The following is a 43,311-nucleotide window of genomic DNA, read 5'->3' as shown; positions in this document are numbered from 1 at the left end:
CACCCACGGCCAGGCCAAGGTATTGACCCACGACGAAATTGCCCGGCTGTTCGCGGCGATGGACTCTCCCCGCGATCGAGCGCTGTTTGGCATCCTGCTCTACGGTGGGCTGCGGGTGAGTGAGGCGATCTCACTCCGGCCCGGTGATATTAAGGGCGACGTGCTGGTGCTGCCCGCCAAGGCGACGAAGGGCAAGCTGGCCACCCGACAGATTGACATTCACCCCCGGCTGGCGACGCTGCTAGCCGCCTACGACAATGGCGGGGCGGATTACCTATTCCCCGGTCGGCATGGGCGGGGTCGGTTGGCTCGGTCATCGGCGGATTGGCTGCTCGACCAAGCGCTGGCCTATGTCGGGCTGGAGGGGATTGGCATCAGTACCCACAGCTTTAGGCGCACGGCCCTGACTAACCTGAGCAATGCAGGGGTGCCCCTGCGGGTGATTCAGGAGATCAGCGGCCACCGGAGCTTGGCCAGCTTGCAGCGGTATCTGGAGGTGAGCCCGGAGCAGAAGAAGAGGGCGATCGACGCCTTATCCTATTGATCTACGACCCCGTCCTAGGTGCAATGTGTCTCACTTCAAGCTAGGAGCACTCCTAGCCCATCGATAAGGGCAGAGTATGAAAAAACAGCGACGGCAAGGATGGCAGTTAGTATTGGCTGTGTTGCTATGGCCCTGAGCAGCAACTAACATTTTGAGGCAAGCCATCTACCGAGCTAAATATCGTCGGTAGAGCTTTATCTTGACAAAGCTGATATCGCTTTAATCGTCAAATATTTGTATATTGTCATTTAAAGAAGCCCCTTGCTGCACAGCTAGGGGCTTTATGGTGTGTTGTCATCATTAGAATGGTATACCTTCCCTGTCGATGGCTTTCCAAGGAAGGTGCTCATGAAATGCTACAGAAGCAAAATATTCATCTAGTAAAGAATGGTTAGAGCACTCACGGGGCAATAGAGTCTTGGTTGCTTTACTCAGGATACCTTAACATTTGGGAAAACAAATGTAAGGTTCTTAGCAAGGTTATCCTTCTGCTTATGAAAGGGCTGCCAGTATTGATTGGTTTAACTAATACTGGCAGCAAAATCAATTAGGACAACGAGGGATCGAGTTGCTGATTGGTCAAACTTAGAAAAGAACTGGTTGTTAGAGTACTAGCCTGGACATTGTTGAGGGCCATCAACGTTTCGCCTGTACTATTGAGTTTAATCCAAGTGCTACTGGAGTTGACTCCTGTACCCTGAACGATTGCTAATTGCTCATATCTGAGGCCATTACCAAGTCCAATATAGTCTTGTCCAAAGGCGAAATCAATCACAGTATTATTGCTTTCTCCAGTTAGGGCAAAGATGTCGTTGCCTGAACCACCAGTAAGGATATTGATACCAGTGCCGCCCACGAGCAAATCATTGCCTTTGCCACCAACTAAGAAGTCATCACCCTCTTGGCCGTAAAGAAAATCATTACCGTCATCACCGCTTAAGGAATCATTTCCTAGGCCACCGACCAGAATATCGTTACCTAGGCCGCCCCGTAATGTGTCATTACCACTTAAGCCCCATAGTGAATCATTCCCGCCTTGACCATTGATTACATCATCAGATTGATTGAAACCTTTAATTGTATTGTTCAGGTCGTTCAGGAAGGTAACTGTATTTGGTTTTAGTACATGCCCATTGAGCCCATCTGGGCTGCCATTTTTCCACTCAGAATTGAAAACATCAAAGTTGTCAGTAATTTGAGCTTGCCCATCGTACAGAAATGCAATGTTGCCTAAATTATCACCCTCATATTTTTGCTCTAAATTATCTAGGTAATCCAGGTAGAAGTTCTGTAAGCTCACTTTCGTATCAGTGATGCCTTCGAATGTGATTTCTAGATTATTACCATTTTGGGTTAGAAGCATGTTTTTGGCAGTCAACCCTTCACCTGAAAATTGAAGAATGTCTGTTTCAGTAAGGATGGCTGAAGATGGGTGCGAGCCTCGACCAACGCCACCAAAGTCAGTAATTGTGTCAGTGCCATCTCCACGATGGAAAATGAAGCGATCGCGGTTTCCCCCTCCTGACAACGTATCATCGCCGATGCCACCATCAATTACATCGTTACCAGCACCACTATTGATGCGATCATTGCCACTGCCTCCCATAATGGTGTCATTACCTGCACGGGCAAATATAACGTCGTTACCTGCACCTGCCTGAATCAAATTAGCTTCATTGTTGCCCGTGAGAGCGTCATTAAAATCAGAACCAACGATATTTTCGAGGCTTATCAGTTGGTCAGTATTTCCCGAGCTATCGATCGCCGTTGCCGCTTCCAGATTCACCGTAACCGCGCTGAGATCAAATTGGTAGCTAACGGTATCGTTGCCTGTGCCGCCGTCTAGACGGTCATTACCTGCATTGCCAATGAGTAAATCATTGCCTGCTAATCCCTGAATTACGTTGGCGATGTTGCTACCAATTAGGATATCGGCAAAGTCCGAACCGGTAATATTCTCAACAGCTTGCAAGCTGTCTGTGGTACCGAAGCCATCCAAAGCGGTATTGGCAGCGATTGTAAAGGGTAACAGTTCTAAAGAAGCTTCGCTGCTGTAATTGATAGCATTCAGGTTAACCATGACTCCTGTGGGAGAGGTTTGATAAAGTACCGTATCGTTACCGCTACCACCCTCGATCTCGTCGTTACCTGCATCGCCCCTCAGTAGGTCGTTGCCTGCATCGCCATTGAGATTGTCGTTACCACTGCCGCCCTCCAACGAGTCATCCCCAGCCTCACCAAACAATTGATCGTCGCCGTCCGCTCCAGCTAAAGAGTCGTTGCCCTCACCGCCTAACAACAGGTCATTGCCAACCTCTCCAAACAGTTGGTCGTTGCCTATGCCACCGTTGAGGCTGTCATTATCGTCGCCACCGAACAGTTGGTCGTTGCCGTCTTCCCCAAACAGTTGATCACTGCCCGTGCTGCCCTCTAGAGTATCGTCGCCGGCTCCAGCTAACAGCAAATCGTTGTCCTCTCCTCCATTTAGGAAGTCGTTGCCGTTACCGCCTTGCAATTGGTCATCCCCAGCTTCACCAAACAAGCGATCATTGTCATCATCGCCATTCAGTAGGTCTGCGCCTGCACCACCCAACAGTTGGTCATCACCCACGCCACCCAACAGTTGATCGTTGCCAGCATCACCATTGAGCGTATCGTTACCCTCCTGTCCATAGAGGAGGTCGTCATCGTCATTGCCAAACAATTGATCGTTGCCGCTGCCGCCTTCTAAGACATCACTGCCTGCGTCGCCGAAGAGTTGGTCATTACCCTCGCTGCCATAGAGCAGGTCTTCACCGGTGCCACCGTTAAGGGTGTCGTTGCCGTCGCCGCCCTCTAGGTTGTCGTTTCCGGCTTCACCAGAGAGTGCATCGTTGCCCTCACCACCTAAGAAGGTATCATCGCCATCACCACCGTCTAGGCGATCGTCGCCGAGGCGACCTTCGAGGAAATCATCACCGCTGCCGCCGATCAAGGTATCGTTCCCGTCGCCGCCGTCCAGAGCATCGTCTCCGGTTTGCCCTAAAAGCAGGTCGTTGCCCACACCACCTGATAAGCGATCGTTACCCGTGCCTCCATCTAACGTGTCGTTGCCCTCACGCCCATCCAGGAAGTCATCACCACCCAAGCCCCACAGATAGTTAGCTTGAGCATCCCCGGTCAACCGATCGTTATATTCCGAGCCTTCTAGATTCTCAATTTGAGTGAAGATATCGCCACTGGCATCGCCGCTGGTGCCTCTAGCGATTGTCAGATTAGCAGTGACACCAGATGACGCTGTGAAATAGGATGCGGTGTCGATGCCGTTGCCGCCGTTGAGCGAGTCAGCCCCGGCTCCACCGACTAGTTTGTCATCGCCGGCTTCACCCAAGAGCGTATCAGTGCCGTCATTGCCAAAAACTAGGTCATTGCCGCTACGGGCCTCGATGCGATCGTTACCGCTGCCACCATAGAGGATGTTATCCTGACCGTCGCCGATGATTGTGTCATTGCCCTGCGACCCCACTACATCTCGGAAGTTGCGGAGAACGTCGGCGTTGCCAAAGCCGTCGATCGCTCTTCCTTCCTCCAAATTGATGAATGCTGATCCTGGATCACGGCGATAGCTAACGATGTTAATACCTGTGCCGCCATCCAGCGTGTCATTACCAGCATTGCCAATTAACAGGTCGTTTCCGGCTCCAGCCAAGATGTCATTTTCAGTCGCATTGCCGATTAAAACGTCGTTGTAGTCTGAACCAATAATGTTTTCCAGGTTTTGCAGGGTGTCTGTGGTGCTGAAGCCATCAGTGGCAGATCCAGCAGCGATCTCAAAGGCAGGTTCGGGATCAACCGCACTGCCTGGATTGCTGTAGCTGCTGGTTTCGTCAATGTTGACCACAACGCCAGTTGGAGCGTTGGCATAGCTGACAGTATCGATATCGCTGCCGCCATCAATTAAATCGTTACCTGCATCACCCACCAGAAAATCATCGCCTGCATCGCCTGCGAGCTGGTCATCACCTGCACCACCATGGAGTGTGTCGGCATCTTGTCCACCAAACAGTTGATCATTGCCTGTATCACCTTCGAGGAAATCGATTCCGATGCCACCATTGAGCGTGTCATTCCCGGCTTCGCCCAATAATTGGTCATTGCCATCGTCGCCATTGAGCAAGTCATCTCCGTTGCTACCTGTCAGGAGATCATCGCCGCTACCGCCATCTAGCGTGTCGCTACCGTCTTCGCCAAACAGCACGTCTTCTCCGTTGCCGCCCAAAAGGCTGTCGTCACCCTCACCACCCATAAGTAGGTCATCACCAGCACCCCCATCGAGGGAATCGTTAGCTGCTTCTCCTAGTAGTTGGTCGTTGCCATCACCACCTGCGAGTGAATCATCCCCATCACCACCGTTGAGCGTGTCGTTACCAGCATCACCATTAAGGGTATCGTTGTCAGCACCGCCATTAAGGGTATCGTTCCCATTGCCACCGTTAAGCGTGTCGCTGCCAACACCACTATCTAGTAAGTCGTTGCCAGCACCACCATCGAGGAAATCATTACCGCTCTCATCAAAGAGATAGTCGTCTCCAGCGTCACCGTACAAATAATCTCCATCTGCTCCTCCATCCAGTACATCTGAACCCTCGCCTCCTTTGAGGATGTCGATCCCGACTTCTCCAAAAAGCAGATCGTCTCCCAATCCACCGAATAGTTCATCATCACCGTCATCGCCCCAAAGAGTATCTTCTCCGTCATCACCGGACAAGAAGTCTTTACCAGCACCGCCATCTAGCAGATCCTTACCGTTGCCGCCTCGTAAAGTATCTTGTCCGCCGTTTCCAAACAATTCATCATCCTGATTTTGTCCTTCAAGAGTGTCATTGCCTTCACCACCATAGAGAAAATCATTACCATCGCCGCCTCGTAAAGTATCTTCCCCTGCATCTCCATAAAGGAAGTCGGAACCAGCGTTACCTTCGAGAATATCTCGGTTATTGCCTCCCCTGAGGACATCAGCCGCAGAACCGCCGTACAGCTTATCATCGCCGTTCCCTCCTCGAATGTCCGCAGGTATTGAGGCGCTAATGGTTATGGTATCGCCGCTCTCACCCGCATCTCCAACGATTCTTTGAGGAATGATGATTTCCTTCCCTGAGTCCTCTTTTTTAGTAGTGATAGCGTAGGCTTGCTCTAAGCCAAATGCCGAAACCAGAAGCTGGTTGTTAACCTGCTGAACTGTAAATACTTCAGCACCGTCAACAACATTTTCATGCTTGCGCTCATTTGAGCGGGTACCAACATTCAGAAATAAAAGGTTTCCAGATGGTGTAGCGAGAATTGGAACAGGAGGGTTACCAATACCACCACCATTACCAGAGCCAGTATCAAAGCTCCACAAAGTCACTCTGGGGCTTTCTAGCTTGAAAAGTAGAGTGGAGGGAGTGGGAACCTTCTTCTCCGCCTTCTTAAAGAGGCTTTTCACACCGTCACTAACTGCATCAACTCCCTTATCCAATAATGCAGCGCCTTCGCCAAGCAAACCTGCATCCTTAGTAAGCTCCTTTAAATAGTCGGTTGCGGCTCCTGTTGCTTTTAACTGGGTTGTTAGCAGATCCTTAAATGCTCCAGCAATAGAAACATTTGCAGAGGCATCTAGATAACCATAGGCTGAGCCACTGATTCTATCAAAGGGCCTCTCGATCGAGAAATTTCTGACTTTTTCTCTCTCACTAAAATCAAAAGAAAAGTTAGCGTCTAAACCAACATTTGCACCACCGTTTAAAGAAGCGATGCTGTCTTTTCCTAGCTTAATTCCAACCCTAAACTCTCCAAAAAAGTTAAGCTCAGGAGCATCTTTTCCATTAACGTCTTTGATGTAGAATCCTGTAGTGTCAAATCCAAACCCCAAAGCAACAGAACCCCCTAACGTTGGACCAAAGGTTAAGTTCAGAAGAGGTACAACAATAGGAATCTGAACTCCTTGCGCCCACTCAGTAGAAGTGACTAGCTTAAACGTTGGCATTTTGTACTCAAACAACTCAATATCCTTTGAGCCTGAGAACAGCCTGTAGGCATTAGATGTCTTAAGAATTGGTAGACTGAACCCATTCAATTCTTTAGTAATATTAGTCAGGAAACTGGGCAATTCACCTGTACTATTACTGGGTGATAGAAAGGATTTTTGGTTCAAATCATATGTAAAGCTTCCGGGAAGGCGTATTGCCTCAGAATTTCCTTGAACAGGTTTAGCTAAGTTCAGAAGGGTCTCAGCATCGTTGATGAACTCAGTAAGTTCTCTTAACCCTGATATCGTATAGTCCTTTCCTGTTTTCTTCTTGAATTCTTCTCCGAAAGCGTTTGCTTGATTAACTAAGTCTAGAACTGACACCTTACCGTTTTTGTCAAAATCAATGTCGGACGGGCTGATACCCAGGCCGTTAGGGATTTCTTTGGTGAGAAAGGGTATGTCTTCAGTCAAACCTTTGATAACTGCACGCACAGGCTTCAGGACAGTTTCGACTTGGCTTAGGACGTTGCCCAGAAAATTGTCTTTTCCCAGAAAAGACTCCAGTTTTAAATCACTGATAGTTGCATTTTGGCTGACCGGATCTGTTAAAGACCATGCAATGTCTAGGTTTGCTGAAACTGAGGGTAGAGTATTGTTTAGCTTAGTAGTTAAAGTTTCATTAAGATTTAAACTTAATGAATCATTAACATAATCACGATCAATGCTAAATACTTTGTCTAAACCGGTGTCAAGCTCCTCCAAAACTTTTCGTACTGCCTCATCACTATCTGCGTTGCTAACTAAACTAATCGCTTTGTTAATTTCATCTGTTAACCCAATGAAATTGCTCCCGAGGGGTGTCTTCAAAGCCATAAATGCTTGGTTGGCAGCTTCCAAGCTATCGACAATTGTTTTGCTGTCCAAAGCCATGACCTTCTCCTAAACTCTAAAAAATCAACAAAGCAAAATATCGTTGCGGTTTTGAGTAGAGACAGTTCTCTTCTTAATCCTTGAAATAGCCTTTATCCAACCTTTTTAAGCACCATTTCTCATTTACTGCCGGGCATTTTGATGAGGCTACACAGCGGTAGATTCACGGCTTTCCGTTCTAACTGTTTGGAGTTGACAACCAGCAAAATCATCTTCTCAGTTCAACTGACTGCAATAGCTGCGAGTGCAAATTGGCTACGGTTTATACATCAGCTTTTTATGCATCGGCGATCGCTTGCAAAGAACCTTTAATTTGCATTTGTGATTAATAAACTACTGAACATTGCTCAGACCTATAGATGCTCAAATTGCTAAAATCTTCTGGCAGCTTGCCATTTGGTTAACTATCATCTTTGTACCTGCCGAGCAATAGAAGTTTATGTTTGATAGGTGCAAGGTCCAGGAGGGTGTGCAGCTACCGTTTTCCCTAGTCCCGACCAGGATCCTCCTGTTCTGCTAAGGCAAATTGGTTATTGATTACAATCGATCCTGCTACGAGCGTGGTAGAAGAACCAAAAATAAGGACAGTAGACATGAGCACAAGAAACCGTTTCATACAATTTTTTATCCTAGATAAGAAATTTTCAGCTTTCTGCAAAGAATTGCAAATCTTTTTCCAGCTCTCTGTAGCTCACTTGGTTGTCGATATCAGCAGCGATGATTTAATAGAACAAGACTACTGACTGAGTTCGTGCCTCAGAATGGCTGAGTTAGGCTGACTACTGAATAATTTTGTCTAAAACGTGACACCGATATGCCTCGATCGCTCAGAGTTAGTCAGGACTATATAGGAAGGGTCAAGCTATCGGTAAGACGCAACGGCTTTCTGAGCCAGCAAGCGCTAGCCGAGGATCTTGGCTTGGCTCGCTCTACAGTCGTCAATTTCCTGACGGGCAAACCTGTTGACCGGGCAGTTTTTGAAGAGTTGTGTCTCAGGCTGTCCTTAGATAGTCAAGAGATTGCTGAAATGGATTTTGAGCCTTTAGCGACTGCCAGCGAGAAGTTAGATGTAAATGCTCTAAGAAAGTCCAGAGACTTAAGAGGCACTCCAGACATTTTTTCCTTTTTTGGCAGAGAACCAGAGCTGGCGACGCTAGAGCAGTGGGCTCTTCAGGAACAGTGCAAGCTGATTACGATATTTGGGGTTGGAGGAATTGGTAAAACAACCTTATCCGTTAAGCTAGCGCATCACATTGAAAAGGGCTTTGACTATGTGATCTGGCGCTCGCTGCGAAATGCTCCCCCGTTAGATGCTCTCTTAGTTGAGCTAATTCATTTCCTGACTCCCACTCCAATTGCTAAATTACCCGGAACCTTAGATGGACAAATTAAAAATCTTTTGGAGTGTCTTCAGCAGCGATGCTTATTAGTTCTAGACAACTGCGAGACAATTTTCCAAGAGAGAACTCAAGCAGGAGCGTATAGAGTTGGATACGAGAACTATGGCTCATTGTTAAAGTGCATTGGCGAAACACACCATAAGAGTTGTGTTGTTCTGACTAGCCGAGAGAAGCCTGCTGAAGTAGTTCAGCTAGAAGGACCTAATGCTCCCGTTCGATCATTGCAGCTCAACGGCTTAAGTGAAGTAGAAGGATATAAGGTCTTTGAGATTCAAGGATATTCTGGCTCAAGAGCTGAACTAGAACCCCTGATTGGACGTTATGGTGGCAATCCATTAGCCCTAAAAGTTATTGCTACAACCCTTCAAGAATTTTTTAACGGCAGTGTTGCTGAATTGCTAAGACAAGAAATCCCTTTCTTTGGAGATATTTGGAAACTACTGAGCGAGCAGTTTAATCGACTGACTGTTGTAGAAAAGCAGGTTATGTATTGGCTAGCAGTTGAACGAGATTGGATTTCACTAAGTGAGTTAAACGAAAAACTTTTCCCCCCCGTAACGGCAAGAGAGCTACTGGAAGCACTTGATTCTTTACAGCGTCGTTCTTTGCTTGAGAAGCGAGCAGGTTGTTTTACCCAACAGCCTGTAGTGATGGAATACATCACGAATCAATTGCTTGAGCAGATTTTTCAAGAAATTAAGATGGGAGAGGTTGCGTTATTCAACTCAGTTCCCTTAATTCAAGCTCAAGCAGAAGATTTTGTAAGAGGATCGCAAATTCGACTAATTCTTGAACCGCTAATCAAAGAGGTACAGAAATACTTTAGGACGGAAACTGCTCTTCGTCAGCAGTTGGATATTTTAGTAGAAGCAGTTCGACACACAGATGAATTGAAATTCGGTTATGCAGCGGGAAACTTGCTCAACCTGTACCGTTTCCTAAACTTAAGTCTCTCAGGATATAACTTTTCGGAACTGGTTATTCGTCAAGCTTTTCTGCAAGAAACAGACTTGCACGATGTGAATTTTTCACATTCTGAATTTATTGATTCGTCTTTTGCTAAAGCCTTCGGTGGCATTCTTTCTATTCAGTTCAATCCAAATGGTCAGACGTTAGCCACAAGCAGTACGAATTGCGAAATTCAAGTGTGGAACTTGGCAGACAAACAACACCTTTTAACTCTTCAAGGGCATACAAACTGGGTACGGTGGATTACATTTAATCCAGAAGGAGAACTATTAGCTAGTGCAAGCGACGACGGAACTTTAAGAGTTTGGGATTTGTCTAAAGGAACGTGCAAATGTGTTCTGAATGGACATGGTGGCAGTGTATATGGTGTTGTATTCAGTCCTGATGGTCAAATCATTGCTAGTGCTAGCAACGATTGTACTATCCGCCTATGGAATGTTAGTGATGGATCTTGTTTATCCCTCCTCCAAGGACATTCCGCTGGAGTTCTGGCGGCTAGTTTCAGTCCCTGTGGTAGTTTTTTGGCAAGCGGTAGTTTTGATAACACGATCCGAATTTGGAATGTTCAAACCGGAGTTTGCCTCCGGACGCTTACTGATCATACGAATTGGGTGACAGGACTTAACTTCAGTCCAGATGGACGATGGTTGGCGAGTCCAAGCTGCGATTGCACTGTTCGTATTTGGCGAGTAACTGATTGGCAGTGTGTAAGAGTTCTGGAAGGACACACTGGATGGGTTTGGGGAATCGCTTGGAATCCGGATAATCAGTCGCTTGTAAGCTGTAGTGCAGACTGCACCGCAAAAATTTGGAATGCTACAACAGGTGAGTGCTTACGCTCTTTGGGTGGACACAAAACTCAGATTTGGAGAGCAGCATTTAGCCCTGATGGACAGACTATTGCAACAGGCAGCGAAGATCAAACGATCTCGTTCTGGGATGTCGAGACAGGTCATTGTTTAACGACCATAACTGGACACTCTAATTGGGTGCGTCCTCTGGTATTGAGTCTAGACGGTCGATTTTTTGCAACTGGGCATAAAGACAAAACTATACGAATTTGGAATAGCGCTGACAACCAGTGCCTACAGGAGTGGAAAGCGCATAAAACCAGCATCGTATCGCTAGCTTTTCACGTTGGTGAGGAATTACTAGCTAGTGGGGGGATGGATAACATAGTAAAGGTTTGGAACTGGCAGCAGAAAAAATGCATGGCTGTCTTTGAGGGGCATAGTGATGAAGTCTGGGGCCTTGCATTTAGCCCTGATGGAGAAATTCTTGCTAGTAGCAGCTTTGACCAAACAATAAAGCTGTGGCGATTGCGGAGTAAGACGTGCTTTGCTACTTTGACTGGGCATAGCGATCGCATTCCTGTAATTGCCTTTCATCCCGGTGGTAGTACCCTTGCTAGTGGCAGTGACGACTGTACGATTAAGCTTTGGGATATTTCTAAAGGAAAATGCTACGCCACTCTAACAGGACATAGGGCACGAGTGGGAGCGGTTTCCTTCAATTCAAAAGGTGATCGTCTTGTTAGTGCCAGCTTAGATCAAACGCTGAAAATTTGGGATGTCCAGACTGGAGAGTGTCTGCAAACATTGCAAGGACACCAAAGCTGGGTCATGGGAGCTGTATTTTTCTCTGATAATCAGACTGTTGCCAGTGCCAGTTCTGATCAATCTATTAAGGTTTGGAATAGTCAGACAGGACAATGCTTAAATACTTTAAATGGCCACACGAATTGGATTTGGACCGTTGTGGTTAGTCCTGACGGTCGAAAGTTGATTAGTGCTAGTGAAGATGAGTCTATCCGGGTTTGGGATGTGCAAACTGGAGACTGTTTAGCAACGTTGAAACCTAAACGTCTCTATGAGGGAATGCGAATTACCGCAGTCACAGGCTTGACCTTGGCAGAAGAAGCAACATTGAGAGAACTTGGAGCAATATGAAGCAACGACAGGCACGATTTGTTGGTGAGCATTGTAGAAAAAACTTTGTACCCCGATCTGTGATTAAGACAAGTCGGAAAGAAATTACGGACTTGCCGCTAACAGTTCGCAAATATGTTAAGAATGCTCAGGGAGATTGGGAAATTTCTTCTGAAGGAGATGCCGTTGAACTACCAACAGAATTGCGTGGTTATTATTTTGTTGTAGGTGCTTTGTTTCAATCTGACAATCGACCTCAAGAAGACGGAACACCACTGTACACAGGCGATGGCATGATCTATCGTTTGGGCTTCAATCATCATAAAGCAATTCTCAAAACTCGAATTACAAAAACGCCTTGCTACTACGCTGATATTGCGATGACTGGAGCAAGCGACAATACGGTATGGAAGCCTGAGACTACCTTTTCTAAACGGCATTGGCTATGGTCATACTTTGCGTCTTTTCGGAATGGAGGTCCCAGTCGTATGAGTCTCCTTCTGGGAGGCAGAAATCAACTCAATACTGCATTTCTTCGAATAGGCAATCGCTTAATCGTCACGATTGATGCAGGCCGTCCTTACGAAGTTGATCCAAATTCGCTAGAATTGATTGCGCCAACTGGCTCAACCGACCAATGGATAGGCATTTTGCCAATCGTTTCTGTCCTTGTTGCTAAGTTAACTGGGAGCTATCCATTTGACGTTTACATCAACTCTGCTCATCCTGTTGCTGACGTTACCAAAGCTGATGGTACGACAGCTTCAGAACCAGGATTCTTTACTACCAATTACTCAGCCGGGTACAACGGGCTCTATCGAAGACCAGTGAATTGGATATTTGACCAAATCAATAAATTGCTCAAGGGGAGGGCAAACGTTAAAGAACAGTTCGGTCGTTTCACTGACTTAGTCTACTATCGTTTCCCTAATAGGGGTTTAGAGTCGAATTACCAAGAAGAGGCTCGCAATGATGAAGCTAACAAGCCTGAAGAACCTCTTTTAAAGCGCTGGCGATTAGTTTACAAAGATGGTCCGCAGAAAGACCAACCTGTTGTTGTTGAACAATCACTTCATCAAATTGCAATTACAGAACGCTTTATCATCTTTGCCGATATTGCATTTAAAATGGAATTCTCGCAAATCTTTTCACCTTTTTTTGTTGGATTTCTTAAATTAAATATATTTAAAAAATACTGGTCACTTGGCGCTTGGATTCGCGCAAAGTTTCTGCGAGACATTATGCCTCTGCCTAAGGGAATTTTATATGTCGTTGATAGAGCAGATTTAGAAGAGTATGATTTCTGCACAGCAAACGAGCCGCCTAAGTTTCTGCCCGCCAATCAAATTATTCTGCCTTATGAAATTTCTCATTTCGCTGCTGATTACAGTAATGCTGAAGGAAAAATCACACTTCATGTCGGTCATCCTAATGGTTGGGATGTGACACAGTGGATCACAAGGTACGATAGTTCTGTTCCAGGAAAACCTAGTTTTCGCTCTGATCTAGAAGGAATGCAGGTCGGTACGACAGACCTTGGAGCATTAGCGAAGTATGTAATTAACGGCAGCAACAGTGAGATTGAAACAATTCAAGTTATTCGAGATGCAGAAATAACTTGGTCGCCATCAATCTACACTCACAGTGAACTTTGTCGTGATGATATAAACAATAAAGAAACACGAGTTAAGAATATTTATTGGATTACTTGGGGCTTTAGTTGGGAGTTGGTTCCGCAGCAAATTTACGATGTATATAAGTCAAGAGGGCATAGAGTACTTCCGATTGAGAATCTTCCGGATCAAGATAAACCTCTGACCTTATTACGACTTGATACTCAAACGATGACAATTGCAGACTCTTTTCAGTTTCCATCAGGATACTTTGCTTCCTCACCCCAATTCGTCCCTAGCTCTGACCCGTTAAATGGAGAAGATTCATCTAGGCATGGTTTCATTGTTTGCACTGTTTTGTCTGATAATCCGAGTAATGAGAAAGAGTCTTGCGACGAATTTTGGGTATTTAATGCCGATGATTTTCATAAGCCTATCTACCGCTTGAGCGCTCCGTCTGCACACCAGCCGCTCAACCTAGCCCTAACGCTACATACAACTTGGATGGAAGACATTCATGGCGAGAGCCAGCAGCAGCGATATGCAGATATTAACGTTCGCCGAAAACTACGCAGAGAATCTGTTCAGCAAGACTACGAATCTCGCTTAAAAAAAGCAAAACTTGTTACTCGTAAATTGTTTGATGAAATTGTTTATGGTTATTTTGTTGAGCAAATTTCAGAAGTAAAGGCAATGAAGCGCTTACAAAAAAAGGACTACCAAATAAAATTGCCTGAAGATACTATTTGACCGAGGCGTTGTAAAACGAAAACAAGGCTCTACATTCTGTGAAATACTTCTCACAGAATGTAGAGATTTTTAGTTATGAAATCAGCGGATTTCCCAATCTACAAATAGATCACGAGGATCGTATAAGCGCAATAGAGAGATTAGTTTCTTCAAATCAGGCATGTCGCCTACACAAACACAGCCTGCACTACCCGGCGAGCTACTCCTATTCCAGTCAACATGGAAGCCAAAAGCATCACGATCATCTGGTTGGGTTTTGATTAAAGGAACAAAGACGGGACCGATTCCACCTGTGGGATGAGCATGTTCAGCCTTGTAGTTATCTTTGCCACCTGCCCATTGAATATCACCAATAGTGTACCGCGCTTGAGGAATAGGTTCCAAGTTTCCTGGAAAGCTAGCTGGATCTTCAGGAATTCTAAAGTTTTGCTTGCTAGGTGCACCTGCGATCGTGTCAAGTGTTGCGAGCACTCTTCCCTTTGGGTCCACAAACTCTAGCAGTAGTTTTTCAAGACCACTATAAGCCGTTCTACCAGTACGGCCCAGACGACAATAGACCCGATCTAACATTGGAGGAGGCACACGTCTTGCGACATTAGTTAATGCAGTTGTCAAAATTGCCTTTGTGTTCGGGCCAAACTCCCCATCGACTTCAAGGTCATTGTTACCTTGAAACCACTCAACAGCCTCTTTAGTAACTGCAGTGTAGTCACCAGGCTGAATCCCATCTGCAAGATATCCAAGTTTTGCTAATGCACAATTCAAAATGAAGCAGTCTTCACCAAAATTTCCGGCCTTCAGAATGCGGGCAATTTTTAGAGGGAGTTTTGGCTCCTGCCAGGGTGCGCCTGGAAACACAGTGTCTGATATGGAAGCACTAGTGCCAGGAAAGCCATCGCGTCGAAACAGAGATTCTTCTTTGTTTCGGCGAATGACTAGTCCTGGAAGAACTTTGCCAGCTCCGTAAATCCAGCGGTCGAACTCGCGTGCTGCACCCTCGTAGTCTTTGCTATTCAATTTTTTAAGAAGTGTTGAGTCCTTTAAGCCCTTACTTCCAGTTCCAACGTTATATGCAAATGAAACCAGAGCATCAAACATTCCTTGAGTCAGATCGACTTTGCATAGGGTATTGACTGCATTTGCTTTCTCATCTACTTCTACCTTTAACCACCGTTTAGCATCAGCTTCAGTGATGACATCATCCTTTTTAACGGCTCTGCCCTCATCAATATGAAGAATTGAACCATAACCGATTGTCGGCACTCCAACTGGATCAATATATCCCTCAATATTTCCGTTAGGAAGTTTTCGGTGTAAACCTTCTGACTCTTTAATAAGATCTAGACAATCTTGACTAGGATTCAAAGCCATAATTATTCCTTTTGCCGATAGCGAAACTTTGAGACATTTTCATCAAAGCTTCCTACTTGCTGAGTTAAAGGCTGAGAATGACTGACTTATAGAAATAGCGCTTATTTGCTAGGGGCGGCTATGCGTTTAAATCTGACTCGCTAAATGAATCTTAAATCGGTGCTCCTCCTTATTGGGGCAATCGCTCTCGCCCACTGTGGGCTTGTGCCCCTAAAGACTATGAGCTCGCCAAGCATGCACTGGATAACGATTATGGCGTAGACTCCTCGACTACGAAGAGCTTCGAGGATATTTGATCACAAAGTTTGGAGCACTTTACTGCAATCATCTCAAGTTCTCTCGACAGATCTTCCGTAAAAAGTTCCAAAATTTGTTCAACACTGTGCTAGACAATTACCTTTCAGCTCAGTCAGGCCTTTTGTGAGTATAGATGTGGCGTAAGCCAGATCCGCTATCCGCGCCCGCAGACAACTACTCAACCCACAAGCCTTCAGCAGGTTAAGGCCCTTGAGCACTTAGTTTGATCGATAGACACTTCAGCTACCTCCTAGCAGTGTCATTTATCCTATGCAAGGTCGATATTTTAGGAAACGGGTTGTTGATCGCAGGCGGGCTAACGGTTTAGTTGAGCAGCTATAGGAAACTTTTGCTAAAAAGTCAACAGATTTCAATAGCCCGCTCCAACTAAATGGTTAGGTTGCTGCCTTTTGGGAGAAACAATCGCCCTCAACTAACTCTACTCTGTAGAGTTAGTAACAAGCTAATTAAACGTGGACGTCAAAGGTTCTCGCCAATCATACCCTTTTACGCAATACCGAATTAAATGTTTATCTTAGCGACTCTTGTCCTAAATCAGGCGACAATGAGTACGTTTCGCTTTGCAATCGAGCTACAGTGCAAAGCGCCAATTAGGTTTTGTGCAGATTACGTTTTAGTGATGGCTTTGTCAAGGGTTGAATGAAACGTTCTAAGGGGTTTTTACAATGAAAACGGTATTGCTCAGTATTCAAAAGTTTATTTTTGCCGAGAAAATCACACTCTCAGAAGAGGACCAAAAAAGGTTGGTTACCCCCATTGATAATGAGGTAACTGCTGTTGATATCGATCAGGTTACAAAATTTGTAGATTTTCTAAGTAATAATCAGGCAAATTATCAGTCGTCATCAGCTAATACATCTGGCTATTTTGTCTTCAGCACCGCTCCTTTCAACACTGAAGATGGAGAAGCGGATATAGTTGTTGATCGAACGCCTGCTCTAGAAGCTTCAGTAATAGCTTCAGTACTCCAGCAGTTCACGACAGGCAATTCGCTGAAACTTCCCATCCGCGAACAGACAATTGAAGAGCGAACTGCAAACTTAAATCTAGCTATTAAACAGATCGCAGACGATTTACATGAGCGCCGGAAAAACTTGGACATACCTCCAGAATTAATGATCGCCATTCACGGCTATAGTACCGAACAAACAGGTGTACGTAGGTGGTACAAGCAAATCTACAAGTATGTTAATCAGGAGGCAATTCTCAAGGATAGGGAGAATCTCGTTTTTGTTGGCTATCGCTGGTCATCTGAAAGCGTTAGATTCAGTTTACAGCAGCTTAGAATGGCGATTAAAGCATTGCCTATTCTGCCGAGAATTGTAGCTGGTGTTGGTACTGGGCTTACCATCTTGTGGATTGTGTTGCTCGTTAGAATTTTGAGCCAAACGATCGATCTTTTTATTGCTCTTGCACTGTTATTATCCGTATTCCTAGTTGCAATAATTTTCTCTCTCGTGGTCTTACGAGTCATTGTTTATTTCCGAGATGCATTTCGAGCCACTAATTTTGGTGTTCCTGATCTAATTGAATTTTTGCGTTTACTGGATTTAGAATTGCAAACGCAAGCCGAAAAGGAATATCCCGACGAAACGAGCCGAAACGATCGCCTGAAGCCAATTAAACTTAGTTTTCTAGCACATAGCATGGGAGCATTTGTGGTGACAAATGTGATTCGCATTCTTTCGGATGTATTCGATCCCGCTGCGGTCAACAAGGAACCATCCTCCAAGATTGGGAAGATTTTTTGTTTAAGTCGGTTGGTGCTCGCCTCACCAGATATTCCCGTGTTGGCGCTCGCTGCCAGTCGGTCCAATTATTTAGCGTCGTCGTTACGACGTTTCGATGAAGCCTATTTGTTTAGCAACGAGGGAGACTTAGCCTTGCGATTGGCTTCAACTACGGCAAACTATTTTTCCTATCCGTCAAACACGCGAGAGAGCGGATATCGCTTGGGAAATGCCAGTATTATCCCCGGGAGATTTGGGATTATCAACCTACAAAATCTGCAACGGTACTGCCATACTAACGGCGACAACTTGTTTGGTACCGTCAACGCTCAAGGTTCAACAGGCAATTCCAAGGATACAGCGCTACATCTTCTCTTCACCACCAACTTAGGCGGAGGAACCCCCGGTTCGTTAGCCCAGCTGGCTGAAGAGAGAGGACTAAATGCCGATGTAGATGATTTTACGATCGCTGATCTGTTCACCTTTTTTGATTGCACCGATTATGTTGAAACGAGTAACAATCCAGCCTTTTACGCATTCGTTTCAGAACGCAAATCGGCAAACAAAAATTACGCTAAAAACTTTGTTAAGCAGATAAAAAAGTTCGATCTCAAAGTCGTTGGCATTCTAAGTCGGGCGGTCGGTATGATTGGCAAAAATCCGAAACAACGATCGCTAAATTTCTTTGATTATGCTGGGCTACTGTTTGATTTTCTGAAAGGCAGAGATGTTCACGGCGGCTATTTTCATGCTCCGTTCAGCAAAGATCTGATTTATCAGCTTGCTTTTATTGGCTTTAAGCCAATGCTGGAATGGTGTGATTCTAAGTCTTCCCCAATCACGAATTCTCAGACGACAATCGCGGTCTTCGACCAAAAATGTCAGGAATGTGGGATTCAGGTTATCCTTTCGCCTCTGCGCTACAGTGTCGATATTCAAGGGAAAAACCTGCAAGCAGCGAAAAAGGAATTGATCCAGCGCATCGAAGGAACCTGATGCCATATTTAACTTCAGTTCTGGTTAAGCCGAAGCGTCCTTAACCAGAACTGAAGTTAATGATATTCACTGTATACCGTACGGTTTTATTTAGGAGACTAAGCGGCGTTGCTGATTTCTGGGATGAATCTATTTTCGAAAGCTTAGCCCCGATAGGGTTTCATAGATCCGTTCATCCCTCACTTCAGCAACGCCAGAATTTCCATGTGATCTCTTTCTAGCTAGACTTCTGTTGTGTCGGCTGTGAGCCCATGGTGCCGTCGCTGGTGGGGGCGATCGCAAGGAGACTAGGCCAAGCAGTTTCGCCGGGGCCAGCTCAGCAATGCTCACTAGCCGAAGTAGGTCAAAGCCCAGCCAGTGCTCTACAGCTGCGCGATCGCATCCACCTTCTCCTCCTCCGACACATCGAGATACCGCTGCAGCGCCGCCATCGACGACCAGCCGCCTAGGTCTTGAATCGCCTTCAGCCTTACCCCCGCCTTGTCCAGCCGAGTCGCCCAAGTGCGCCGGTTACTATGGGTGCTGTAGCCGCGCAGACCTAGGCGGTCGCACGCCTTCCGTAGCGCCAAATCGCAGGCTTGCCGCGTAATCGGCCCCTGCCCACTCCGTCCCGGAAACAGGTACCCTCGGCTCGGTAACTCCGCCTCCTGCAACACTGCCCTCAGCTTCGGATGAATCGGCACCGCTCGCGTCCGCTTTGTTTTCGTCGTTGCCTTGCGCAGCACCAGGGTATTCCCCACCACATCCTCGGCCCGCAGTTGCCTCGCCTCGCTCACCCGGCAGCCGGTGTAGTAGCAGATCGAAAAGAGCGATCGCATCTTCGGGGTAACTCCCCCATCACCTGCTCAAACTGATCCGCCGACCAAATTTCCGCCTGGTCGTGGCGATTTTGCTTCGGCACCGAATTACCTCAGAAGTGGATCCAAAATAACGTTGCAAATTTTTACTTGCTCTTTTGTGCATTTCAGCAAGTTTAGTTTATCCGCATAGCAAGGGTTTTGGCGATTTAGCATTAAATCGGAGCAAAACACCAGGGCTTATTGAGAATGGAGACTTATTGTTGACAATTAAAAATTTTAGGGATTTGGATCCAATGCTGCGTTTATAAAGAGCCACGGTCTAATCGCAGTTCTCGCAGTCCCAATGAACCTGACCAAAATTTGATCTGATAATGGGCCTTTCACATCGAGGGCATTGACCTGTAACAGTGGATGAGCATCTAGAAGCTCCATCTGCTGCTCCAGCATCAACCGCTACACCAGCTCCAATACCCTTTTGCCCAACATTGCGAAAAAGGTCATTTCAACAATGTTGGGCAAAGCAGTTTGCGTAGGTTTGCGTGCGAGTAGATGTCCTATGACATGGATTGCTTCAACACATCCTGCTCGCGAGGAGAGAGTTGGCTGATAGCCATCTTTATCAAATCCATATTCGTTCCCGCATCCTTAGAAGGTGCATTGACGCTGACGGGCAGCCCAGCACATATTCGATCAAGCTGTTGGGAGATCTCGATTTCGCTTAGCCGCGTTTTCTGGTAAGGGCGCCGCTTGTCATAAATCCGCTCTAGCGTCTCTATTTTATGCCCCATGGCCTCTGCCAATGAGATGAGAGTAGCTCTATCTTTGACTGTCTCCAGCAGGTGAACCGCATAAACTGAGCGCATAAGATGAGGCGTTAAGAATTGGCCCGTTAGCTTGTAAGCTATGCGAGCAATTTTCCCACCAAAGTCTCCACAGCGATGCTGTCCTCCCTTTCTAGCCCCTACATACAACCACACGGCGGGCTGAATTATAGGACCATTATCCTCATGCACAGTGGTATCAGCTGCGATAGAAGATCGCAGTTCATAAAAATGAAAGCTGGAGTTGGGAGCTTCAAGACTTTTCCCAATGCTGATCCAATTACCATATTTATCTCGCCAATAGCCCATGATATAGGCTTCTAGAAAGTCATAAATGTGCTTATCTCGGTACACTCTCCGATCCATAATCAACACCTGCTGATGGCCATGGGAGTCTCCACTCTTGGCAGCTTGAGGCGGAGTATCCTTAAACCAAAGCGGAACGCGCTCTAAATAACGGTCAGAGGGTGGTTTACTACCCAGATAGGTACCAAACTTTTCCTGTGTTGCTGGATCCAGATAAACGTACTGACGGGTCAAGTAGCCGTACTTGACTTCTTCCTCCTCAAGACGGTCTGTAGGGAGGGGCCAAATCCATTCACCAGCTAAAAGATCCTTAGGCTTTCCGCTTAAGTCACATGACATTGCCATCTTACAAGTGCGCCATTCCCCTGGTCGACGGGGTGCCATGAGCGAAGATTTAGACCAGAGAAGAGCATCCTGAAAACTATTTGCAATAGCCGTTATAGGACGATTGACTCTATCTTTTGTCTTAGACTCTGTAAATTTAAAGGCAGGTAACGCAACTTTCTGAATCACTTCCTTTAAGTCCAGCCATTTAAGCTCGATCAATAGTGGATCTAGTTCATTATCGGCACAGTCTTCATAATAAAGTAATAGCTCCCTCACTACTTTCATGACGGGAATATCATTCCCGTGAGGATGGTGGTGGCACTGGTTCGTTAAGAGGAGATGTATCGAAACCCTTTCATGCAAAGGATTTCCTGGGTTGATAAGGGTCGAGAGCAGAGACCTATCGCCATCGCCGGAGTCGTCCGTTTCTCTAATCCCCAGTGCGGCCTCACCCAATTATGAATGATCCGCTGAACATCCAAGACGCGCTGCAACCCTGCCCGAGTCTTAGCATAGAGATTCTGACGCCGACGATACGCGCTACACCGTCGTCTTAGGGCCGCATTCTGGGCCTCGTTATGATTCGCATGCACCTCCGCAGTGGGACTAATCGCGGTGAACGGATGCTCTGCCTTAACCCAAACCACACGTCGCTGGCCTTGAGAGCCTTTAACCTTCATCGCCACTTCCAGTCCTTCTCGCCAGACTTTTCGAGTGCGGTAGGCTCTTGGGCAATTGCGGAGCGCTAGATAGACACTGGCCAAGTCCCACAACGCTTTAGCGTAGCGACGCTCACCGTCGGTGAACCACCGAATGTAAGGACACGCTTGTGCCCACTGCCAAGCCTGTTGCGTTCCCCGCTGAAACAGCAGTTCGTCCTTATGACCCGCCATTGCTGAAACCCAGTAGCGACTGCTGCGTTCGATAAAGTGGATCGTCCAGCCTTCTGAGCTAGCGGGGGGGACGGTTCTCGCCGACGCGAGTGTACACCTCATCTCCTTCTAGCGTCACCTCTCGACCTGCTGGGGCCGAGGGTGACCAGGCATCAACCTGATTTGCCAAGCGCTCTTCCCAGCGCAGAATTGTTGAGTGAGATTTACCGAAAGTGCGGCCTGCCGCCCGCACTCCCATCCCTTCGGTGCGGCTAGTCAATGCCGTGGCCACCAATGAACTAGGCGCTCGGAGTCGGGCCATTGGGGTGCCGGTGCGCTCATTAAATCGCTTGCCGCAGTCGTTGCAGCGATATCGCTGGAGCAGCACACCGTCTGAGAGCGATTCCCGCCCATTCTTTACAACCTGGAGGCTTTGGCAGTGAGGACAATCCATGGCTTTGGAGTAGTTGCACTGCACCCATTTTACCTATCACCGCCTAACAGACCAGTGCCATGGTGGTACTGACCTAAATATTGAAACTGAACAAGCTGTGTTATTATGCCTAACTTTCTAGCTATAGAGTCTGAGTGGCATCCTCGCCGCTGAAGAAACTTAGCAAACTCATACATGAATTCTCTAAATTCCTCTGCGGCCGCTTCAGCATCTTCTCGATCTATCAAACTGGCTGGGCGGATAATCGAGTCAAAGCTCAACTCATCTAAAGGGACATTACAGTGATTATGAAGCCAACCTAGCATCTCTCTATGAGTTCTGTAGTGCATCTCTGCAGTTGTTTCACGAATTGACTTCTTAATTCGTTTCTTATAAAACGGCTCAATCGAGAACTTCCAAAACCCATCAAATTTCTGCTGCAAAGGTTCAGAAATTTGGTCATCCTTCAAGCTGTAAGGGGTCATGTCAACCTTGTTTCGGCGCGTATTGGGCCTATTACCTCTCCCGACAAAGGAAGGTGGAGAGACTTTCGGTGTCATCTCATGGCACGTTGGGTCGACTAAAATACTCTTGTCAATAGACCACTTATAGAACTTGCGGATATGGGAACGTGGTACGGAGCGCTGGTCATCATTCTTTCCAGCTAAATCAAAGCCTTTTTCTAAAGCAATCTCCCATCCATAGAGTTTCTCAATGGGAAGCTGACTCAACGCATAGTGGGCATTGGCTAAATCTTCTTTTGTAGAGCGTTTAGGTGGCCTTGGAAGACCCCATCCAGGCATTAAAAAGAGCCTGAAGGCTGACTCAAACTGATTATAGGCCGCAATCTGCGAAGGCCCAAGTTCACTTTTATAATAATTGATGGTGCCTAAGATGTTTTGCATGATAAGAAAATTGAGAATTCATATAGTAGTTAGCACGGAAAACAGTCAAGGTTTTTCTATAAAAACTAGTTTTATATAGCAATAAAGAAAATGATTCAGGCAATCCGACCTAAACATTGAATAAAATTGTTTTTGAGATGTTGCTCTAAAGCCTTGATATGTAAGGGATTCAGCGCTTAAATAGATTTCATTGCTATATATAGGCTCTCCGTTTATTTAACTCGCGACCTCTAGAACCTTGAGTCTCCTTAGGTTTACCCTTTATCTAAACCCAGTTAAATAGAGGGAGATTTATTTAGCATGGACGAACCTAAGCCATGGTCTCAAGATTGGAATGAAGCTCTCCAGGCGGCTCAGAACACTGCCACCTATGTTCGTTCTGGGCTAAACTCACTCGAGTTTGCTGCCCTTGCAAGGGTTCATTGCAATACTCCAGGACGTTATGCCCGCAGAGGCATAGATGCATTCAAAGCTAAATTCGGCGAAGGTTGTAGTTTTGAATTGGTCAACCGTCCTAACTCTCCCCAGAAGGAATGGCGGTTTACGTTCTCAGGGCCTTTAAGAGAACATCCAGATGATGCTCCTATTCCTGGTCTCATACGAGGTCCAGAGTTCTGCCAGGTTTGTAATGTACCTTGCATTACCCAGTTATATATGTTCACTCGAAATGGCCATGCTTGGTTTCGAAATCGTTTTCCAGGGTGGGATTATCTAGAAGTTCCCTACTATGGAACGAAAAGCATTATCCGCTGGTACGGCAAACTTGAGATTCTGGGAGAGCAACCGGAAGATACTCTGCCAAGTGATCACCTAACTGCCCATCAGTTCAGCTTGCTCAAGGGTATAGGCGTTGGCTATCTCAAGAAGATCTGTCGCCAGGAAGGCTTGGAAAAGTTTCGACTTAAGTTCCCAGGTTGGTCATTCCACGAAAATTTGAATGCCCTAACCTACTTCCGTTGTGGGCCAGAGGTAGAGGTTTTAAAGTTAGCCCAATTCGCCCAAAGAATGAACACGAACCCTTCTTCGGTAGATGAATGGGTAAAAAAAGGCTCTTTTGCTGACAAATTTCCTGATTGGGAGGTGCAAACGCTGCCCGTGAAAGGGTCTAAATCTAAAAGCTGGTTCTTTAGCCCTAAGGTAACGTCGCAGATTAAGCCGATAAACACTCAAGACTTGAACCAAAGTACCAATAACCCTGTGGTTTCTTCATCTATAGAACTGGAAGAGGATGCAGATGATAGTAAAGGGTGGTCATCTGAATGGCAGGCTGCGCTGACTCTTGCTCAAGTCAATCTCCCAGAATTCCACATAAACCTAACAGCTGCTGAGTTTGCAGACTTGGTTGGAACCAATCCTCCAAGAGTAAATGACGCTGCTAGGAAGGGACTTCAGTACTTTAAGGAGAGGTTCGGCGAAAATTGTTCTTTCCAGAATTTTCCTCACGTCCGGCGGCTGTCCCATAGACGGTTATTCGTATTCTATGGAACCGTACATCCCCTAGCGCGCAAAGACATCGGTTCAAGTCTATTGTCGGAATCTGACTTCTCTAAATATGTCAATACTACGTTGCATGAAGTCAGAGACTATTCCCAACAAGGGCATCAAGCTTTCCGTGAAAAATGGCCTGAATGGGAATTTGTTGAGCATCAGTCAGCGAGCGGCTTAGAGAGATGGTACGGCAGCGTTAAAAGCTTAGGAGATCAACCTAAAAGCAGTAAAGCTACCAAATTTAAGGGCTGACAGTAAGTAGTCAAATTAAGAAAACTTTGAGAAATATAGCTACTTCCCCTCTCCACTTATTGATATCTAGTATCAATAAGTGGAGAAGGGAAGAGTCACTTAACCTTCCCTGGGGCATGCTTGTCTGATTATGCGGACACATCTTGTTCAACTTCTATTCAGAAGTGGATCCTATATAACTATACGAATAGCAAGGCAATTTACCCATAACGTTATGGGCCAGTTGATTCTAGGCAGTTCCATCTCTTGATTTCCAAGGGCTCAGCTCTGGCTTTGCAAGTCGTAAAGACCATTTAACGCAAAGCTTTCAGAGGCTCAACTTAAAAGAGCAATTTAAGCTTCAACCTCCTAGTGCGCAGGAGGCATAGGCTCTCAGACTTTGGCCAGTAGGTTGACTTTTAATGTGTCTTTCAATTCTGGCGAAGAACACGCATTCAAGAATTTAGGTATTGGGGAAAGAGGTTATTCGCGCACATTTCAATTTTTACCCATAACGTTATGGGTAAAAATCCAGCGCGGCCTCATTAAACAATTTTTGAATCTGACTGAAACCTCTTCAGACTATCTTAGATAGCCTTAAACAAGCACTTTGACTACTTAAAGAGGGTAGTTAACAAAACATTACAATAAATCTCATAATTTTGTGATTCAAAAAATGTTGCATATGATACAGAAGGGATGAGTGGACTTTTTTGATTTTATCTGCCATTCTTAGGAATAAAAATTTAGCTAGGACGTGAAATGAGCTGTTGACTTTTACGGTGTTTGAGCGTTATTCTCGAGCTAAGTTGGCTATTTGCATAGGATTGCTGGAATCCATTGAAGCTGATGAAGGGCGATCGCTGCCTAAAATTGGATTCGATACCTCAATGTTCGATCTTATTTCGAGCTGTTTGTGCGCTTGTGCTTCGAGCAATTATCTGATTGATTTCTTGTCAAATCTAGACCGCATGAATTTGGCTAACTGATCAATTTGCCTCTAATTTAGAGCCTGTTTTCTCAAATCTATTGGGAGGAATTCTTATGCCGCGTATTGCTACTGCTGTCTCAATCGAACTTGAGATCCTGAATAAAATTCACTCCTACGTCAATCAGCGCGGCGACCTTAGTCGGATTTTTCAAGAAGGATTAATACTTTGGATCGAAAAACAAGAATTATCTAACTCAAGCCGGCAAGAATTTTGATCTGGGTTTTGAAGATCTTGTTTGGAGACTGCTTGTAGTGCCTTAGAAGTATTGACACATAAGACTTTCAGCGGTTGCCTCGGCAGTATCCTGTCGACAATAACCTTTCTCCGGCGGATGCTGCCGAGTTATATCCGCTTTCTGGCAAACTTTGCCGAGCCTCTGCTTAAAGAGGCTCAGCTAGGAAGGAAGACAAGTGCACTTAAGCAGCCCACTTAATAGGTTATGAGCACATATGCTCTGTGCCAGTAGGGCTAAAAAGTGGACTAGGTTTGGCTTATGCTGGCTTGTGCCAGTTGTCTCAAAGCCTGATTTTGCCGTTCTCTCTACAAATCGCAACCAAACCTCTCGGTTGGCTTGGATTCCTTGTGTAGGGAGGGTTTGTGCAGGAGATGCAGCTGTGGAGGGGTTGCGGCGCGGGACAACTACTCTAGGACTCAGAGTTATTTCACTAGGTGTTTCCCTTTGCAACCGACTCATAGTTCTGCCACAGGAGTTGCACTGAACGTAGGACTGCTCTGTCCGATGGAATCATGTTTCAGCCGAATTGCATCGCGCACCAGTCAAGCAAGCGCCTTAGTGGAGCTGAACCATCCACAAGTAAATCTGTATTAGCTAGAAGGGAATCTTAAGTTGTCTGCCCCAGTCGCCAGGGATTTATACTGAAATTTTCCATCTAAGATTCCGTGGGGGTGTTTTGTCAGACAGATCTCCACCTAGGGTCTTTGTAGCGTCTTTGCTGTTCAGAGGAACTGCTCCATAAACCTCTACCCCTTGCTTGATAAGAGAGCTTGCCTATGCTGATGCTTGGACAAACGCTATACAATCACCCTCTCAGGCAGCAATAGATGGGGTACGGGTGTGGGCTACTGCTGCCGTAGAGCGGTTTCTGAGAAAAGGCTTAATTTAAATTGAGAATTTGCTAGGAGCTAATTTAGAGGATTCTCAGCTTTCATTCAGGGAAGCTTCAGTGCTTATAGAGAAACTTGAACTGTCTGGGATGAGTTCAAAACCCAACACGTTTCCTGCAAAAGAGGGTTTGCCATCTCCAGAAATTAGCTCTGCTAGTTCAGCTATCTATAAGGACAAAAACTATGAATCGGACAGTACTGTCTTTAATTATTGGGCTAACCTTAGTTGCTGGTGTGACTGCCTGCACAGGTAAAACCGAAAGTACTCAACAGACTACGCCTGATGCCATGGAGCAAGGCGATGCCATGCAACAAGATGGTGACGCTATGGAGCAAGGCGATGCCATGCAACAAGATGGTGACGCCATGGAGCAAGGCGATGCCATGCAACAAGATGGTGACGCCATGGAGCAAGGCGATGCCATGAAGCAAACTCCAGCAACCAAGCCTTAGTTCCTCAAGCACCTCGGATAGAAAGAGGTAAAGCAAATCTCTTTAGGGCAGGCTTCTTGCGTAACTGCGTCTCTAGAGTCGTAGGAAGCCAGCTTTCATCACTCTGTTAATCTCTAAGGTTACCTCAATGGACAAAACACTATGGCGTAGGCGTCAACTCCTACTCTATGGAGGACTTAGCGTTGCAGGAGTGGGTACTGCACTTGCTCTGAGAAATACTTCTACAATGCTGGAGTCTACCAGTCAGCCACTTGCTCAAAACACATCTTCTAGCAGTACTACCGGGATCAATCCCCTTTCCTCTGCCCGTAGCCCTTTGCCAGAATTTCAGGGAATCAGTCAGTGGCTAAATTCTGATCCACTCTCCATTGGTAACCTCAGGGGCAATATTGTCTTGATCCAATTCTGGACGTTTGCTTGCATTAACTGTCAACGAACTCTGCCCTCCCTCGTTCAGTGGCATCAACAATATGCTTCTCAAGGTTTAAAGGTAATTGGCGTTCATACACCGGAGTTTGCTTATGAGAGAGAAATTAACAACATCAAAAGAGCTCTTCAGAAACACAAAATCACCTATCCTGTTGCCGTTGATAACGACTATCAAACGTGGAGAGCTTACCACAACGCGTATTGGCCTCATCTTTTTCTAGCAGACCGGGAGGGGCAGTTACGGTATGACCACATCGGCGAAGGAGCCTACGAGGAAACGGAACGTTTAATTCGTCAATTGCTCGGCTGAAAGTACATGTTCCTTAATTCGGCCGCTCAACTTTGCTTAGCCTCACCGCTTCTTTGACATCATGGCTACATTCGCTCTATCAACGGGATTTGCTTTGGCAGGCGGTGTACTGACTGTACTCTCCCCCTGCATCTTGCCCATTTTGCCGATTTTAGTAGGACGTTCACTTCAATCCCATCACTATGGCCCTGTAGCTCTAGTTTTAGGATTAGTGAGTGGCTTTGCCGTTGCAGGTAGCCTGTTAGGAATTACGGCCAGTTGGCTAACAAATTTATCGAATTTATTACGGAATGGAGCAATTGGGTTACTTTTAGGGCTTGGATTACTAGCCATTTTCCCAAGTTGGGGGTATCGGCTGTTCAGCTATCTGCCGCAAAGTCGAGGTGAAAAAGGCTCACTGCAAGTGGGGCTTTGGAGTGAATTTTGGCTGGGAACTCAGTTGGGCTTGCTCTGGACTCCTTGCGCAGGGCCTGTATTGGGCGCAATTTTGGTGATCGCAGCAGTCGAGCACGATTTCATTAGTGCAGTTGGGCTGTTAGTTACCTATGGCTTAGGAGCCGCTATGCCATTACTTGCGATCGCATATAGCGGGCGAGCTTTAAGTCAGCGTTTACTGAAGCTCCGTCCTTACAGTGCTAGCTTGCAACGGGTAGGCGGTGTCATGATTGTGGGGACTGCGATCGCAATTCTGCTGGGCTGGGATGTGCAAGTCCAGCTCTGGTTAGCCCCTTTTTTCCCAGCTTGGTCCTTGTAAAGGTTTTTCTGACTGATTCGATTGTCAAAACGAAGGAATGACTGGCGTGACTTCATCGGCCGTGGGAAAGAAAAAACAGGCCCGACTACCACATCAGGCTGTGGCAGCAAAAGCCTTTCACTGGATTAATATCATTAGCCTGCTACTCATGGTCACAAGTGGCCTACAAATTTACAATGCTAATCCTGTATTTGGGGGCCGTTCAGGTTGGCACTTTCCAGATTTTTTGCTGCTAGGAGGCTGGCTAGCTGGCGGCAGAGACTGGCACTTTGCGATTATGTGGATCTACTCTTTAAATCTGCTGGCGTATGGGCTGTATATACTGGTTAGTCGCCGCTGGCAACATCGGTTTACCAACAGCAGCGATATAAAAGTTATCCAAGTTAGCCAAAATAAAAAACGTAAGAATTTTGCTTGGCATCGATTGATTTATACAGCAATTATTCCAGTGCTGCTGCTAGCTATTCTGAGTGGATTGGCAATGTACAAGCCAGCCCAGTTTCATTGGCTCGCCGTTCTATTTCGCGATTGGCAAACCCTCAGAACAATTCATTTCATCACAGTCCCTGTTGTTATCGGGTTTACCCTTATCCATTCTCTGCTAGCGCTCAAGGTGGGTAGTTTTCGCCTCATTAAATCAATGTTTATATAGGGGTGTGCCATGAGTTCAATGCCTTCCAAACAAATCTTATCTCGCCGTCAGCTCTTGCAATGGTCAGGCATTTCAGGTGCCGGTTTAATACTGAGTAGCTGTGGGTCATCCCTCTTTTCAGAGAAAGTGGGACAGACCTTTGAGCCCCTCAATCAAAGCATTGAAGAGCTCATTCTGTCACAAAGGCCCGTTCCTGAGTTTCCGATGAGTGCTATCGAACCTGGTAAGCTATTGATCAATTCCTTCGCAGGTACTCCTGAAATTAACCAAGCCCAGTTTCGGCTACAAATTAATGGTAAAGTCAACCAGCCTATGCAATTAGGCCTGACAGATTTGCAAAAGCTGCCGCTAACATCTATGGTTATTCGGCATGTTTGCGTTGAGGGTTGGGCTGCTGTTGTTCAATGGGGAGGCGTTCGGCTACAAGACTTGATCCGACTAGCCCAACCTCAGCCAGGCGTACGTTATGTTTACTTCAAATCTGCTGACGGCTATCACGAAAGCTGGGACATCGCTTCAGCCCTACATCCACAAACGTTGATGGCTTATCAAAAAAACAGCCAGCCTCTATCTGCAGAAAACGGAGCCCCTTTACGACTAGCGTCACCCATTAAGTTGGGTTACAAGCAAAGTAAATGGGTAACTGAGATTACCCTGTTGCGCGATTTGTTGCCTCAGAAAGGCTACTGGGAAGACCGAGGATATGAATGGTTCGCCGGGCTCTAATGTGAAATTTGCACGTTACTTCCTTAATCCTTCATCACTCCAGTTTCGCCTAACGCTGGAAGTAGCTATTCTGTGGGTGGTAGGAGTCAGTAGTGTGGCCGTTTGGGCTGGGTGGAAGATGCAGCAAATGCTGATTGCCACCCATGCTCAGCAGGTTGAATACACCGCAGAACGATTCCCCCGCGATGTTGAGCTCTACAGCGAAATGCTACCGGTCAAGGTCGGAGTGCAGAAAACGATTCATAATATCTCTGAATCTAACCTGTTAATTTGGGTCAGCGATCCGACTGGCAAAACGCTGGCTCAATCAGCAGGGATGGATGCTGCCTTTACAGGCATACTCATGTCTCTCGCTGACATGCCGCTCCGACCCCAAGTTTATCAAGTTAGTGATCGCTACTTCGTTCTCTGTAAACGACCCCTGATCATCCAGGGAAAGCCAATTGGGACAGTTTATTTAGCCCAGAATGTCACTGTGGCTCAACGTCAGTTAACTCAGGCTATTCAGGGTCTCACTGCCGTTTGTATCTTAGCGTTGCTGTTGATAATAACCTTAATTACTCTGCGCATTCGGCGAGCCCTTCAGCCGCTTCAGGAAATGAGCCGGATGGCCAGCCTGATTTCACCTGACGATCTAGGTAAAGCTAGAATACAACTGACTCACGCCCCTAGCGAAGTCAAAGATTTAGCGCAGACCTTCGACATTATGCTGCTGCGCCTTTCAGAATCCTGGGAACAACAGCGCGAGTTCGTCAGTAACGTCTCCCATGAACTACGGACTCCTTTAACGATTGTTTCTGGGTATTTACAAAGCGTTCTTCGACGCAGTACCAACCTCAATGAGTATCAGCAAGAAGCCTTAGAAACCGCTTCTTCTGAAGCGAATAGAACCATTCGCTTGCTCGAAGATCTACTTGAGTTTGCACGCGCAGACAGTGGTCAGCTACACCTTCATGTCGAGCCAGTCGTTCTAAATGCCCTGGTAGCAGAAGTAGCTGATATGACAAAAAAGTTCAGCCATCGGCAAGTCCCGATTGAATCAACTACTGACGTTATTGCCCGAGTCGATCGAGATCGCTTAAAGCAGATCTTGCTCAACCTAATTGACAACGCCATGAAATACTCAAACCCTGATCGGCCAATCAAAATAAAAGTACATTCTTCCGGCGATAAGGCCCTCATTCAGGTATCGGATCAAGGCATTGGCATCCCTTTGTTAGACCAAAGCAGAATCTTTGAGCGATTTTACCGGGTTGACCAGGCTCGCACTCGCACGACTGGGGGCTACGGCCTTGGGCTAGCTGTCGTCAAAACAATGGTCGAAGAAATGGGCGGCAGAATCACTGTCGAATCCAAACTAAGCAAAGGTAGTACCTTTACAATCTATTTGCCTGGGTTAAACACCGCTACAGTTTAATACCAGGCAACAAACGGCCTAACTCAGTTCATCCTTGGAGTGATCCGATGAATAACCCGATCAATGCTCACATTCTGCTGGTCGAAGATGAGGTAAAATTGGCCCGATTCGTCCAGTTAGAACTAGCCAGTGAGGGCTATCGAGTTAGTGTCGCTCATGATGGTATTGCAGGATTAGTTCTAGCCCGGGAATCAACGCCTGATCTAGCAATTCTGGATTGGATGTTGCCAGGATTAACGGGAGTTGAGCTATGCCGTCGGCTGCGAGCAACTGGCAGCAGTCTGCCGGTGATTTTACTAACCGCAAAAGACGAGATTAGTGACCGCGTTACTGGGCTTGATGCAGGAGCAGATGATTATGTGGTTAAGCCATTTAGTATTGAGGAGTTGTTAGCTCGTGTTCGTGCTCACCTACGTCGCGTCCAAGAGCCTAATCTAGAAATATTGCAGATTGAGGATGTTAGCTTAAATCGAGCAACTCGGCAGGTACTGCGAGGGCAGAGAGCGATTGAATTGACAGCTAAAGAATTTGACCTTTTAGAGTATCTGATGAATCATCCTCGTCAGGTGCATACCCGTGAGCTGATTCTCGAACGCGTATGGGGCTATGACTTCCTCGGAGACTCCAACATTATTGAGGTGTATATTCGCTATCTGCGATTGAAGTTAGAAGCAAACGGCGAACCACGCCTAATCCATACAGTGAGAGGCGTAGGCTATATTTTGCGCGATTAGGAATATGTTAAGCAGGATTAGCTACGAGCTGCTCTCGATTCGAGTGAACCAGGTGCATTCTCTTGGGGTGGGAGAAATACTGGTGTAGCTTCAAACTGCTGAAAGCTAGTGAGCTGAGTAGTTGCCTGCGCGCGCAACTAGCCGGGTTGCCCATCCCCTTACTTCTGGCCGAGGGCAGAGCAAAACAAAGCCCCTAGCGATCGCCAAAGGCAGATGTAAAATTCCATTTACGCCAAATAGCTTACCCCTGCTACCGCCCCCGCCGGCGAGGGCACCATGGGTAGGCAGCGGGCAGGAGTCCTAAATCGTAGATGCACCCTAAGAACAAACCCCCACCGGCACCGCTGGCCTGTGGGGTTTTTTGTTTGGTCTCTGCAAGATCGCACTACAGCAGACTCAATTGCTGCATCCTGGGCAGGCCCACTTCATCGGGTATCGCTGGCCTCAACTCGGTCAGGTAGCCTTTCCAATCGGCCCCTGCGTCTGCGTCGACGTGACCGTATTTGTAGCCAACCTTGCTCACCATTCCAGTGCGGCTATCGGGCAGGACAACGCGATCACCGTAGGCAAAGCCGTGGGGGTTGAACTGGTGCAATTCGAGTGGGGTATAAGGGCATTGCCAGGTCATTTCTGCTACTCCTAAATAGCGGTGTAGGGTAGTCGGTGCTGCTGTCTTGTGGCCGTCTTGTAGGCGTCTTGCGGCTGTCTTGTGGGTTATTTCGCAAGACAGTCACAAGACAGCCCACAAGACGGCGAGACACCCACAAGACAAGGGCTCCAGGCTTTTTGTCTCGTGGGCAAGACACTCACGAGACAGCGTAGCGGGGCGGATTCTCAGGGAGGCGCTCGATAAAGCCCTCGTGCGCCATCCTCTCTAATTTTTGCTCCAGTGCTTTGGTGTCTACCCCGTCCTTTAGTGCCCGGTGCTTTTGCCTGATTTGGGATGCCAGCAGAGGCTCATTAGCCTTAATCAAAACCTCCCTAATAATGGCCACCTCATCATTTGAGCTATCGGCAGAGTAGGCGGATTCTAGCCCCTGATTGTTGGCCGGTTGCTCTAGCTCTAGGGTGGGCACTTCTACGGCGATCGGGGTGTTTTTCTGGCCTGGGTAATAGACGTTTGCCTTACCCGATGGCATGGCCTTACCCCCAGGGCCAACGATCGCAGATAGCTCGATTTCGAGTAAGGTTTGGTCGCGTTGTTCAGCGACACCGGCCTTACCCCCCAGAGAAGTTAGGGTGCGACCATGGGCAACGTAGACGGCAAACATATTCACCTTCCGCAAGTCAGACATAGAGCTGCCAAAAAACTGGCCAGCGTGGGAGCAGTGCTGGGCCCAGTTGGTAAATTCCTCCGTCAGCAGGGTATAGGGTTTGGGGTTGAAGTTGGGCTTAGTGCTCAAGACCTGGTAGCGGCTTTTCACCAGGTCAGCAAACGCCACCAGGCGAGCGTCGCAGGCGGCATAGTCCATCCCAGCGCCATAGAGCGGCAACCCCTCCCAGGCCCCGTAGGCGGCATGGGGATCTAGGATCTCGCAGTGGTGGCCAGCGGCGATCCGCTGCTGAATCAGCCAATGGGCCAGGGTGCTTTTGCCGCTACCTTGGGGGCCGTAGATGAGAATCGTGGGATAGGCCAGGCAATCTTGCAGGATGCCGGTTGCCGTGGGGGCGATCGCTACCTCGTCCTCATCCCACTGCTGGGAGCCGCTAGGGGTTGCCGCTACAGGTAGGGCATTTAGGCGGGTGCTGGGGCCGATGGGGGCGGCTGGGGACAGTTGTGGCGGGGCAGCAGGCGCATTCTTGCCCAGCAACCCTAGCGACTTGGCCAAGTTTTCGGCATCGTCTGAGAGGCGCAGTTCTCGCGCGATCGCCTGGGTTAGCTCTGCCTGCACCTGGTCGGCTCCGACATCGGCTTGGTACTGTCGGAGGTGCTTTTTATCCAGTAGGTGGGCAACCAGGCCATCGCTGACAGCTTCGATTTGGTCGCTGTTGCGCTCGTTAGCATCCCAGGCCAGGTAGATGCCATAGGCCAGAGCAGCTAGGCCCGTCAGTGGATTCAGCAGGCTCCCCAGGATGAGCCCACCGGCTAGGCCACCGCCGATATAGAGTTTGGGGTTGTGCATCCCTTCGGCGGCATCCTCGGCGGTGTCAATCCAAAGGGGTTGTGTGGTCGCTAAGTTACTCATGGTTTCACCTAAAGAGATGGGGGCACCGTTGCCCCCGTTTACAGTGTTATCTGGCCGTTCTAGCCGTGGGCTCGCTTCATGTAGTGCCATTGCAGACCCAGGAACAAGATGAGTCGCACCATGAGTTCAAAGCAGAACAGCATGGTGACGATCAGCCCCACACTGCCCCAGTTGATCAGCCCCCACTGGCCGGTAAAGATGACAAACACCAGCTGCCCAAAACCGCCCTCGACGGGGGGGAAGACGGTTAGGCAGAGGAAGGTATCGACGAGGTAGGCGACGAGGCTGGCCCGGTTGGCGCTGCGGATGCTGAGCAGGGGAAAGCGGTTGTACCATTCTTTGAGGCGCACGAGGGCGGGATCGTCGCCCTCATTCACCTGGAGTTGATCGGCGGAATCAGCTTCAAGGGCAATCAAGCGCATCAGCTTGCGGTCGTGCTTCAGCAGAATCGGGTAAGTTTCTGCCGTCTGGATGAAGGCCCACAACACGACCCCAACGGGGATGGCGATCAGGGCCAGGGCACGATTGCCAAAGAAGCCCACCATGCCTTGCAAGTCGAAAATGTTGACCAGTGCGAGGCTTACCGCTTTGCAGTAGGGCAGCATGTTGGCAGCAGCCACGATGCAGGCGACGCAGATGGCCAGCCAGTAGAGAAGCTGTCGAGCGGTCTTGGCTCCTGAGTTGGGGCCACGTTTTGAGGATTTGGTCTTTGAGTCTTGGGAACCGGCTGACCAGTTTTTTCCGTAATAGGTAGTCATGGGTTGAGCCTCTAAAAGTTTGCTGGGTCTATGTTCGAGGGGAGGTAGTAGGCGGCTCCTCGGTACTGTTTCATGCGGGCATCAACGATCGCCTTATCTCCGGTAAAGGCCATCTTTTGAGTGACACCTGGGGTGCTGGGGTCGTTGTCATCGTCGGTAATCGCCCCGGTGTTGCCGTGGGCATCGCAGACAATAGAACCCACCGAGATAGGGTGGTTGGAAACGCTGTCGATGACGGGGAGGTTGAGCACGAGGGAGACGTAGTTCTGCTGGTCAGCACTCACCACTGGAATACAGCCGTCTTGATAGCGGGCGATCGCTACCTCGTTTTTTTGCGCCTGGTCTTGCTGGCTTAGGGTCAGCTCGGTCAGGTCATTGCCGATGCGGCTGGCCTCGGCGCGGGCGCTGCTGACTTGTGAGGCGAAGTTGCCCAAGCTACTGACGCTGGGTATTGCGGTGCCAATGATGGCCAGGGCGAATACCCCGTGGATCGGTTTCATAATAGTGGTGTCCGTTTACGTAATGGTTTTCGGGCAATGCCCTCAGCCCTGGTCTGCCAACCATCTGGGGGTTTTTAGTGAGCGATGAAAAGCGCGATCGCCTTGCAGACTGCCAAGATGAGGAGAAACATCGCATAGGCCAGGAATGCAGCCCACATGACGTTGCTGATGGTGTGCAGCAGATTGATGAAACCCAACAGCAAAAAACCGGTGAAGGGGACGATCAGCGCTCCTTGCAGGAGGCTGCCAGGGGACTGACTCCAGACAAGATCTCGGGTATCTCGGATGTGCATCCACAGGTGCTGCGCTCGGTAGCGCCAGCGCTTGGGCAGTGAGTTGATGAATCGATAAACCATTGGGTGGGTTCCGGTGAGGTGAGCTGGGACGATCGCACTGCTAAGCGGGCAGCAGCCTTAGGTCGTGTATCACCTGATCAGCGCTGGGTAGCAGAGCCTCAACGGTCAGCACCTCAAACTGCGGCATCGCTTCCTGCCGTTGCTGCTGAATCGCCCCCAGCTCCTGGTTGATTTGCTGGTGCAAAAACTCGCCGCTCATCAAGGCATCGACCACCAAGGCGGTCTGCTTTGCAGTGGCCTGCTGGGCTGCGATCGCACTGCTGAGTAGCTGCTGCAATTCCTGGTTGTTGCGCTGGTTAGCCACGGCCAGAGCATTGGCCGACTCAACCCGGTAGGCCGATGGTTTAGCCGGAGTCTGTGCACTGGGTTGAGATTCCTTCACGCCGCCGAAGCCCTTGTCGGTGCTGGCTGCGCGGTTCTTGATTTGTTCTGCTGTTTTGACTGCCATTTTTGATAAGCCTCAAGAAAGTACTGGTTGCGTCGTTCAGATCGAGAGCACCGATCGCCGCGCCTGGCTATCTCCCCAGCCCTGCCCCAGAGAACCAAGGCCATGGCCTCAGTCAGGGTGTAGGAGCGAGGTTGCTGTGGGTCAGCCTTGGGCAAGTCCAAAACCTCAGCCATCCACCCCGAAAGAGTAGATTTTGCAGGCGCTTTGCCCAGGTGCTGGGCGATAAAGCGGCGTAGCTCGGTGTAGGTGAATAGCGGTTCGAGTGAACTCATTTGCGGTTCAGGTGAACTCATGCCATAGTTGTAGCACACAATCATCAGATAGCATCAGATATCATAGAAAAGATATTTCGTATGAGAGCTGAGATAAACTGATCGCATCTATTCAATTAATCAGGAGTAAGATCGCGATGGCGCTAGAAGACGACAAAATGAGACGCACAATAACAGTCCCTGACGACTTAGACCGGCTGGTTAGCGACTTGGCCGATAAGTCAGTTCGTCCGATTAGCAGCCAGTATGAATATTTGGTGCGCATGGCCCTAGCCATCCCTGAGATTGCTGAGCAGGTCAAATCTATTAAGGAAGGGAGCGACGGGAAATGACCTACAGCGGCGATCGCCTAGGCCGGATAGAGCAGCTACTGGCTCAAGTGGCCGAATCTAATGCTGCTAGCACTGAGCGCCTAGACCGCATCGAGGCGGGGCTAGAGCGCACCGAGAGAATCACCGAGAGCAATGCTCGCGCCATTGAGGCATGGGGTGAGCGCATCACCGAGGCCGACCAGCGAACTCAGACCCAGCTAGAGGCATCCATCGCCGATACCGTGGCGATGATTGCCGACATGGGCCAGCAACAGCAGGAAGCCACACAGAGGGCAGAGCAGCACAAAGCCGAGGCCGACCAACGATTTGAGGTGTTCCTGGCTGAGGCCAGAGCCGACAGAGCAGAGATGCGCGCGGCGCGTGAGCAGTGGCAGCTAGAGGCCCAGGCCAATGCCACAGAGCACCGGGCATTCACTCAAAACATTCAGGTGCTACTGGCTGAGATTGCCCGCCTGTGGCAGCGGGTGGCCGGATGACCACCGACGATAAAGCCAAACGCGCCCCGGTTGCGATCGGTCAGTTGTCGGTCGATGGTTTCCAGATGCCCGATGGCTCCTACCGAATGAGCCAGACTCAGGCAGCTGAATCTGTTGGGCTATCTGAAAGAAACGCCCGCGAATTTTTGCAGTCGAAAAGCTTCAAAGCTTTGATGGGCGAGGGTTATACGCCCGCGATTTCTGACGTTGAGGTGGAGCCTGACCCCGACCAAACCCGAGGACAAACCCGAATTAGAGGTTTAGAGTTAGAGGCCGTCAGCGCCTATTGGCTCTGGCAGGCTTATAAGGGCAACAAAGCGGCCTTGGCCCTATGCATTGCTCTGATGACTGAAACCCTAGAACGCCGCTTTGACGCTGCTTTTGGTGTGGAACGCAGCGAGAGCGATCGCAACGCGTTGCTGACTCAGCGGCTACAGCAAACCGAGGCAGACCTGACAGCACTAGGGGAAGCTTATGCGCTCCCGGACGTGCTGATAGAAGATAACGAGCGCCTGAGGGCTGAGAATCAAGTGCTGCGCGAACAGGTGCAAGAACTGGGCGGCCAGCCTGGAAAACTGCCAGGATTTCCACCATCTTGATTGATCTTGTAAACTAGCCCCAACCAGGAGGTGATTTTTATGTGAGTCCGTCTGAGCGAACCCTTTAAAAAGCAAAAACGATAGATCCTCCCGCCAAGAAGTAACTATCGCCTTGCTCCACTCCAGAACACGCCATGGGGACGTGACGGGATTCGTTTTTTCAAAATCAAATTCCCCTACAGGATAGCTGATGTAAATCAGCGGCGCAATAGTGCGCCTGTTTTGTCATGCCCAGCAACGCTACAGCCGGGGTAATCCGTAGGTTTCCAAATGTTTTCACGTGTAATCAAACCTTTTTTCACTTCTTCCCAATCGAACCGACCGTATATTAGGCATACGTTGAGTTTGTGCGCCTTTAGGCGACGGCCATCCTCAGCAAAATCTTTTCTAAGTAAACTCGCGCCACTTCACGCAGCGGCTCACCTCCTGGAAGTTGGGGAGGTGGCGCTATGAAAACGGCACACCTCAACGAGTGGCAGCAATCACAGGTTGCGGTCGAGATTATTCAAGCCAACGTCAGCAGCATCGAGGGCCAAGAGGTCATCGAGCGCCTGGCGGGGCACAAACTAGGCGCTATCGGTGGCTGGGGTAGCCAGTATGTTACTGGCGCGGTTGGCAGCATCTTGCAGCGCTACGAGAACTCAGCCCAAGGCGGTTGGTGGGTGTCAGGATTAGACCCCCTGAACAACTGGGCACCGCTAGACTGGGGGCAGTTCAAGGCAGACACCCCAGACCTCGACGGCAAGGGCAAGCCCAAAAAATATACGTCTCCAGAGGGCACCAAACCTAGAGCGCTATACCTCGACACCGGCAACCCCGACTACTGGCCCGACATCATTGCAGACCCAGCCGCCCCAGTGCTTTGGACTGAAGGGGCGAAGAAGTCAGGCTGTGGCCTATCGCTGGGCTTAGCTGCGATCGCCCTGGTGGGCGTTAACGCTGGCTACCGGGTAAAAGATGCGCTGGGCAACCCCTGCAAGCCTGAACTAGTCGACGATGTCAAGGTTATCGCGACCCCAGGGCGGCCCGTTTATCTGGCCTTTGACCAAGATATTAAACCTAAGGCTCGGCGGCGGGTGCTGGGGGCCTTAATGCGGTTTGGCGGGCTACTCGCTGCGGCGGGCTGCATCGTGCGGATCGTTGAATGGTCAGCAGAGCAGGGCAAAGGCTTAGACGATCTGGTTGCCAATCATGGCCCCGATGCCCTGCACCAGGCGATCAACCAGGCGCTCACGCTCGACGAATGGCGGCTAAAGCTGGCTCTCGACAATTGTTTAGGGGGGCTTATCCCCTCAATGCGGATTAACACTCGCAACCTGGACACCCTCGACACCGCCACCATTCCCGACACCGGCATCATTGCCCTGAGGTCTGCCAAGGGCACCGGCAAAACCAACCTGGTTGCAGATTTGGTATCCGGCGGCGGTGAAACCCTTGTGCTGGGGCACCGCATCGTTTTGATGCGCAACCTATGCCGCCGCCTAGGGGTTAACTATCGCGGCGATATTGACCGGCTTAATGGTGAGTTTATCGACGGCGACGGCTATACCCTGCGGGTTGGTGGTTGCGTCGACGGCACCCTGCTGGCTATTGACCCCAGTAAGTTTAAGGGCTGCGATCTGATCCTCGACGAGTTTGTGCAGCTGATGCGGCACCTCCTCACCAGCTCGACGTGCAATAAAGACGGGGCAAGGCCCGTGCTGCTGGCCCGGTTTACTCAGTTGGTGCAAGCGGCGCGGCGGGTCATTGTAGCCGATGCCGACCTAGATAAAACCTTTCTCGACTACATCGCAGCGCTACGGGGCGACGGTGCCCCCGCCTGGCTGCTGGTGAACGATGCCAAGGTCGAACCCTGGCCGGTTACCTTTATCGAATCCCCCGACGCTAGCGCCGCTACGGCTCGGCTAGTGGCGGCTGTGAAGGCAGGAAAACGGGTGCTAGTCGTCACCGATTCTAAGGCGGGTAGTAAGCGCCTAGATTGCCTGATTAGAGAGATTGAGGCGGTGGGGTTGCGGGTGCTCTTGCTCAACAGCGACACCAGCGGGGGTGACGTTGAGAAGGCGATTATTACCAATCCAAACCAGACCATTACCGATTACCCGGTGGTTATCGCGACCCCCTCGATGGCCACCGGCGTATCCATCGAGGTACAGCACTTCGACGAAGTACACGGCCTATTCTGGGGAGCTAGCAGCACCGATGCCGATATGGCCCAGGCGTTGGCCAGGGTGCGGCAACCTGTCCCCCGGATCGTCTGGTGCGCTAAGCACGGGCGCAACTTTTCTAAGATTGGCCGCGATACCAACCCGATGCGGCTGCGCAAACTGCTACAGGATAAAGCCAACGCCACAGCCCAGCTCACGGCGGCCAGCCTGGGGGCGCTGGGGGCAGAGATCACGGGCTACGATTGGCTCAACCCCCACGTTGACCTATGGGCCAAGATTGAAGCCCAGCGCAACCGCTCCATGCTGTCGCTGCGGTCGGCGCTCAAAGTGCGATTAACCCATGAGGGCCACTATCTGACCATCGAGCAGTTAGACGTGGACCTGGCCGCACGTGAGCAAATGGCGGCGGTGCGGCTCCAGATTAAAGAGGCAGAGGCACAGGCGATCGCAGATGCGGCCAACCTTAGCCCCAGCGACGTTAAAGCCCTAGAGAAAGCCGAAACAGTCGACCCCGACGAACGGCTGGCCCTACAGAAATGGCATCTGGCCGACTTCTACGTTATTCCCCTCGACGAGGTCACCGCCGACCTGGTGCTGCTCGACAACGACGGGCGATACCGTGGGCAGCTGCAAGAACTTGAGGCGTTCCTTCACCCCGAGCTGGCCAGCACCATTGATGCCCGCTCTGTTGAGAAGCAGGCTCAGCACAATCTAGGGATCTGCCCGTGGGATATCTCGACGGCAGAGCTACGGCGACAGGTGCGAGGTCTGCTCGGGATCGACCAGTGGATTACCTGCGAGCGCGAATGGAGTGGCGATGACGAGGGGCTGATGGAGTTTGCCGCTAAGGCCCTCGATATGGCTCCCCAGGTAAAAGCAGCACTCAATGTGGCCATCCGGCCCGATATGAGCCCCCAACAGATACTGGGGCAGCTACTCGACCAGATGGGCATTGAAACAGCGTCCCGACAGAGCAGGCAGGATGGCAGGCGGTGCAGGTGGTACCAGGTCGACCAGGCCAGCAAAGCCCAAGCCCTCGGCATCCTGATGAGGCGGGTAGAACGGCGCAAAGCTACCGAAGAGAGGTATTCGCTGCCTGGCACACCCCCCCCTATTAATGTCTATGAGTCAGGGGGGTGTGCCCCCCAAAAGCCCCCTAAAAAGGGCGATCCGTGGGCTGGGGTGCTGGTGCTGTGGGGTGCTTCCCTTGGTTCCTGGGTTGTGCTGGCCACCGACGGTGACATGGCGACCATTCAGCTACAGAACCCAGTCGTTCAGACGGTGCGAACAGTGCCCCTCGGCGATCTCGTAGCGCTGGAGGTGGCCGCATGAGGCCCACATTCTGCCTCAAAAATACCAAGGTTGGCGGGTGCCCTCTACAAAAGCATAGTGGCTTATTTCACGAGTTCACCGTAGTAAGCCTTCATGTGGTCGAATAGCTATCGAGCCCCCAACAGCAACCAGGGCTACCCCTCATAACTTCTATTCGGATTTTCGCCTTGGCGAAATTTCGCCAAGTAGGTTGTCTGAATTTTCACCTTGACGCCATTTCACCCAGGTGTCCAGCAGGCTGCTTACCAATTCGGATTTATCCATCTCCACACCTTGACGGCGTAATAGGGCTAATTCCATCTCTACATCAATATCAGTCTCTTCCTTGACGTAGTAAGTTCTGCCAATCCAGCCAGGATCAGATCGCTTCCCGGTAGCTGGTCGCCCTCGTTTCCTGTTTTTAGTCTGAGGTGATTCTGCTGGTTTCTCTGGCTCTACCTCTTCTCGCTCTGGGGCTGCCTCTGGTGGCTTTTTTGTTCGGGTGTCTATCAGTTTTTTGTAGGCATCAGCCATTGTCTATAGCCTCTAAAATCTCCTTGCCGACTTGCTTATATTCACCCCATGCGATTTTTGCCATGCGGTCTTTGACCTGGTAGACAGGTACGCCCTCAAGGCTGGCTTTCTCGTAGCAGATGAGATTTCTAATGTCTTGGTGGAAAAGGGGGAGACCTTCTAAAGCTTGCCTAGCTAGCCCCGCTGTTTTGACCGGACGTGACCGCACCATTGTTAGCAGTATCTTATATTTGTCGCTGCCTAGGGCCTGTAACAGGTCTACGGTTTGCATCATGGCATCTATATCAAGGGCTGCTGGAGTGGTAGGGAGTACTAGTAGCTCACAGCCATCGGCCAGTGATTCTAATTCAGACTTGTCTGGCCTAGCTGCGGTGTCTATGATGACGTGCTCATAATTCCGGCTATGCCTGGGGGCCGCCATAACATCCACGACCTTGAAGGGCAGTTCACCTCGCTGCCCCCAGCCAGTAGCACTGGAGTTAGGATCGCCATCAACTAACAAAGTAGACCCATACTGCTGAAAGAAGCAGGCTAGGTGAACTGCTGTAGTCGTTTTGCCTACCCCTCCCTTGAACCCGGCCACAGTGACGTACATTCATTTTCTCCAACATATAGAGGAAACTCTAAACTGCCTGTTTGCCATTGTCTATTTTCACCATCACGTATTTTTGGCAATCCGATAATTTGTATTTTCGCCAATTCAAAATTGCGGAATGTCATTTAACCTGGGTAGCGACCAAATACAATCCGGCTATCACCTCCCGGCGCTAGCGTGTCTCGTCGTGCGACACAGTGAGACTGGCTTAACGAAAGAATGCGGGTTTTGACCCTGTCTCAGTGATGAGACACACCCCGATCTAGCCTCAACACCCGGAAACCCCTGCAAACTCGTGAATTCTACTCTACGAAATGTGAATACTGTCTAGTAAAGCAACGCAGGCACACCCCGGATCCGATGAGCACCCACGGCCAGGCCAAGGTATTGACCCACGACGAAATTGCCCGGCTGTTCGCGGCGATGGACTCTCCCCGCGATCGAGCGCTGTTTGGCATCCTGCTCT

Annotated in this window: 31 protein-coding genes; 17 read left to right on the top strand and 14 right to left on the bottom strand. The window is 48.9% G+C overall.

The window, feature by feature from the left end; genetic code table 11:
* Nucleotides 1-544: tyrosine-type recombinase/integrase (locus H6G07_RS25355; RefSeq protein WP_190740809.1), on the top strand; the 544-nt coding region annotated here is incomplete at its 5' end.
* A gap of 547 nt (nucleotides 545-1,091) precedes the next feature.
* On the opposite strand, the gene H6G07_RS25350 is transcribed toward H6G07_RS25355, so the two are convergent.
* Nucleotides 1,092-7,463: a calcium-binding protein gene (locus H6G07_RS25350; RefSeq protein WP_073611091.1), complete on the bottom strand. Its 6,372-nt coding sequence runs from the start codon at nucleotides 7,461-7,463 to the stop codon at nucleotides 1,092-1,094.
* 919 nt (nucleotides 7,464-8,382) lie between these two features.
* Between H6G07_RS25350 and H6G07_RS25345 the strand changes: the two genes are divergently transcribed.
* Both H6G07_RS25345 and H6G07_RS25340 read left to right on the top strand, forming a co-directional pair.
* Nucleotides 8,383-11,781, top strand: coding sequence for a WD40 domain-containing protein (locus H6G07_RS25345; RefSeq protein ID WP_190740808.1), 3,399 nt, complete (start codon nucleotides 8,383-8,385; stop codon nucleotides 11,779-11,781).
* Nucleotides 11,778-14,123 (top strand): carotenoid oxygenase family protein, encoded by a 2,346-nt coding sequence (locus H6G07_RS25340; RefSeq protein WP_073611088.1) that lies wholly within the window; start codon nucleotides 11,778-11,780, stop codon nucleotides 14,121-14,123. The genes H6G07_RS25345 and H6G07_RS25340 overlap by 4 nt, the downstream gene beginning before the upstream one ends.
* Nucleotides 14,124-14,204: 81 nt before the next feature.
* On the opposite strand, the gene H6G07_RS25335 is transcribed toward H6G07_RS25340, so the two are convergent.
* Nucleotides 14,205-15,494, bottom strand: a complete 1,290-nt coding sequence (locus tag H6G07_RS25335) for a glycoside hydrolase family protein (protein WP_073611087.1) — start codon at nucleotides 15,492-15,494, stop codon at nucleotides 14,205-14,207.
* Nucleotides 15,495-16,477: 983 nt separating this feature from the next.
* Between H6G07_RS25335 and H6G07_RS25330 the strand changes: the two genes are divergently transcribed.
* Entirely contained in the window at nucleotides 16,478-18,538 is a 2,061-nt protein-coding gene (locus H6G07_RS25330) for an alpha/beta hydrolase (protein ID WP_073611086.1), read from the top strand.
* A gap of 362 nt (nucleotides 18,539-18,900) precedes the next feature.
* Here H6G07_RS25330 and H6G07_RS25325 read toward each other — a convergent pair whose 3' ends face one another.
* From H6G07_RS25325 to H6G07_RS25310, 4 genes are all read right to left on the bottom strand, one after another.
* The gene (locus H6G07_RS25325; RefSeq protein WP_199312443.1) at nucleotides 18,901-19,356 is read right to left on the bottom strand and encodes a tyrosine-type recombinase/integrase; all 456 of its coding nucleotides are present in this window, start codon (nucleotides 19,354-19,356) and stop codon (nucleotides 18,901-18,903) included.
* A gap of 536 nt (nucleotides 19,357-19,892) precedes the next feature.
* Nucleotides 19,893-21,077, bottom strand: a complete 1,185-nt coding sequence (locus tag H6G07_RS25320) for a hypothetical protein (protein WP_073611085.1) — start codon at nucleotides 21,075-21,077, stop codon at nucleotides 19,893-19,895.
* A 44-nt stretch (nucleotides 21,078-21,121) separates the two neighbouring features.
* A protein-coding gene (locus H6G07_RS25315) for an IS1/IS1595 family N-terminal zinc-binding domain-containing protein (RefSeq protein ID WP_139297207.1) occupies nucleotides 21,122-22,118 on the bottom strand; the annotation gives its coding sequence in 2 pieces (ribosomal slippage) (nucleotides 21,122-21,757 and nucleotides 21,759-22,118; 996 coding nt in all).
* 29 nt (nucleotides 22,119-22,147) lie between these two features.
* Nucleotides 22,148-23,002 (bottom strand): hypothetical protein, encoded by an 855-nt coding sequence (locus H6G07_RS25310; RefSeq protein ID WP_073611083.1) that lies wholly within the window; start codon nucleotides 23,000-23,002, stop codon nucleotides 22,148-22,150.
* 300 nt (nucleotides 23,003-23,302) lie between these two features.
* Between H6G07_RS25310 and H6G07_RS25305 the strand changes: the two genes are divergently transcribed.
* From H6G07_RS25305 to H6G07_RS25265, 9 genes are all read left to right on the top strand, one after another.
* On the top strand, nucleotides 23,303-24,742 hold the full coding sequence (locus H6G07_RS25305) for a hypothetical protein (protein ID WP_139297206.1): 1,440 nt from the start codon (nucleotides 23,303-23,305) through the stop codon (nucleotides 24,740-24,742).
* A 1,023-nt stretch (nucleotides 24,743-25,765) separates the two neighbouring features.
* Nucleotides 25,766-25,927 (top strand): hypothetical protein, encoded by a 162-nt coding sequence (locus tag H6G07_RS25300; RefSeq protein ID WP_171973109.1) that lies wholly within the window; start codon nucleotides 25,766-25,768, stop codon nucleotides 25,925-25,927.
* 1,094 nt (nucleotides 25,928-27,021) lie between these two features.
* Complete coding sequence (locus tag H6G07_RS25295) at nucleotides 27,022-27,291, top strand: pentapeptide MXKDX repeat protein (protein ID WP_190740807.1); 270 nt, start codon at nucleotides 27,022-27,024, stop codon at nucleotides 27,289-27,291.
* 226 nt (nucleotides 27,292-27,517) lie between these two features.
* Nucleotides 27,518-28,030 carry a thioredoxin family protein gene (locus H6G07_RS25290; RefSeq protein ID WP_242026992.1) on the top strand — a complete coding sequence of 171 codons (513 nt, stop codon included), beginning with the start codon at nucleotides 27,518-27,520 and terminating at the stop codon, nucleotides 28,028-28,030.
* A 61-nt stretch (nucleotides 28,031-28,091) separates the two neighbouring features.
* On the top strand, nucleotides 28,092-28,784 hold the full coding sequence (locus H6G07_RS25285) for a cytochrome c biogenesis CcdA family protein (protein WP_073611106.1): 693 nt from the start codon (nucleotides 28,092-28,094) through the stop codon (nucleotides 28,782-28,784).
* A gap of 37 nt (nucleotides 28,785-28,821) precedes the next feature.
* Complete coding sequence (locus tag H6G07_RS25280) at nucleotides 28,822-29,436, top strand: cytochrome b/b6 domain-containing protein (RefSeq protein ID WP_139297208.1); 615 nt, start codon at nucleotides 28,822-28,824, stop codon at nucleotides 29,434-29,436.
* Between the two features lie 9 nt (nucleotides 29,437-29,445).
* Nucleotides 29,446-30,162 (top strand): molybdopterin-dependent oxidoreductase, encoded by a 717-nt coding sequence (locus H6G07_RS25275; RefSeq protein ID WP_084173669.1) that lies wholly within the window; start codon nucleotides 29,446-29,448, stop codon nucleotides 30,160-30,162.
* The gene (locus H6G07_RS25270; RefSeq protein WP_073611104.1) at nucleotides 30,140-31,579 is read left to right on the top strand and encodes a sensor histidine kinase; all 1,440 of its coding nucleotides are present in this window, start codon (nucleotides 30,140-30,142) and stop codon (nucleotides 31,577-31,579) included. Before H6G07_RS25275 ends, H6G07_RS25270 begins: the two co-directional genes overlap by 23 nt.
* 47 nt (nucleotides 31,580-31,626) lie before the next feature.
* The gene (locus tag H6G07_RS25265; RefSeq protein ID WP_171973111.1) at nucleotides 31,627-32,313 is read left to right on the top strand and encodes a response regulator transcription factor; all 687 of its coding nucleotides are present in this window, start codon (nucleotides 31,627-31,629) and stop codon (nucleotides 32,311-32,313) included.
* Nucleotides 32,314-32,698: 385 nt separating this feature from the next.
* On the opposite strand, the gene H6G07_RS25260 is transcribed toward H6G07_RS25265, so the two are convergent.
* The 6 genes from H6G07_RS25260 to H6G07_RS25235 all read right to left on the bottom strand — a co-directional run bounded on the left by H6G07_RS25260 (nucleotide 32,699) and on the right by H6G07_RS25235 (nucleotide 36,561).
* Nucleotides 32,699-32,941: a hypothetical protein gene (locus H6G07_RS25260; protein ID WP_073611103.1), complete on the bottom strand. Its 243-nt coding sequence runs from the start codon at nucleotides 32,939-32,941 to the stop codon at nucleotides 32,699-32,701.
* Nucleotides 32,942-33,119: 178 nt separating this feature from the next.
* A complete protein-coding gene (locus tag H6G07_RS25255) occupies nucleotides 33,120-34,499 on the bottom strand; it encodes an ATP-binding protein (RefSeq protein ID WP_073611102.1) in 1,380 nt (459 codons plus the stop codon).
* A gap of 59 nt (nucleotides 34,500-34,558) precedes the next feature.
* On the bottom strand, nucleotides 34,559-35,257 hold the full coding sequence (locus H6G07_RS25250; protein ID WP_073611101.1) for a hypothetical protein: 699 nt from the start codon (nucleotides 35,255-35,257) through the stop codon (nucleotides 34,559-34,561).
* A gap of 11 nt (nucleotides 35,258-35,268) precedes the next feature.
* The gene (locus H6G07_RS25245) at nucleotides 35,269-35,757 is read right to left on the bottom strand and encodes a hypothetical protein (protein ID WP_084173667.1); all 489 of its coding nucleotides are present in this window, start codon (nucleotides 35,755-35,757) and stop codon (nucleotides 35,269-35,271) included.
* A gap of 74 nt (nucleotides 35,758-35,831) precedes the next feature.
* Nucleotides 35,832-36,113 carry a hypothetical protein gene (locus H6G07_RS25240; RefSeq protein ID WP_073611100.1) on the bottom strand — a complete coding sequence of 94 codons (282 nt, stop codon included), beginning with the start codon at nucleotides 36,111-36,113 and terminating at the stop codon, nucleotides 35,832-35,834.
* Between the two features lie 40 nt (nucleotides 36,114-36,153).
* Nucleotides 36,154-36,561, bottom strand: coding sequence for a hypothetical protein (locus tag H6G07_RS25235; protein ID WP_073611099.1), 408 nt, complete (start codon nucleotides 36,559-36,561; stop codon nucleotides 36,154-36,156).
* A gap of 430 nt (nucleotides 36,562-36,991) precedes the next feature.
* Between H6G07_RS25235 and H6G07_RS25230 the strand changes: the two genes are divergently transcribed.
* The 4 genes from H6G07_RS25230 to H6G07_RS25215 all read left to right on the top strand — a co-directional run bounded on the left by H6G07_RS25230 (nucleotide 36,992) and on the right by H6G07_RS25215 (nucleotide 41,737).
* Nucleotides 36,992-37,165, top strand: a complete 174-nt coding sequence (locus H6G07_RS25230; protein WP_171973110.1) for a hypothetical protein — start codon at nucleotides 36,992-36,994, stop codon at nucleotides 37,163-37,165.
* Nucleotides 37,162-37,641: a hypothetical protein gene (locus tag H6G07_RS25225; protein WP_073611097.1), complete on the top strand. Its 480-nt coding sequence runs from the start codon at nucleotides 37,162-37,164 to the stop codon at nucleotides 37,639-37,641. The genes H6G07_RS25230 and H6G07_RS25225 overlap by 4 nt, the downstream gene beginning before the upstream one ends.
* On the top strand, nucleotides 37,638-38,240 hold the full coding sequence (locus H6G07_RS25220) for a hypothetical protein (RefSeq protein ID WP_073611096.1): 603 nt from the start codon (nucleotides 37,638-37,640) through the stop codon (nucleotides 38,238-38,240). Before H6G07_RS25225 ends, H6G07_RS25220 begins: the two co-directional genes overlap by 4 nt.
* A gap of 449 nt (nucleotides 38,241-38,689) precedes the next feature.
* Complete coding sequence (locus tag H6G07_RS25215; RefSeq protein ID WP_073611095.1) at nucleotides 38,690-41,737, top strand: plasmid replication protein, CyRepA1 family; 3,048 nt, start codon at nucleotides 38,690-38,692, stop codon at nucleotides 41,735-41,737.
* A 150-nt stretch (nucleotides 41,738-41,887) separates the two neighbouring features.
* On the opposite strand, the gene H6G07_RS25210 is transcribed toward H6G07_RS25215, so the two are convergent.
* Together H6G07_RS25210 and H6G07_RS25205 are read right to left on the bottom strand one after the other, a co-directional pair.
* Nucleotides 41,888-42,250 carry a hypothetical protein gene (locus tag H6G07_RS25210; protein WP_073611094.1) on the bottom strand — a complete coding sequence of 121 codons (363 nt, stop codon included), beginning with the start codon at nucleotides 42,248-42,250 and terminating at the stop codon, nucleotides 41,888-41,890.
* A complete protein-coding gene (locus H6G07_RS25205; RefSeq protein ID WP_073611093.1) occupies nucleotides 42,243-42,845 on the bottom strand; it encodes a nucleotide-binding protein in 603 nt (200 codons plus the stop codon). Before H6G07_RS25205 ends, H6G07_RS25210 begins: the two co-directional genes overlap by 8 nt.
* Nucleotides 42,846-43,311: the final 466 nt, after the last annotated feature.

The sequence above is a fragment of the Phormidium tenue FACHB-1052 genome (genome assembly GCF_014696675.1).
In the GTDB taxonomy this organism is placed as follows: Bacteria; Cyanobacteriota; Cyanobacteriia; order Phormidesmidales; family Phormidesmidaceae; genus Nodosilinea; species Nodosilinea tenuis_A.
The sequence above is the reverse complement of the archived record's forward strand: the minus strand, read 5'-3'. Positions and strand labels throughout refer to the sequence as shown.

Bases quoted from the DNA above. Each gene is read 5' to 3' on its own strand.
- H6G07_RS25350 (WP_073611091.1), bottom strand. From the start codon at position 7,463: ATGGCTTTGGACAGCAAAACAATTGTCGATAGCTTGGAAGCTGCCAAC.
- H6G07_RS25340 (WP_073611088.1), top strand. From the start codon at position 11,778: ATGAAGCAACGACAGGCACGATTTGTTGGTGAGCATTGTAGAAAAAAC.
- H6G07_RS25335 (WP_073611087.1), bottom strand. From the start codon at position 15,494: ATGGCTTTGAATCCTAGTCAAGATTGTCTAGATCTTATTAAAGAGTCA.
- H6G07_RS25330 (WP_073611086.1), top strand. From the start codon at position 16,478: ATGAAAACGGTATTGCTCAGTATTCAAAAGTTTATTTTTGCCGAGAAA.
- H6G07_RS25325 (WP_199312443.1), bottom strand. From the start codon at position 19,356: ATGCGATCGCTCTTTTCGATCTGCTACTACACCGGCTGCCGGGTGAGC.
- H6G07_RS25320 (WP_073611085.1), bottom strand. From the start codon at position 21,077: ATGAAAGTAGTGAGGGAGCTATTACTTTATTATGAAGACTGTGCCGAT.
- H6G07_RS25310 (WP_073611083.1), bottom strand. From the start codon at position 23,002: ATGCAAAACATCTTAGGCACCATCAATTATTATAAAAGTGAACTTGGG.
- H6G07_RS25305 (WP_139297206.1), top strand. From the start codon at position 23,303: ATGGACGAACCTAAGCCATGGTCTCAAGATTGGAATGAAGCTCTCCAG.
- H6G07_RS25300 (WP_171973109.1), top strand. From the start codon at position 25,766: ATGCCGCGTATTGCTACTGCTGTCTCAATCGAACTTGAGATCCTGAAT.
- H6G07_RS25295 (WP_190740807.1), top strand. From the start codon at position 27,022: ATGAATCGGACAGTACTGTCTTTAATTATTGGGCTAACCTTAGTTGCT.
- H6G07_RS25290 (WP_242026992.1), top strand. From the start codon at position 27,518: ATGCTGGAGTCTACCAGTCAGCCACTTGCTCAAAACACATCTTCTAGC.
- H6G07_RS25285 (WP_073611106.1), top strand. From the start codon at position 28,092: ATGGCTACATTCGCTCTATCAACGGGATTTGCTTTGGCAGGCGGTGTA.
- H6G07_RS25280 (WP_139297208.1), top strand. From the start codon at position 28,822: ATGACTGGCGTGACTTCATCGGCCGTGGGAAAGAAAAAACAGGCCCGA.
- H6G07_RS25275 (WP_084173669.1), top strand. From the start codon at position 29,446: ATGAGTTCAATGCCTTCCAAACAAATCTTATCTCGCCGTCAGCTCTTG.
- H6G07_RS25270 (WP_073611104.1), top strand. From the start codon at position 30,140: ATGAATGGTTCGCCGGGCTCTAATGTGAAATTTGCACGTTACTTCCTT.
- H6G07_RS25265 (WP_171973111.1), top strand. From the start codon at position 31,627: ATGAATAACCCGATCAATGCTCACATTCTGCTGGTCGAAGATGAGGTA.
- H6G07_RS25260 (WP_073611103.1), bottom strand. From the start codon at position 32,941: ATGACCTGGCAATGCCCTTATACCCCACTCGAATTGCACCAGTTCAAC.
- H6G07_RS25255 (WP_073611102.1), bottom strand. From the start codon at position 34,499: ATGAGTAACTTAGCGACCACACAACCCCTTTGGATTGACACCGCCGAG.
- H6G07_RS25250 (WP_073611101.1), bottom strand. From the start codon at position 35,257: ATGACTACCTATTACGGAAAAAACTGGTCAGCCGGTTCCCAAGACTCA.
- H6G07_RS25245 (WP_084173667.1), bottom strand. From the start codon at position 35,757: ATGAAACCGATCCACGGGGTATTCGCCCTGGCCATCATTGGCACCGCA.
- H6G07_RS25240 (WP_073611100.1), bottom strand. From the start codon at position 36,113: ATGGTTTATCGATTCATCAACTCACTGCCCAAGCGCTGGCGCTACCGA.
- H6G07_RS25235 (WP_073611099.1), bottom strand. From the start codon at position 36,561: ATGGCAGTCAAAACAGCAGAACAAATCAAGAACCGCGCAGCCAGCACC.
- H6G07_RS25230 (WP_171973110.1), top strand. From the start codon at position 36,992: ATGAGACGCACAATAACAGTCCCTGACGACTTAGACCGGCTGGTTAGC.
- H6G07_RS25225 (WP_073611097.1), top strand. From the start codon at position 37,162: ATGACCTACAGCGGCGATCGCCTAGGCCGGATAGAGCAGCTACTGGCT.
- H6G07_RS25220 (WP_073611096.1), top strand. From the start codon at position 37,638: ATGACCACCGACGATAAAGCCAAACGCGCCCCGGTTGCGATCGGTCAG.
- H6G07_RS25215 (WP_073611095.1), top strand. From the start codon at position 38,690: ATGAAAACGGCACACCTCAACGAGTGGCAGCAATCACAGGTTGCGGTC.
- H6G07_RS25210 (WP_073611094.1), bottom strand. From the start codon at position 42,250: ATGGCTGATGCCTACAAAAAACTGATAGACACCCGAACAAAAAAGCCA.
- H6G07_RS25205 (WP_073611093.1), bottom strand. From the start codon at position 42,845: ATGTACGTCACTGTGGCCGGGTTCAAGGGAGGGGTAGGCAAAACGACT.